The 55,174-nt window shown below is 72.7% G+C and carries 52 protein-coding genes and 1 tRNA gene (2 of these 53 only partly in view); 20 read left to right on the top strand and 33 right to left on the bottom strand.

What is annotated here, in order from left to right:
* The 3 genes in view from moaC to AC2YHB_RS01645 are tightly spaced (at most 15 nt apart) and all read right to left on the bottom strand, a layout consistent with a single transcriptional unit that may run on beyond the window.
* Positions 1-73 carry the start of a cyclic pyranopterin monophosphate synthase MoaC gene (gene moaC, locus AC2YHB_RS01655; protein WP_036550439.1) on the bottom strand. 398 nt of this gene lie to the left of the window's left edge, so 73 of the gene's 471 nt are visible here — the first part of the coding sequence; its start codon is at positions 71-73; its stop codon lies off the left edge, out of view.
* A 15-nt stretch (positions 74-88) separates the two neighbouring features.
* The gene (locus AC2YHB_RS01650) at positions 89-1,252 is read right to left on the bottom strand and encodes a molybdopterin molybdotransferase MoeA (protein WP_179649392.1); all 1,164 of its coding nucleotides are present in this window, start codon (positions 1,250-1,252) and stop codon (positions 89-91) included.
* Positions 1,245-2,648, bottom strand: a complete 1,404-nt coding sequence (locus AC2YHB_RS01645; protein ID WP_036550436.1) for a UTP--glucose-1-phosphate uridylyltransferase — start codon at positions 2,646-2,648, stop codon at positions 1,245-1,247. Before AC2YHB_RS01645 ends, AC2YHB_RS01650 begins: the two co-directional genes overlap by 8 nt.
* A 32-nt stretch (positions 2,649-2,680) precedes the next feature.
* On the opposite strand from AC2YHB_RS01645, the gene AC2YHB_RS01640 reads away from it, so the two are divergent.
* A complete protein-coding gene (locus tag AC2YHB_RS01640; protein ID WP_179652294.1) occupies positions 2,681-3,271 on the top strand; it encodes a 5-formyltetrahydrofolate cyclo-ligase in 591 nt (196 codons plus the stop codon).
* A gap of 3 nt (positions 3,272-3,274) precedes the next feature.
* Here AC2YHB_RS01640 and AC2YHB_RS01635 read toward each other — a convergent pair whose 3' ends face one another.
* A complete protein-coding gene (locus AC2YHB_RS01635; RefSeq protein WP_257026886.1) occupies positions 3,275-5,974 on the bottom strand; it encodes a penicillin acylase family protein in 2,700 nt (899 codons plus the stop codon).
* 123 nt (positions 5,975-6,097) lie between these two features.
* Here AC2YHB_RS01635 and AC2YHB_RS01630 point away from each other — a divergent pair, with 123 nt between their 5' ends.
* The 3 genes from AC2YHB_RS01630 (at position 6,098) to AC2YHB_RS01620 (ending at position 7,599) form a co-directional block, all read left to right on the top strand.
* On the top strand, positions 6,098-6,436 hold the full coding sequence (locus AC2YHB_RS01630; RefSeq protein WP_179649390.1) for an FmdB family zinc ribbon protein: 339 nt from the start codon (positions 6,098-6,100) through the stop codon (positions 6,434-6,436).
* Positions 6,437-6,502: 66 nt separating this feature from the next.
* A complete protein-coding gene (locus AC2YHB_RS01625; protein ID WP_179649388.1) occupies positions 6,503-7,165 on the top strand; it encodes an SAF domain-containing protein in 663 nt (220 codons plus the stop codon).
* A gap of 59 nt (positions 7,166-7,224) precedes the next feature.
* Positions 7,225-7,599 (top strand): MscL family protein, encoded by a 375-nt coding sequence (locus tag AC2YHB_RS01620; RefSeq protein WP_036550430.1) that lies wholly within the window; start codon positions 7,225-7,227, stop codon positions 7,597-7,599.
* A gap of 292 nt (positions 7,600-7,891) precedes the next feature.
* On the opposite strand, the gene AC2YHB_RS01615 is transcribed toward AC2YHB_RS01620, so the two are convergent.
* Together AC2YHB_RS01615 and AC2YHB_RS01610 are read right to left on the bottom strand one after the other, a co-directional pair.
* Positions 7,892-8,077 (bottom strand): hypothetical protein, encoded by a 186-nt coding sequence (locus tag AC2YHB_RS01615; protein WP_179649386.1) that lies wholly within the window; start codon positions 8,075-8,077, stop codon positions 7,892-7,894.
* 14 nt (positions 8,078-8,091) lie between these two features.
* The gene (locus AC2YHB_RS01610) at positions 8,092-9,369 is read right to left on the bottom strand and encodes an LCP family protein (RefSeq protein ID WP_179649384.1); all 1,278 of its coding nucleotides are present in this window, start codon (positions 9,367-9,369) and stop codon (positions 8,092-8,094) included.
* Between the two features lie 300 nt (positions 9,370-9,669).
* Here AC2YHB_RS01610 and AC2YHB_RS01605 point away from each other — a divergent pair.
* Positions 9,670-9,742: transfer RNA gene (locus tag AC2YHB_RS01605), tRNA-Arg, on the top strand.
* An 18-nt stretch (positions 9,743-9,760) separates the two neighbouring features.
* Here the strand turns inward: AC2YHB_RS01605 and AC2YHB_RS01600 are convergent.
* The 10 genes from AC2YHB_RS01600 to AC2YHB_RS01555 all read right to left on the bottom strand — a co-directional run bounded on the left by AC2YHB_RS01600 (position 9,761) and on the right by AC2YHB_RS01555 (position 19,705).
* Positions 9,761-10,039: a hypothetical protein gene (locus tag AC2YHB_RS01600; RefSeq protein ID WP_179649382.1), complete on the bottom strand. Its 279-nt coding sequence runs from the start codon at positions 10,037-10,039 to the stop codon at positions 9,761-9,763.
* Between the two features lie 192 nt (positions 10,040-10,231).
* On the bottom strand, positions 10,232-10,981 hold the full coding sequence (locus tag AC2YHB_RS01595; RefSeq protein WP_179649380.1) for a 4'-phosphopantetheinyl transferase family protein: 750 nt from the start codon (positions 10,979-10,981) through the stop codon (positions 10,232-10,234).
* A 32-nt stretch (positions 10,982-11,013) separates the two neighbouring features.
* Complete coding sequence (locus tag AC2YHB_RS01590; RefSeq protein WP_179649378.1) at positions 11,014-11,862, bottom strand: ABC transporter ATP-binding protein; 849 nt, start codon at positions 11,860-11,862, stop codon at positions 11,014-11,016.
* Positions 11,849-12,850 carry an ABC transporter ATP-binding protein gene (locus AC2YHB_RS01585; protein WP_179649376.1) on the bottom strand — a complete coding sequence of 334 codons (1,002 nt, stop codon included), beginning with the start codon at positions 12,848-12,850 and terminating at the stop codon, positions 11,849-11,851. Before AC2YHB_RS01585 ends, AC2YHB_RS01590 begins: the two co-directional genes overlap by 14 nt.
* Entirely contained in the window at positions 12,847-13,728 is an 882-nt protein-coding gene (locus tag AC2YHB_RS01580; RefSeq protein WP_179649374.1) for an ABC transporter permease, read from the bottom strand. The genes AC2YHB_RS01585 and AC2YHB_RS01580 overlap by 4 nt, the downstream gene beginning before the upstream one ends.
* On the bottom strand, positions 13,725-14,675 hold the full coding sequence (locus AC2YHB_RS01575) for an ABC transporter permease (protein WP_179649372.1): 951 nt from the start codon (positions 14,673-14,675) through the stop codon (positions 13,725-13,727). The genes AC2YHB_RS01580 and AC2YHB_RS01575 overlap by 4 nt, the downstream gene beginning before the upstream one ends.
* Before the next feature lie 2 nt (positions 14,676-14,677).
* Positions 14,678-16,303, bottom strand: a complete 1,626-nt coding sequence (locus tag AC2YHB_RS01570; RefSeq protein WP_179649370.1) for an ABC transporter substrate-binding protein — start codon at positions 16,301-16,303, stop codon at positions 14,678-14,680.
* The gene (locus tag AC2YHB_RS01565) at positions 16,300-16,671 is read right to left on the bottom strand and encodes a cupin domain-containing protein (RefSeq protein WP_179649368.1); all 372 of its coding nucleotides are present in this window, start codon (positions 16,669-16,671) and stop codon (positions 16,300-16,302) included. Before AC2YHB_RS01565 ends, AC2YHB_RS01570 begins: the two co-directional genes overlap by 4 nt.
* Positions 16,668-18,068, bottom strand: a complete 1,401-nt coding sequence (locus tag AC2YHB_RS01560) for an NAD(P)/FAD-dependent oxidoreductase (RefSeq protein ID WP_179649366.1) — start codon at positions 18,066-18,068, stop codon at positions 16,668-16,670. Before AC2YHB_RS01560 ends, AC2YHB_RS01565 begins: the two co-directional genes overlap by 4 nt.
* A complete protein-coding gene (locus AC2YHB_RS01555; RefSeq protein ID WP_257026885.1) occupies positions 18,065-19,705 on the bottom strand; it encodes an amidohydrolase in 1,641 nt (546 codons plus the stop codon). The genes AC2YHB_RS01560 and AC2YHB_RS01555 overlap by 4 nt, the downstream gene beginning before the upstream one ends.
* Positions 19,706-19,833: 128 nt before the next feature.
* Here AC2YHB_RS01555 and AC2YHB_RS01550 point away from each other — a divergent pair, with 128 nt between their 5' ends.
* On the top strand, positions 19,834-20,511 hold the full coding sequence (locus AC2YHB_RS01550; protein ID WP_179649363.1) for a TetR/AcrR family transcriptional regulator: 678 nt from the start codon (positions 19,834-19,836) through the stop codon (positions 20,509-20,511).
* A gap of 96 nt (positions 20,512-20,607) precedes the next feature.
* Here the strand turns inward: AC2YHB_RS01550 and AC2YHB_RS01545 are convergent, their stop codons facing one another.
* The 10 genes from AC2YHB_RS01545 to AC2YHB_RS01500 all read right to left on the bottom strand — a co-directional run bounded on the left by AC2YHB_RS01545 (position 20,608) and on the right by AC2YHB_RS01500 (position 28,996).
* Positions 20,608-21,018, bottom strand: coding sequence for a carboxymuconolactone decarboxylase family protein (locus AC2YHB_RS01545; protein ID WP_218864700.1), 411 nt, complete (start codon positions 21,016-21,018; stop codon positions 20,608-20,610).
* Complete coding sequence (locus AC2YHB_RS01540) at positions 21,018-21,842, bottom strand: NAD(P)-dependent oxidoreductase (RefSeq protein ID WP_179649361.1); 825 nt, start codon at positions 21,840-21,842, stop codon at positions 21,018-21,020. The genes AC2YHB_RS01545 and AC2YHB_RS01540 overlap by 1 nt, the downstream gene beginning before the upstream one ends.
* On the bottom strand, positions 21,842-22,591 hold the full coding sequence (locus tag AC2YHB_RS01535; protein ID WP_179649359.1) for an SDR family oxidoreductase: 750 nt from the start codon (positions 22,589-22,591) through the stop codon (positions 21,842-21,844). Before AC2YHB_RS01535 ends, AC2YHB_RS01540 begins: the two co-directional genes overlap by 1 nt.
* Positions 22,592-22,718: 127 nt before the next feature.
* Complete coding sequence (locus AC2YHB_RS01530) at positions 22,719-24,179, bottom strand: aldehyde dehydrogenase (RefSeq protein WP_179649357.1); 1,461 nt, start codon at positions 24,177-24,179, stop codon at positions 22,719-22,721.
* Positions 24,176-24,817, bottom strand: a complete 642-nt coding sequence (locus AC2YHB_RS01525) for a nuclear transport factor 2-like protein (protein WP_179649354.1) — start codon at positions 24,815-24,817, stop codon at positions 24,176-24,178. The genes AC2YHB_RS01530 and AC2YHB_RS01525 overlap by 4 nt, the downstream gene beginning before the upstream one ends.
* Position 24,818: 1 nt before the next feature.
* The gene (locus tag AC2YHB_RS01520; protein ID WP_179649353.1) at positions 24,819-25,016 is read right to left on the bottom strand and encodes a ferredoxin; all 198 of its coding nucleotides are present in this window, start codon (positions 25,014-25,016) and stop codon (positions 24,819-24,821) included.
* Positions 25,013-26,407 carry a cytochrome P450 gene (locus AC2YHB_RS01515; protein WP_308645571.1) on the bottom strand — a complete coding sequence of 465 codons (1,395 nt, stop codon included), beginning with the start codon at positions 26,405-26,407 and terminating at the stop codon, positions 25,013-25,015. The genes AC2YHB_RS01520 and AC2YHB_RS01515 overlap by 4 nt, the downstream gene beginning before the upstream one ends.
* Entirely contained in the window at positions 26,404-27,180 is a 777-nt protein-coding gene (locus tag AC2YHB_RS01510; protein WP_179649351.1) for an SDR family oxidoreductase, read from the bottom strand. The genes AC2YHB_RS01515 and AC2YHB_RS01510 overlap by 4 nt, the downstream gene beginning before the upstream one ends.
* The gene (locus AC2YHB_RS01505; protein ID WP_179649349.1) at positions 27,180-28,421 is read right to left on the bottom strand and encodes a cytochrome P450; all 1,242 of its coding nucleotides are present in this window, start codon (positions 28,419-28,421) and stop codon (positions 27,180-27,182) included. The genes AC2YHB_RS01510 and AC2YHB_RS01505 overlap by 1 nt, the downstream gene beginning before the upstream one ends.
* Entirely contained in the window at positions 28,421-28,996 is a 576-nt protein-coding gene (locus AC2YHB_RS01500; RefSeq protein ID WP_179649347.1) for a TetR/AcrR family transcriptional regulator, read from the bottom strand. The genes AC2YHB_RS01505 and AC2YHB_RS01500 overlap by 1 nt, the downstream gene beginning before the upstream one ends.
* A 69-nt stretch (positions 28,997-29,065) precedes the next feature.
* Between AC2YHB_RS01500 and AC2YHB_RS01495 the strand changes: the two genes are divergently transcribed.
* Together AC2YHB_RS01495 and AC2YHB_RS01490 are read left to right on the top strand one after the other, a co-directional pair.
* Complete coding sequence (locus AC2YHB_RS01495) at positions 29,066-29,914, top strand: LLM class F420-dependent oxidoreductase (RefSeq protein WP_179649345.1); 849 nt, start codon at positions 29,066-29,068, stop codon at positions 29,912-29,914.
* A 1-nt stretch (position 29,915) separates the two neighbouring features.
* A complete protein-coding gene (locus AC2YHB_RS01490; RefSeq protein WP_179649343.1) occupies positions 29,916-31,181 on the top strand; it encodes a hypothetical protein in 1,266 nt (421 codons plus the stop codon).
* Positions 31,182-31,376: 195 nt separating this feature from the next.
* On the opposite strand, the gene AC2YHB_RS01485 is transcribed toward AC2YHB_RS01490, so the two are convergent.
* Both AC2YHB_RS01485 and AC2YHB_RS01480 read right to left on the bottom strand, forming a co-directional pair.
* On the bottom strand, positions 31,377-36,875 hold the full coding sequence (locus tag AC2YHB_RS01485; RefSeq protein ID WP_308645570.1) for an ATP-binding protein: 5,499 nt from the start codon (positions 36,873-36,875) through the stop codon (positions 31,377-31,379).
* 117 nt (positions 36,876-36,992) lie between these two features.
* Positions 36,993-37,448 carry a nuclear transport factor 2 family protein gene (locus AC2YHB_RS01480; protein WP_487353307.1) on the bottom strand — a complete coding sequence of 152 codons (456 nt, stop codon included), beginning with the start codon at positions 37,446-37,448 and terminating at the stop codon, positions 36,993-36,995.
* A gap of 89 nt (positions 37,449-37,537) precedes the next feature.
* On the opposite strand from AC2YHB_RS01480, the gene AC2YHB_RS01475 reads away from it, so the two are divergent.
* The 4 genes from AC2YHB_RS01475 (at position 37,538) to AC2YHB_RS01460 (ending at position 41,669) form a co-directional block, all read left to right on the top strand.
* Positions 37,538-39,241 carry a sigma-70 family RNA polymerase sigma factor gene (locus AC2YHB_RS01475; protein ID WP_487353306.1) on the top strand — a complete coding sequence of 568 codons (1,704 nt, stop codon included), beginning with the start codon at positions 37,538-37,540 and terminating at the stop codon, positions 39,239-39,241.
* Positions 39,242-39,284: 43 nt separating this feature from the next.
* Complete coding sequence (locus tag AC2YHB_RS01470) at positions 39,285-39,902, top strand: sortase domain-containing protein (RefSeq protein WP_487353305.1); 618 nt, start codon at positions 39,285-39,287, stop codon at positions 39,900-39,902.
* A gap of 27 nt (positions 39,903-39,929) precedes the next feature.
* On the top strand, positions 39,930-40,832 hold the full coding sequence (locus AC2YHB_RS01465) for a class I SAM-dependent methyltransferase (protein WP_487353304.1): 903 nt from the start codon (positions 39,930-39,932) through the stop codon (positions 40,830-40,832).
* 174 nt (positions 40,833-41,006) lie between these two features.
* Positions 41,007-41,669, top strand: coding sequence for a hypothetical protein (locus tag AC2YHB_RS01460; protein WP_487353303.1), 663 nt, complete (start codon positions 41,007-41,009; stop codon positions 41,667-41,669).
* Between the two features lie 106 nt (positions 41,670-41,775).
* Here AC2YHB_RS01460 and AC2YHB_RS01455 read toward each other — a convergent pair whose 3' ends face one another.
* Positions 41,776-42,963 carry a saccharopine dehydrogenase family protein gene (locus AC2YHB_RS01455; RefSeq protein ID WP_487353302.1) on the bottom strand — a complete coding sequence of 396 codons (1,188 nt, stop codon included), beginning with the start codon at positions 42,961-42,963 and terminating at the stop codon, positions 41,776-41,778.
* 133 nt (positions 42,964-43,096) lie between these two features.
* On the opposite strand from AC2YHB_RS01455, the gene AC2YHB_RS01450 reads away from it, so the two are divergent.
* The 5 genes from AC2YHB_RS01450 to AC2YHB_RS01430 are packed head-to-tail and all read left to right on the top strand — an operon-like array spanning position 43,097 to position 47,430.
* The gene (locus AC2YHB_RS01450; protein WP_218864699.1) at positions 43,097-43,627 is read left to right on the top strand and encodes an RNA polymerase sigma factor; all 531 of its coding nucleotides are present in this window, start codon (positions 43,097-43,099) and stop codon (positions 43,625-43,627) included.
* Positions 43,624-45,642: a beta-propeller domain-containing protein gene (locus tag AC2YHB_RS01445; RefSeq protein WP_179649327.1), complete on the top strand. Its 2,019-nt coding sequence runs from the start codon at positions 43,624-43,626 to the stop codon at positions 45,640-45,642. The genes AC2YHB_RS01450 and AC2YHB_RS01445 overlap by 4 nt, the downstream gene beginning before the upstream one ends.
* 46 nt (positions 45,643-45,688) lie before the next feature.
* Entirely contained in the window at positions 45,689-45,955 is a 267-nt protein-coding gene (locus AC2YHB_RS01440) for a DUF2277 domain-containing protein (protein ID WP_036550403.1), read from the top strand.
* Complete coding sequence (locus tag AC2YHB_RS01435; protein WP_179649325.1) at positions 45,933-46,574, top strand: protein-L-isoaspartate O-methyltransferase family protein; 642 nt, start codon at positions 45,933-45,935, stop codon at positions 46,572-46,574. The genes AC2YHB_RS01440 and AC2YHB_RS01435 overlap by 23 nt, the downstream gene beginning before the upstream one ends.
* 4 nt (positions 46,575-46,578) lie before the next feature.
* The gene (locus AC2YHB_RS01430) at positions 46,579-47,430 is read left to right on the top strand and encodes a Sir2 family NAD-dependent protein deacetylase (RefSeq protein ID WP_179649323.1); all 852 of its coding nucleotides are present in this window, start codon (positions 46,579-46,581) and stop codon (positions 47,428-47,430) included.
* Here the strand turns inward: AC2YHB_RS01430 and AC2YHB_RS01425 are convergent.
* Positions 47,417-48,103 carry an iron-dependent transcriptional repressor DtxR gene (locus AC2YHB_RS01425; protein WP_036550400.1) on the bottom strand — a complete coding sequence of 229 codons (687 nt, stop codon included), beginning with the start codon at positions 48,101-48,103 and terminating at the stop codon, positions 47,417-47,419. The two genes, AC2YHB_RS01430 and AC2YHB_RS01425, sit on opposite strands and share 14 nt — an antisense overlap.
* Positions 48,104-48,222: 119 nt before the next feature.
* On the opposite strand from AC2YHB_RS01425, the gene AC2YHB_RS01420 reads away from it, so the two are divergent.
* Together AC2YHB_RS01420 and AC2YHB_RS01415 are read left to right on the top strand one after the other, a co-directional pair.
* A complete protein-coding gene (locus tag AC2YHB_RS01420; protein ID WP_207008706.1) occupies positions 48,223-48,918 on the top strand; it encodes a hypothetical protein in 696 nt (231 codons plus the stop codon).
* Entirely contained in the window at positions 48,915-50,516 is a 1,602-nt protein-coding gene (locus tag AC2YHB_RS01415) for a glycoside hydrolase family 13 protein (RefSeq protein WP_487353301.1), read from the top strand. The genes AC2YHB_RS01420 and AC2YHB_RS01415 overlap by 4 nt, the downstream gene beginning before the upstream one ends.
* A 78-nt stretch (positions 50,517-50,594) precedes the next feature.
* On the opposite strand, the gene AC2YHB_RS01410 is transcribed toward AC2YHB_RS01415, so the two are convergent.
* The 3 genes from AC2YHB_RS01410 to AC2YHB_RS01400 form a co-directional block, all read right to left on the bottom strand.
* Positions 50,595-51,056: a MarR family winged helix-turn-helix transcriptional regulator gene (locus AC2YHB_RS01410; RefSeq protein ID WP_036550396.1), complete on the bottom strand. Its 462-nt coding sequence runs from the start codon at positions 51,054-51,056 to the stop codon at positions 50,595-50,597.
* Positions 51,053-52,723 carry an MDR family MFS transporter gene (locus AC2YHB_RS01405; protein ID WP_487353300.1) on the bottom strand — a complete coding sequence of 557 codons (1,671 nt, stop codon included), beginning with the start codon at positions 52,721-52,723 and terminating at the stop codon, positions 51,053-51,055. Before AC2YHB_RS01405 ends, AC2YHB_RS01410 begins: the two co-directional genes overlap by 4 nt.
* A gap of 320 nt (positions 52,724-53,043) precedes the next feature.
* Positions 53,044-54,030 (bottom strand): LacI family DNA-binding transcriptional regulator, encoded by a 987-nt coding sequence (locus AC2YHB_RS01400; RefSeq protein ID WP_036550394.1) that lies wholly within the window; start codon positions 54,028-54,030, stop codon positions 53,044-53,046.
* Positions 54,031-54,141: 111 nt separating this feature from the next.
* Between AC2YHB_RS01400 and AC2YHB_RS01395 the strand changes: the two genes are divergently transcribed.
* Positions 54,142-55,174, top strand: the 5' portion of a protein-coding gene (locus AC2YHB_RS01395) for an MFS transporter (RefSeq protein ID WP_179649319.1). 344 nt of this gene lie beyond the right edge of the window; only the first 1,033 of its 1,377 coding nucleotides appear in the window; it begins with the start codon at positions 54,142-54,144; the stop codon falls past the right edge of the window.

Genomic DNA, 55,174 nt, shown 5'->3' with positions numbered 1-55,174 from the left:
TCACGTCCTTCGCCGACACGTCGACCATCCGGGCAGCGCCGGTCTCGTCGACGTGGGTCAGCCGGTCAGCCATCACCGCTCCTTGGGTTCACAGGGAAAGGACCTCGATCGCCTCGCCCGCCGGGATCTCCTGCTCGCGCGGGGGCACGACCAGCAGCACCTCGGCCGTCGCGAGCAGCCGCTGCGAGTGGCCGGCGTGGCCCGGCAGGGGCACGACGTGGCCATTCTCGTCGTAGACCCCCGGCAGGAGAACCGTGCGGTCCCCCGCCTGGACCGGGACGGCCAGCCGGGCGAGGCGGACCTCGATGCGACCGGGGTCGGCGAGGGCAGCCACGGCGCGGCTGCCGTAGAGGAGGAAGGACGCGTACGCCGCGACGGGCGTGCCCGGCAGGCAGAGCACCGGAACCTGCCGGCCGTCGACGTCGAGGACGCCGAAGCCCTGGGGCCGGCCGGGCTTCATCGCCACCGGGCCGAACCAGAAGCCGGGGACGTCGCGCAGCGCGGCCTTGACCACGTCGTGGTCGCCGGCCGAGACGCCGCCGGTCGTGACGACGAGGTCGGAGACCGCCGCCGCCTCGCGCAGCTGGACGAGGAAGCCGTCGGGGTCGTCGGGGGCGGGTCCGAAGCAGGCGACGTCGGCATCGAGGCCGGCGGCCGCGGCGGCGAGGGTGGCCGAGTTGCTGTCGGGGACGCTGCCGTTGACCAGCTCCGCGCCGGTCGACACGATGCCGACGCGCGGGCGTGCGTGGACCAGCACGCTGGCGTGCCCCGTCGAGACCAGCAGGCCGAGCTGCGCCGCGCCGACCACGCTCCCGGCCCTCAGCGCCACCTCGCCGGCGGCGACGTCCTCGCCCTCACGACGAATGTGCCGGCCGGCAGCGGCCGTCTGCAGGACCCGCACGGGGTCGGTGCCGGTCGTCCACTCGAACGGGACCACGAGGTCCGCCCCGGGGGGCACCTCGGCCCCTGTCATGATCCGGATCGCCGTACCCGCCTCCAGCGGGGTCACCGGGTCGCCCGCGGCGACGACACCGGCGACCGGCAGCTCGACCGGTACGGCAGCGACGTCGGCCGCCCGGACGGCGAAGCCGTCCATGGCGGAGTGGTCGAACGGCGGGACGGACAGCACGGCGGTCACGTCGGCCGCCAGCACGCGTCCGCGAGCCTGCGCCAACGGCACCTCGACCGGCGCCAGCCGGGTGATCGCCTGCTCGACGCGGCGCCGGTGGTCGGCGACCGAGGGGTCAGGCATCCGACCCGCTGGCGTCCCCCGAGAGGACTTCACCGGCGGGAACGCGCTGCGCCCCGCGGCCGTCGAGCTCCACGTCGCCGACGACCTGGACGCCGTGGCCGAAGGTCCAGTCACCCTCGACCTTCAGCGAGGAGGCCTTCGCCAGCGACGGCGCACCCTCGGGGAAGCGCTTGTCGAACTCTCCGACGACCTGGTAGTGGTCGGCGTCGAGCTCGACGTACGGGACGTCGGCCGCGATCTGGGTCAGCGCGAAGTCGGCGCCGATCTCGTACACGTCGGAGCGCAGCACCAGCAGGTCGTTGGTCGTCTTGACCGGGATGAACCGGTCGCGGCCGACCTCGATCAGCCGCGCCCCCTCGAAGACCTCGATCGCGGCGCCCATGGCCGTCTCGACCTGGATCACCCTCGGGCTGTCCGGGTCGGCCGGGTCGACATTCTTCTCGTTGCGGATGAGCGGGAGTCCGAGGACGCCGTCGCGGGCGTCGAGCGTCGCCTTCATCGCCCGCAGGTCGAACCAGATGTTGTTGGTCGAGCAGAAGCGGTGGCGGCTGAGGTCGGCCAGCGCCTCGCGGTCCTCGGGCAGCGTCTGCGCGGTCTCGCGCAGCACCAGCCGGCCGTCGGCCTTGCGGCGCGCGAAGTGGCCGCCCTTCTTGTCCGAGGGAGTACGACGGACCGCCTCGATCGCGAACGGAGCACCCGACGCGGCGAACCAGCCCGCCACCCGCGGCGCGGGGACGGCGCCGAGGTTGTCGGAGTTCGACACGAAGGCGTAGCGGTAGCCCTCCGCGATCAGCCGGTCGAGCAGGCCGGTGCCGCGCAGCGCCGTGTAGATGTCGCCGTGCCCCGGCGGACACCACTCCAGCTCGGGCTCCTTGGGCCACTCCACCGGCTTGAGCGAGTCGGCGAGGAGCTTGGGCTCCTTGTTCTGCAGGAACTCGACCGGCAGGTCCCCCACCGCGAGCTCGTCGTAGCGGCCCAGCGCGTGCAGCGTGTCGGCCGAGGTGCGGAAGGAGTTCATGAAGATCAGCGGCAGCCGGGCGTCGTACTCCGCGCGGAGGTGGAGCGCCTGCCGGGCGATGATGTCGAGGAAGGACAGCCCGCGGCGCACGCAGAGCAGCGACTTCGCGCGCTCCATCCCCATCGACGTGCCGAGGCCGCCGTTGAGCTTGATGGCCACCGTCTTGCCGATGGCGTCCGCGGCGACGTCGTCGGCCACCTCGGCGTCGGCCAGGCTCTCGATGTCGACCGGCTCGATGCTCGACTCGGGGATCATCCCGGTCTCGCCGTGCTCGAGGAGCCGGTAGTAGTGCGCGAACGTCTCGATCGCGACGGGGTCGACCCCGGCATCGGCCATCTTCGCCCGTGCCATCTCCAGGCCGCTGCTGCGGCCACTCATACCCATGTTTCCGATCGTAGGCTTGCTTCGTGATGGATGGGCAAACCGGCCACGGTGCGATCAGCAAGCTGGCAGTCCGTGACCAGCTCCTCACGGCCCGCCGCCGGCGGCCGCTCGCCGAGGTCGGGGCCGCCGCCAGGGCGATCGCCGACGCCCTGCTCGACGCCCCGGAGGTACGACGAGCGGCCAGTGTCGCCTGCTACGTCTCCGTCGGCGGCGAGCCCGGCACGACCGAGCTGCTCGACCGGCTGGTCGCCGCCGGCAAGCGGGTCGTCCTGCCGGTGCTGCTGCCCGACAACGACCTCGACTGGGCGCCGTACACGGGGCCGGGCTCGCTGGCCCCGGCCCGGCGCGGCCTGCTGGAACCGGTGACCACCCCGCTCGGGGTCGAGGCGGTCGCGACGTGCGACGCGGTCCTCGTGCCCGGCCTCGCCGTCGGTGCCGACGGCCTGCGGCTCGGTCGCGGCGGCGGCTCCTACGACCGCGCGCTGGGTCGCGTGCCGGTGGGCACCTTCACCTGCGTGCTCCTGTACGACGACGAGCGGCTCCCCGTCGTACCCGCGGAGCCGCACGACCGGCCGGTCAGCGCGGCCGCCACGCCGTCGGGGATCACCCGCTTCTGACGCTCAGCCGCCGGGGGTGAGGGTGAGGACGTCCTCGCCGGCGTCCTGGACCGCATCCTCCGAGAACGCCCAGGGCAGGGTCTCGCCGCGGGCCCACTTGTCGGTCTGGTCGGTGTAGTGCGGGTGGAAGGCGTGCCCGGAGACGCCGGTGAGGTTGATCCACGTCGCGGCGTCGAGGTCGTCCATCGGCACGACCATCCGCATCGACGGGGCGGTCACGACGTCGTACCCCTCCCGCGCGTCCCAGCCGGTCGCGTCGACGAGCGATCCCCCACCGCCGACCTCCCAGCCGCCGCGGTTGAACAGCCGCTCGACGATGCCGATGCCGGACTCGCCGAGGGTGGCCGAGCGGAGCTCGAGCTCGTGCAGCGCGCCCCACGTCCACTCGTCGGCGTTGGGCGACTGCCGGGCCGTGAGCTCGTCGCGCGCGGCGATCATCGCCTCGCGCAGGATGTCGTCGCGGTCCTCCACGACGTCGTCGGTCTCGACGTCGTCCCACCAGTGGCTCGACGCGCGCCGCAGGATCCGCGCCACGACCGTGAACCAGCGGTCGCCGCCGTCCGGCTCGAGCGCCGCGGGCAGCTCGTCGGCGAAGGTCCGCTCGAGCACCTGGCGCCACACCACGTTGAAGTAGGCGGCAGCCGCGCTGTCGGGGCCCTGGCGGTAGTTCCACGAGCGCAGCAGCCTCTGGCCGTCGGAGTAGTAGCCGCGGGGCAGGTCGACCTCGAGGAGGTACGGCGTCAGCGCCTCGCCGATCGCGCTCCAGTCGTCGAGCTGGATGGCCCCCATCTTGGCGACGCTCAGCTCGTCGTCGGCGTCGAGCAGCTCGTTGATCCGGGTGGAGCGGTAGCCCTGGTCCCAGTCGTCGGTGAGGTGCGGCGGGTAGCGGCGCGGGTCGATGACGGCCTGGTTGGCGGTGGCGATGATCCCGGACTCGGGGTCGAGCACGTTGGGCAGGGCGTCGTACGGGACGAAGCGGCCGGTCCACGCGGTGTCCGGCTCCCAGCCGGCGGCGGGCGTGCGCCCGTCGTTGCCGGCCCTGCGGATCGGCACCAGGCCGGTCGCCTGGTAGCCGATGTGGCCCTCGCGGTCGGCGTACACGACGTTCTGGCCGGGCACGGCGAAGTCGCTGAGCGCGGCACGGAAGGACTCCCAGTCGCTCGCCATGTCGAGCGCCAGCAGCGCATCGGCGGTGGGGTGCGGCTGGAGCGCGGTCCACGCGAGCGAGACCCCGACGTCCCAGCCGTCGCCGGGCGCGGCGGTGTCGGCCCGCGCGACGTCGTCGGCCTGCTCGACGAGCCCGTCGTCGTCGGCGAGGTCGACGGCGTCGAGCTCCTCGTCGAGGTCGACCAGGTCGGTCAGCAGGGGCCCGTGGTCGGTGGACCGCACGGTGATGTCCACCGGGTCGCCGTCACGGACCTCGATCGTCTCGTCGCGGGTGGTCAGCGGGAGCTCCTTGCGACCGGACTGCCACGTGTCGCCGGAGACGCGCTCGACGTACAGGTCCGTGACGTCGGGGCCGAGGTTCGTGAAGCCCCACGCGATGTCGGCGTTGTGGCCGATCACGACGCCGGGGACGCCGGAGAAGCTGAAGCCGGCGACGTCCATCGGGCACTCGGTGGACACCGTGCGGCAGTGCAGCCCGACCTGGGTCCACACACCGGGCAGCGAGATGCCGAGGTGGGGGTCGTTGGCGAGGATCGGCGCACCGGTCGCGGTGTGCTCGCCGTCGACGACCCAGCTGTTGCTGCCGATCCCGTCGCCGCTGCCGAGCAGCGCCGGCACCCCGGAGAGGACGGAGCGCACGCCGGCGAGCGCGGCGACGGTACGCCGCCCGCCCGGCGCGGGACGCCGCAGCAGGTCGGACCCGGAGGGCTCGACGTCCTGGTCGAACACGTCGCCGAGCAGGCCGCCCTGCTCGACGATCGGCGCGTGCTTCTCGAAGGGGTACGACGGGTAGAGCTCCGCGCTCGCCTCCGTCCCGACCGCGGCGGCGGTCAGCGCGCGACCGATCTCCTCCTCGAGGTTGCCGCGCAGGTCCCACGCCATCGCCTTGAGCCAGGCGATCGAGTCGACGGCGCTCCACTTCTCGGGGGTGTAGTCGAGGCCGGTGATGCCGAGCAGGGTGTACTCGAGCGCCATCTCGGACGTCGAACGGCCCGCCAGCCACGCGTTCACGCCCTCCGCGTACGCGTCGAGCGCGCTGCGGGTGGCCGGGCGGAGCATGGTCAGCTCCTGCTCCGCGACCTGCCGCCAGCCGAGCGTGCGCACCACCAGGTCGCTCTCCAGGCCGTCCTCGCCGAACAGCTCCGACAGCCGCCCGGCGGTCGCGTGGCGTCGTACGTCCATCTCGAAGAAGCGGTCCTGCGCGTGGACGAAGCCCTGGGCCATCATCAGGTCGTGCATCGAGTCCGCGTAGACCTGCGGGATGCCGGCGTCGTCGCGCACCACCTCGACCTCGCCCTCGAGGCCGGACAGCTCGATCTCGCCGCTGGTCTGCGGCCACGGGCGGCGGACCACGACGACCGCGGTGACGAGCCCGGCGACCAGCGCCAGCGCCAGGAGGACGGCGATGCCGGCCATCCAGCGCAGGGGGCCCGACCAGGCGCGAAAGCCCCGGCGGGTCAGGTCCGTCGTGGCCTCGCGGGACTGGAGCGGGGACGCGGCGGGCGCGTCGTCGGTGCTGCTGGTTCCGTCCACCATGGTGGGCGCCATTGTGCCGGGTGGTCCCTGCGTCGCGGCGAATGCCCACCCTCCTGTGGGCGTGACGTATCATTGGCACTCGACAGTCGAGAGTGCCAACACGCATCACCACGGAGTCCACCGATGCCCACCTACCAGTACCGCTGCTCCGAGTGCGGCCACGCGTTCGAGCAGGTCCAGAGCTTCAGCGACGACGCCCTGACCGTCTGCCCCGAGTGCAACGGCGTGCTGCGCAAGGTGTTCAACTCCGTCGGCGTGGTCTTCAAGGGCTCCGGCTTCTACAAGACCGACAGCCGCTCCTCGAGCACGTCGACGACGCCGGCCGCGTCGACCTCGTCCGACAGCTCGTCCAGCTCGTCGTCCTCCGACTCCTCGAGCAGCTCGTCCAGCAGCTCCTCGTCGAGCAGCTCGTCGAGCAGCTCCTCGTCGAGCTCGACCGGCGCGGCGGCCTCCCCCGCCTGAGGCCTGCGGCTCGGGGCCTGTGGATGACCGCTGCACGCGGTCGCGCCACGACCTAGCGTCGCGGGCATGGCTCCGTCCACCCCGCCCCGCCCGCCCCGCCCGCTGCGGCACCGCGTCGCCGACACCCTGACCCGGGTACGACGCCGCGTGCTCCGCCGGCGCCGGCCGCTCGCGGTCCTGCTGGCCGCCGGGGCGGTCGCCGCCGCGCTGCACACCCTCGCGCCGCCACCACCGGCGAGCACCGGCCTGCGGGTCGCCGCCCGCGACCTGCCCGCCGGCCACGTCCTCACCGACGACGACCTCGTGGACGCGGAGGTGCCGCCCGGCGTCGTACCGGAGGGGGCGGAGGGGCACCCCGAGGGACGGGTGCTGGCGGCCCCGCTCCGGGCAGGGGAGCCGGTCACCGACGTCCGCCTGGTCGGTGAGGGGCTCGCCTCGGCGCAGCCCCCGGGCACGGTCGCGCTGCCCGTGCGACTGTCCGACGCGGGGCAGGCCGCGCTGCTCACGGTGGGCGACCGGATCACGCTGGTGGCGACCGATCCGCAGGCCGGGACCGCCGAGCCCCTGGCCGACGACGCGCTGGTGCTGGCGATTCCCGACGCGCGCCACGCCGGGGACGGTGCCCTGCCGGGGCGCCTGGTGGTGGTGGGCTTGGCCCAGGAGGACGTGTATCAGGTCACGTCCGCGTCCGTTGCTGCCTACGTGACTTATACATGGCGTCGCAGTTAGGTTGCTTCGCAGTCGTAGCACGCTCACTACGCGGAAGTCTCGGAAAGAGGAGAGATCACATGGACGGGTTCAAGAAGTTCCTGCTCAGGGGCAACCTGGTCGACGTGGCCGTTGCCTTCATCATGGCCACATCGTTCGCGGTCGTCGTCAAGACCTTCACCGACGTTCTCCTCGGCTTCGTGTCGCGGATCTTCGGCGGCAGCCCCAACTTCGACAGCGTCGTCATCTGGAAGGACAGCGACGGAGTCGGCATCCCGATCGGCACCTTCATCACCGCGGTGATCTCCTTCGTGATCCTCGCCGCGATCGTGTACTTCCTCGTCGTGACGCCGTACACGAAGGCGAAGGAGCGCTTCTTCCCGGACCAGCCCGAGGCCGAGGCCCCGGACATCGTCCTGCTCACCCAGATCCGCGACTCGCTCCAGAACCGCTGATCCCCGGCCGGCAACGCCGGCCCGCAGCACTCCCGGTGCCGCTCCATCACTGACCGTGGTGGGGCGGCACCGCTCGTTTTCGACCGAGATCCTCCGCCTCGCGGTGCGCACGCCGGCAACGTCGGCGGGACGTCATACGAACCGAGCGCCCAGACGACCGCTTCGCATGACGCAACCCTCGCCGCCACGGACCAGGCCCGGGACGTCATACGAACCGAGCGCTCGGACGACCGCTTCGCATGACGCAACCCTCGCCGCCCGACGTCCGACCGGGCCGACACCGGACACCCGCTCACTGGCCGTGGTGGGGCGGCACCTGCTCCTTCAGCCACTTCTCCGAGGCGGACTCACGGGCCGCCTCAGGTCGGGCGTCGTCCTTCTCGTCGGAGGTCACCGAGGGCTCGACGTCGCCGAAGATCGCGGCGAGGCGGCGCTTGCGCTTCCACTCCGGCTCGTCCGGATCGCGGGTGTCGGCCATGGCAGTCGGGTCCCTCAGCAGAGGCCGGCGGCGGCGCGGCCCTCGTCGGAGAGGCCGTCCGAGCCGTTCGTCGTACCGTCGGTCGCGGTGTCGGTGGCGCCACCCGTCGCACCGCCGGAGGCGCTTCCGCTGGCGGAATCGCTGGCCTTGTCGCTCGCCTTGTCGCTCGCCGAGCCCGAACCGCCGGCCGACGGCGTGCCGTCGGGCTTGTCGCCGGCGCTGAGCGCGTCCTTGAGGAACTCCGAGGTCAGCGGCTTGTCCTTGCGGACCAGGCGCCAGAGCTTGTCGACCTCGGGGGTCCACTCGATGCCGGCGCTGACCTTGTCGGAGTACACCCACGGCGTCGTGACGAACTTGATGTTGTCGGCGCCGATGCCCTTCGCGGTGAGTGCGATGTCGGCCATCTCGGCGATGCCGTCGAAGTCGGTCTGCAGCGAGGAGGTCGCGGCGTTCATGAACCGGATCAGGCGGTCCGGGCGGGCCAGCATGCCGGCGGTGAGCGCCTTGTTGATCATCGAGCCGATGAAGGCCTGCTGGCGGCGGGTGCGGTTGGGGTCGGTGCCGTCGCCGATGCGGTAGCGGGCGCGGACGTAGGTCAGCGCCTCCTTGCCCTTGATCTCGCGGGTGCCGGCCTCGAGGTGCACGTCGTGGTTGGGGTCGTCGATGTCCTCGGGGATGCAGACCTCGACGCCGTCGAGGGCATTGACCATGTCCTTGAACTGGTTGAAGTCGACGACGACGTAGTTGTCGATGCGCACGCGCGAGAGCTGCTCGAACTGCTGGATCGTGCAGGCCGGGCCACCCGAGGCGTAGGCCTCGTTCCACTTCACGTAGCCGCCGCTGCCGGCGATCTCCTTGCCGTCGTGGTCGTAGCAGGTCGGCCGGATCACGGCGCTGTCGCGCGGGATCGAGATGCCGTAGGCGAACGTCCGGTCGGCCGAGAGGTGGAACAGGATGGTGGTGTCGGAGAGACCGCCGCCGGCCTCGCCGTCGATGCCGTTGCCCTCGCCGGAGCGCGTGTCCGAGCCCATGACCAGGACGTTGAGCGGCTCCTGCGGACCCGCCACCGCCTCCTTGTCGGGCCGGTTCTTCAGCTGCGCGTCGACCTCTTCGTGCTGGATGTTGCCGTTGAGGTTGTTGTAGAGCGCCACGACGCCGACGCCGGTGAGCAGGCCCAGCCCCAGCAGGCTCGAGATGATGACCTTGAAGACCACCTTGCCGGGCTGCGGCCGCTTGCGCCGGCCCGCGACACGCGTGCCGCGGGTGCGTCGTACCGGACGGGAGGTCGACACGCGGCGAGCCCGGCTACCGGGCTCACGGGGACCTCCCGGCGTGGGCCGGGGAGGAGCTACCTGCGTCATCAATCACCTGGTCGTGCGGCCGCCTCGGGGCGGAACGTGGTCAGTGGAACTCAACGCGCTGCCGAGTCAGCTGCCGTACGACGCTCACGCGCCGCACCCACCGTACGGTCCCGGCCAAGCCGGGTCCGTGGTATGGACACCATTCTCGCCGCTCACCCCGCCGCGCGGCGAATCGTCCGGCCCGCCCCGACTCGGCCCGACGCGCCCGGTCCTGACAAGATGGTTCGCCGAGCCCCCGTAGCTCAGTGGATAGAGCAGCCGCCTCCTAAGCGAAAGGTCGTAGGTTCGACTCCTACCGGGGGCACCCTTCGCGTCCGACGACTCAGTGGGCGCTGACCCGCTCCCCGGCCGGCGCCGCGTCCCGGTTGCGGAGCGCACGCCAGGTGCGCCGCGCGAGCCCCAGCCAGCACACGACCGCGAGGCTCGAGAGCCCCGCCGGGATCCAGTGGCCGAGCATCACCGACGCCGCGACGGCGGAGACGAACGCGACCAGGTTGGCCACGACGTCGTACACGGGCGCGATGAAGCGGGCGTTGATGACGTGCGCGACCGCGATGACCACACCGCACGCGAACGTGACCGACAGGAGGAAGCTCACCACGTCGGCAAGTATCCGACGGGGGTGGGCAGAGTCCCCCATCGCCGACGCCAGGGCATGCAACCGAATCCGGCTCCCGCGCGTCTCTACGGGTGTGACGATCATGTGGACAGCCGCGCTGGTGATGTGGGCCCTCGTGCTGACGATGGCCGTGGTGGCCATCGCGCGGCGCTGAGCGCGAGGATTTCGGCAGGCTCAGCCGAGCACGGCCACCGCGGCGCCGTACCCCTCGGGCACGGCCACGTCCCGCACGACCCACGGTCCGATGGTGCGGCCGGGGGCGTCGTCGGTGCCGAGGTAGTCGAGGTGTGGGTCACGGCCCAGCCCGATGCCGATGCCCTTGAGGTAGGCCTCCGTGCGCGACCAGGCGCGGGTGAACCGGACCGTCGCACGACCCCCGTCGAGGGTCCCGTGCGCGGCGGCGCTGATCTCGTCGGTCTCCCGCGGGTGGAGCAGGCCGGCCAGCGCGACCGGGTCGTCGGGATGACGCTCGACGTCGACGCCCACGGGCACGTCGGCGACGGCGATCAGCACCTGACCCGGCGTGTGCGACAGCGAGAACTCCACCGGCGCGCCCTCCGCCCGGGGCCGGCCGTGCGGCTCACCGCAGCCGGGGCAGGCATGGCGGCCCCAGACGACCTTCTCCGGCGGGGTGTCGGTCGTGGCGCCCACGACCAGGCGCGCGGCCGCGTGGGCGAGCACGTAGGCCCGCTGCAGCTCCGCGCGGACGTACGACGACGCCCGCTCCCGCTCCGCCTCGTCGAGCCACCCGGCGCCGAGCTCGAGCTCGTGGTCGCCGAAGCGCGCGGTCTCCATCCGCCACACGCCGAGGCCGACCCCGGCCTCCGCGCGCGGCTCCGGCGCGTCGAGGAGGGAGCCGAGCACTGCGGGCTCCACCGGGATCGCCGATCGATCCGGTTCCGCCTCCGCCACGTCGCGACTCATCGTCTCCGAGGCTAACAAGGAGGTGGTCGGCGTCACTCCGGGGCCCGGTGGAGCGCCCGTCGTACCTCGGCGAGGTCCCAGCCCGGCGTCGGCACGCTGGCCCGCAGCCGCCGGGTGTACTCGTGCTGGGGATCGTCCAGCACGTCCTCGGTGCTGCCGCGCTCGACCACGATGCCACGGTGCATCACCACGACCGTGTCGGTGAGCTGGCGGACCACCGCGAGGTCGTGGCTGATCAGGACATAACTGATGCCGAGCCGGCGGCGGAGGTCGATGAGCAGGTTCAGGACCTGCGCCTGGATCGAGACGTCCAGCGCGGCGACCGACTCGTCGAGGATCAGCACCTCCGGCTCGGCCGCGAGCGCACGGGCGATCGCGACCCGCTGCCGCTGGCCGCCCGAGAGGGCCCGCGGGAGGGCACTGCCCTGGCGCTCGTCGAGGCCGACCATGCCCACGAGCTCGGCGACCCGCGCCGTGCGCTGCGCCGGGGTCCAGTCCGGCCGGTGCAGACGCAGCACCTCGTCGATCGCGCGGTCCACGGGCTGGCGCGGGTCGAGGCTCGAGTACGGGTCCTGGAAGACGATCTGCACCTCGCTCCCCCGGCGACGGCGCTCGGCGCCTCGGCGCGACGGCGTCGACCGGTCGCGCCCGCACGCCGTGACGGAGCCGGCCGTCGGTCGCTCCTGGCCGGTGACCATCTTCGCGATCGTGGTCTTGCCGGACCCCGACTCCCCCACGATCCCGAGCGAGCCGCCGCGGCGCAGGGTGAAGGACACGTCCTCCACCGCCACGACGCCACCGAACTCCTTGCGCAGGCCACGGACCTCGAGCACGGGTACGTCGACGGCCCGCTCCTCCTCCTCGACCTCAGTGACGGACATGCGGGGCTCCTCCCAGGACGCCACGGAGCGCGTCCGCCCGGAGGCACCGGGCCGCTCCGCTGTCGATCTCGACCAGGCCGGGGGCGGACGCCGTGCAGGCGTCCTCGCGGTGCGGGCAACGCGCGGCGAAGGCACAGGCACCGGCGGGTGCCTCGAGCGCGGACAGCGGCCGGCCGGGAATGGCGGCCAGCTCCTCCATCCGGCGGTCCAGCAACGGCCGCGCCGCCGCGAGCGCCGCCGTGTAGGGGTGCAGGGGGTCGTCGTGCAGCAGGCGCGACGCGCGCAGCTCGACGATCTCGCCGGCGTACATGACGGCCGTCCGGTCGCAGCAGGCGGCGGCCAGGTCGAGGTCGTGGGTGATGAACAGGATCGACAGGCCCAGGTCGCGGCGCAGCTCGTCGAGCAGTCCCATGATCTCGGCCTGCGTGGTGACGTCGAGCGCCGTTGTCGGCTCGTCGGCGAGCAGCAGCCGCGGCTCGGTGAGCAGTGCGCTGGCGATCATGACGCGTTGCAGCAGGCCGCCGGACAGCTCGTGCGGGAACTGCCCGAGCCGGCGCTCGCCGTCGGGGATGCCCACCCTCGCGAGCATCGCCACGGCGCGCTCGGCGGCCTCACGGCGCCCGACACCGCGATTGGTCCGCAGCACCTCGGTCATGAAGTCGCCGACCCGGCGCACCGGGTTGATGTGCACCCGCGGGTCCTGGAAGACGACCGCCACCTCGGCGCGATAGGTCCGCAAGGCCGTGCCGGACAGGGCGCCGACGTCCTGGCCGTCGAAGCAGACGGTGCCCCGCTGGACAGCACCCTTCGGCAGGATCCGGTCGATCGCCCGGACGGTCATGGACTTACCGGACCCCGACTCGCCGACCAGGCCCACCGCCTCGCCCGCCCCGACCGTGAACGACACGTCGCGCAGGACCGTGCGGTGCTCGCCCCGGACCGGCAGGTCGAGGCCGAGGTGGTCGACCTGCAGCAGTGGCGCGCTCATCGGCCGCCCTTCCTCTCCGCGCGCTCGAGGAGGCGCTCCCCGAGGACGTTCATGGCGACGACCACCGCGACGATGCACGCTCCGGCACACAACGCGGGCAACGGGTAGCCCAGCAGGATGCCCGACTGGTTCTCGGAGATCATCACGCCCCAGTCCGGGTCCGGCGGCTGCACCCCGATGCCGAGGTAGGAGATGACGGCGAGGTCGAGGACGGCGTAGCCGAAGAGGATCGACGCCTGGGCGACCATGAACGGGAACACGTTGGGCAGCAGGTGCCGCACGCAGATCGCGGTCGCGCCGAGGCCCTGCACCTCCAGCGCGGTGATGTAGGGCTGGCTGCGCTCCTTGAGCATCGCGCTGCGCAGGATCCGCGCGACGAAGGGCGTGTACGCCACCGCCATCGCGAGCACCGCCGCCCACAGGCCGGCCCCGAAGACGGCGGCGGTCAGCGCGGCCAGGAGCACGCCGGGGAAGGCGAAGAGGATGTCGAGGCCGGCCCCGACCGTGGTGTCGACCATGCCGCCGCGCCAGGCGGAGACCAGGCCGAGCAGGGAGCCGATCACCATGCAGAGCACGACGATCAGCAGCGGCCCGAGCATCGAGGAGCGCGCGCCGGCGAGGAGCCGCGACAGGACGTCCCGGCCCTGCACGTCCAGGCCCAGCAGGTGGCCGCCTCCCGGCGCGATCCAGGCCTGGGCGAGGTCGGCCGCGTTGGGGTCGTCCGGCGTGACCCAGGGACCGACGACGGCCACCACCGTGGCGAGCACGACGACGCCCGCCGCGATGCGTCCGGTCGGCCCGAGGCCGCGCCGGCCCCGGCGCCGGGGCGCGGTGACCGCGCCCGCGTTGGCGGCCGGTGCCGCTGCTGCCACGCTCATGCGGCACGCGCCCCGAGCTGGACCCGCGGGTCGAGGACGGCGTACAGCGCGTCGACGACGACGTTGACGAGCACGAACGCCACGACGAGGACGAGCGAGATGCCCTGCACCACGGCGATGTCCTTCGACTGCGCCGACTTCACGAGGTACTGCCCCAGGCCGTTGAGCCCGAAGGACGTCTCCACGACCGACGACAGCGCGATCAGGCTCGCGACCGTGACGCCGGTGACCGTCGTGATCGGAATGGCCGCGTTGCGCAGCACGTGGCGGGTCACGACGAGGTGCTGCGGGATCCCGCGGCTGATCGCGGTCTGCACGTGCTCGCGGGCGACCTCCTCGCGGATGGCCGTCCGGGTCACCCGGGCCACGACGGCGACCGACGAGAGGGCCAGCGCGACGGCCGGCAGGGTGAGGTGCTCGAGCCGGCCGACGAAGCCCTCCCCGGCGCCGATGGTCGGGAACCAGCCGAGCGACACGGCGAACACCGCGGTGAGCACGATGGCCGCCACGAAGGCGGGCACCGCCGCCGCCATCGACGAGACCACCAGCACCGACGAGTCGATCCAGCCCGGGCGGAGGCCGGCGAGCAGGCCGAGGCCGATGCCGATCACCACGATGAGGAGGGCTGCGTACAGGACGAGGGTGAGGGTGATCAGCGCGCGGTCAGCGATCAGCGAGGACACGTCCTCGTGCAGCGGGATGGACACCCCGAGGTCGCCGCGCAGCGCACCGGCGAGCCAGTGGCCGTACTGCGCCAGGAAGGGCTCGTCGAGGTGATAGCGCTGCTCGAGCGCCGCCTGGGCCTCGGGCGACAGCGACTTGCCGCCCGACAGCGCCGCGAGCGGGTTGCCCGGCGCGAGGTAGGTCGCCGTGAAGATCGCGAAGCTGGCGACGAGGAGCGTGACCGCCAGCATCGCCACCCGGCGCAACAGGTATCCGATCCGCATGGTCAGCGCGCTCCGAGGTGCTCGGCCCACGGGGCGGACATGTAGGCGAAGGAGGACACGGCCCCGGTCAGGTCCTTGCCGGTGACCACGACCGCGTTCGGCTGGGCCGTCGGGATCCACGGCAGCAGCTCCATCGTGCGCTGCTGCGCCTCGATGACGAGCTCGGCGCGGGCCTCGGCGTCCTCGGTGCCGCGTGCCTCCTCCATCAGCCGGGTGACCTCCGGGTCGTCGAAGCCGGAGTAGTTCTGCGCCCCGTCGGGCAGCACGACCGTCGCCGACAGTGCCGCCGGGTCGGCGTAGTCGCCGTAGGTGACAGTCGGAAAGGCGTCGACCCCCTCCCGCGCCTTGGGGTCGATGAAGAAGTTGATGAACGCGTCGGCGGACACCGACTCGAACTCCACCTCGAGGCCGATCTTCTCGGCGGCCGTCCTGAAGGCGCCGGCGGTGTAGGCGATGTCCGGGATCGCCGAGGACATGCCGATCGTGATCGTCCGGCCCTTCGCGCCGGCCTCCTCGACGAGCGCCTTCGCCCTGTCGAGGTCCTGTTCCAGCGCCGGGCTGTCGTCGTACGCCGCCTGGTAGGTCTCGCGCGCCGAGGCGAAGGTGCCGGGGTTGGCCAGCCAGCGGGCGTCGGTCGCCGCACCGTGGTAGACGTTCTCGACGATGCCGTCGCGGTCCAGGGCGAGGGACAGGGCCTGGCGCACCTTGACGTCGCCCAGCGTGCCCTTCAGGTTGCTGATGACGAGCGCGGCCGTGGCGTAGCCCGGGCCCTGGGTGACGGTGACCGCGTCGTTGTCCTCGAGCACCGGCAGGGTGGAGATCGCCGGCGGGTAGGTGCCGCCGATCTCGCCCGCGATCAGGGCCGAGGTGAGCGCCGCCTCGTCGACGACGCCCTTGACGGTGATCTTCGCGACCCGCGCGTCGGCCTCTCCCCAGTAGTCGTCGTTGGGGACGGCGACCACGCCGGAGGCGGGCGACCAGGAGTCGAAGCGGTAGGCACCCGAGCACATGACGCCGCCGGACGGGGTGCCGTAGTCGGCGCCCTTCGCCTCGACGTACTTCTTCTGCACGACGATGCCGGGCACCGATGCCAGCTCGCCGTCGAGCCAGTAGTCGGCCTGCTTCAGGGTGAGGGTCACCTGGCGGTCCCCGGTGGCCTCGATGGTGTCGACCCGGCTGAAGGCCTGGCCGTAGAAGCCGCCGAGCTCGGGGTCACGTTGCCGCTCGAGGCTGTAGACGACGTCGTCGGCGGTGACCGGGCTGCCGTCCCAGAAGGTCGCGTCGGCGTTGACGTCCAGCACGACGGTGGTCGGGTCCGTGCGCGACAGCGAGGCGATCCCGTCGGCGATCGTGCCGTCCGGCTGGGTGCGCAGCAGCGACTCGCAGAAGAGCGTGAGGGCCGTGTTGTCGGGGTAGTCGAAGACGTAGAGCGGGTCGATCGTCTGCACGTCGCGGTAGACCGCCCAGGTGATCGCGTCCGCGTCCTTGGTCGCCGCCGCGGTCGTCGGCCTGAGGTCGCCCGCCGTGCGGGAGGTGGACGGGTCGTCCGCCGAGCGCCCGCACCCGACGGCGGCGACCGAGCAGGCCAGGAGCAGTGCGCCGGCGCGCACGAGGTTGTTGCGGGTCACGGGATCTCTCCTTGTACGACGGAATGCTGCGGGTCCCGAGGGGTGACGTAGACCTTGCGGAGGGTGTCGTGGACGACCCACGTCGTGCGGTCGCCGGCGGCGAGGCGGACGACGGAGCCGGCACGGAGCTCGACGACCTCGTCGTCGTCGAAGGTGACGGTGGCGTGGCCGGAGACCACGACGAAGAGCTCGTCGGCCTCGACGTCGCGGGCGGTCCCGGGTGTCATCTCCCAGATCCCGACCTCGGCACCGCCGACCGTCCCCAGCTCGGCGACGGCGGCCGTGGGTGAACCGTCGAGGACCTCCTCGCCCGGCGGGACGTCGTCGTCGCACGCGAGCTCGTGCACCGACCCGAGCAGCCGGCTCACGAGTCGAACCCGAGGCCGAGGCGGTCGAGCAGGCGCAGCCACAGGTTGCGCCGGCCACCGCGGGCATCGGCCCGCGCGAGCGACCAGCGGGTGACCTGGATGCCGATCCACGCGACCGGCTCCGGCGGGAACGGCAGCGGTCGCCGGCGCACCAGCGCGAGTCGCGTCCGCTCGGTGTCCTCGCCCGCCAGCAGGTCGAGCATCACGTCGGCGCCGAAGCGCGTCGCGCCGACCCCGAGGCCGGTGTAGCCCAGCGCGTAGGCCACGCGGCCGCCGTACGCGGTGCCGAAGAAGGCGCAGAAGCGCGTGCAGGTGTCGATCGCCCCGCCCCAGCGGTGCGTGAACCGGATGCCGGCGAGCTGCGGGAAGGTCGTGAAGAAGTGCTGGGCGAGGACCTCGAAGGTCGCCGGCCGCTGGTCGTACGTCGCCCGGACCTTGCGTCCGAAGTGGTAGATCGCGTCGTACCCGCCCCACAGGATGCGGTTGTCCGCGGTCAGCCGGTAGTAGTGGAACTGGTTGCCGCAGTCGGCGAGGCCCTGCCGGTGGGCCCAGCCGACCGACGCGAGCTGTGCGTCGGACAGTGGCTCGGTCATCAGCACGTAGTCGTAGACCGGCACCGTCGCCAGTCGGAGCCGGCGTAGCAGCGGCCGGTGGGCATTGGTGCCGAGCGCGACCTGGTGCGCACGCACCGTCCCGTGCGCGGTCTCGACCGCGACCTGGCCGCCGCTGCGGCGGATCCGCCGGACCGCGGTGCCCTCGACGATACGGACGCCGAGCCTCTCGGCGGTCTCGGCGAGGCCCCACGCCAGCCGGGCGGGGTCGACGGTGGCACAGGTGTCCTTGCTCCACAGCCCGGCGAGATAGGTCGGCGAGGCGACCTCGGCCCGGACGGCCGCCTCGTCGAGGAACACCGTCGTGGTGCCGTCGGCCTCGGCCCGCAGCTCCTCGACCTGGTGCGCCTCCGTGGCCACCGCGAGCTGGCCGGTGCGCCGGAAGTCGCAGTCGATGCCGTAGCGCTGGAGGGTCGCCTCGATCTCGTCGAGGTTGGTCAGGCCGAGCTCCTCGAGCCGGTCGGCCTCGTCCGGCCAGCGACGGCGCCCGTTGGCCTCGCCATGGGTCAGGCTGGCCTCGCAGAAGCCGCCGTTGCGTCCGCTGGCGGCGCCTCCGATTCGGTCCGCCTCGAGCAACACGACGTCGCGGCCCGGGTCGCGCTCCTTGGCCCGCAGGGCCGTCCAGAGCCCGGAGTAGCCGCCACCGACGATCGCGAGGTCGCAGGCGAGGTCGCCGTCCAGCCGGCCACGGGCGGCCGGCCGGTCCACGTCGTCCAGCCAGAAGGGCACCGGCGCGGCGCCGGCCAGGGCCCGTGCCGGGGCGTCGTCGAGCAGGGTGCCCGTCATCGCGCGAACACCCGCTGGCCGCCGACGAAGGTCTGCTCCACGTGCGTGTCCCAGATGTCCGCCGCAGGCCCGTCGAACGGGTCGCGGTCGAGAACGGCCAGGTCGGCCAGGTTGCCCACCGCGATCGTCCCGGTGTCGTCGAGGTGGTTCACGTACGCCGTCCCCGACGTGTACGCCGCCAGCGCGCTCCCGAGGTCGATCCGCTCCTCGGCGTAGAAGACCGGGTTGTCGGTGCCGGGCTCGACCCGGTTGACGGCGACGTGGATCGCGAGCATCGGGTCGGGACTGCTGACCGGCCAGTCGCTGCCGGCGGCGAGGGTCGCGCCGGACCGGAGCAGCGAGCCGAACGGGTACTGCCACGCCGAGCGCTCCGGGCCGAGGAACGGGATCGTGAGCTCGTCCATCTGCGGCTCGTGTGCCGCCCACAGGGCCTGGATGTTGGCGCTCGCACCGAGCCGGCGGAAGCGGGCGACGTCCTCGGGGTGGACGACCTGCAGGTGGGCGAGGTGGTGCCGGCCGTCGCTGGGGCCGTTCTTCTCGCGCGCTGCCTCGATCGCGTCCAGCGCCTCGCGGACGGCGCGGTCGCCGAGGGCGTGGAAGTGGACCTGGAAGTCGTGCGCGTCCAGCGCGACGACGTACTCCTTGAGGGCCTGCGGGTCGACGAACGAGAGCCCCCGGTGGTCCCCGGCGTCGCGACAACCGCACCCCGGGCCGTAGGGACTGATCATCGCCGCCGTGTGGTTCTCGGCGATGCCGTCCTGCATGATCTTGATGCTCGTCGCGCGGAAGCGACCCCGCGTGAGCTGCTCGCGCGCGGCCAGCAGGTCGTCGATCTGCTCGCCCCCGCGGTCGCGGCTCCACCAGAGGGCGCCGACGACGCGGGCGGTCAGCGCGTCCTGCGCCACGGCGTCGGCGTACGCGGTGGCCGCGTCACCCATGACCGGATTGGCACCCACGAGCGCGTCCTGCCAGGCGGTGATGCCGACGGAGTGGAGCACCTCCTGCGCGCGGAGCAGGCCGGCCAGCTTCTCCTCGCGGGTCGTCTCGGGGACGACCGCCGCGACGAGGTGCATCGCTCCCTCCTGCAGCATGCCCGTCGGTACGCCGCCGGCGTCACGCTCGATCCGGCCGTCGACGGGATCGGGGGTGCCGGCGTCGATGCCCGCGAGCTCGAGCGCGCGGCTGTTCGCCCACGCGCCGTGGTGGTCGCGGTTGGCGAGGTAGACCGGCCGGTCCGGCACGATCGCGTCGAGGAACGTTCGGTCGGGGGCACCCCCGGGGAAGCTCTCCATCGACCAGCCACCACCGGTGATCCACGGGCGGTCGGGGTGGGCGGCGGCATACGCGGCGATCCGGCGGCGGTACTCCTCCGGGTCGACGGTCCCGGTCAGGTCGCACTGCCCGAGCTCGATGCCGGCGCCGACGGGGTGGACGTGCGCGTCCTGGAAGCCCGGCACGAGCAGGCGCCCGGCGAGGTCGACCACCTCGGTGCGCGGACCGACCAGCTCGCGGAGCTCGTCGTGCCCGACGGCGACGATCCGCTCGCCCTGCACCGCGACGGAGCTCGCGCGGCTGCGCGCGGCGTTGCCGAGGTGGACCGCGCCACCGGCGAACAGGAGATCGGCGTGCTTGCTCAAGGGTGTCCTCCGCGTCCGGACCCGCGTCGATGTGGGCTGGGTCACTGGCGGGAACGCTAGAACTTTGCCAACAGCGTTGTCAACGGTGTTGGCAACGCTATTGTTCTGTAGCGACAGAGAGGTCACGCATGCCCCCATCCCCCACCGGCCCCCGGCCCCGCAAGCGCGCCGCGCTCGATCGCGAGGCCATCCTCACGGCGGCGACCGAGCTCGCCGCGAGCGGTTCCGCGCTCACGTTCCGTGCGCTGGGCAGCGCCCTGGGCGCCGACCCGACCGCGATCTACCGACGCTTCCGCGACAAGGAGGAGCTGATGGCCGCGCTCCTCGACGGCCTCATCGCCGCGTCGCTCGCCGCGGTCGACCGCGACGCACCCTGGCGCGACCAGCTCCGCGGGGGCGCCCTCCACACCATCGACATCTTCGCCTCCCATCCGCAGATCGGGGTCCAGGCGGCGGCCATATCCACCGGCGGCCCGGGCGAGCTCGCGGTGATCGACTGGATCCTCGAGCAGCTCGGCCGGGCCGGGCTCGACAAGCCCCAGGTCGTGCGCTGCTACGCGGCCTACTCGAGCTACGTGCTGGCAGCGGCCGCGACCCTCTCCCAGCAGCAGCTCGACGAGGCAGCCGGCGTACCGCCGACGAGCTGGGTGGGCGACCTGCGTGCCGTCGACGCCGCGCGCCACCCGGCGCTGGCCGCGGTGCTGCCCGAGCTGCTGGTGCTCACCGGTCGCGAGGTCTTCCTGGCCGGCATCGACGTCCTCCTCGACTCCTTCGAGGCGTTGGCCGGCCAGCCCGCCCGTCACTGACCCGACGGGCTCGACCGGGCGGAGGTCGGTGTCATCCCGGGCCTGCTGGACCGGATGCGCCACAACCCGGAGGACCGACCCCGGCTCGCCGGTGCGTCAGTCGGACTCGGCGGCCTTCGCCCGCGCCCGGGCCGCCTTGGCGATGGCGTCCTCGACGACCGAGTTCATCCGCGAGCCGTTCGGCCAGCCGTCGTAGTGGCAGGCGAGGATGACCAGCTCGCGCAGCGCCTCCTCGTCGAGCTCGCCGTTGGCGAGGGCCGCGGGGACCTGGATGCCGAGCACGTCGTTGGCGCGCTGGCCGACCAGCATGCCGATCAGGAACAGCCGCCGGTCGCGGGTGGAGAGGCCCGGGCGCTGCCAGATGTCACCGAACAGGTGCTCCGCGGTGTAGCGGAAGAAGTCGCCCGTGCCGTCGGTCATGTCGAAGCCGTAGACCTCCTCCATCTTGCGCAGGCCCCGTGCCCGCGCCTCCGGCAGGTCGTCGAACTTGTCGCTCTCCTCGCCCATCAGAGTCCCAGTCCCTTCCCCAGTCGTGGCAGCGCCTCGCGTGCCAGTGGTACGTCGACGCCGAGCTCGTCGGCGAGCGCGATCGCGAAGCCCAGGTCCTTCTCCCCCAGTGCGGCGACGTGGGAGAAGACGCCGTGCCAGAAGTCGTCCTCGGCGATCGGCGCCGTGGTGCCGCGATACATGATCGCGCCCGGTCCGCCGGTGATCGCGTCGGTGTGCCGCACGACCTCGCCGAGCGCGACGAGGTCGAGTCCGCCGGCCTCGGCGAGGCGCTGGGCCTCGGTGACGGCGGTGAACGCGACGAAGTGGATCAGGTTGCGCGCCAGCTTCATCCGGGTGCCGGCACCGATGGGGCCGGCGTGGACGACCTTCGTGCCCATCGCCTCGAGCGCCGGCCGGGCGGCGTCGAACGCGTCGGCCTCACCGCCGACCATGATCGCCAGGCTGCCCTCGGCCGCGCCCATCGGACCGCCGCTGACGGGGGCGTCGAGGACCCGGTGCCCCGCCGCCACCAGCTCGGCCGGGGTCGCCGGCGCCACGGTCGAGTGGACGACCAGCACCGTGCCGTGGGGAACCTCGGCCGCGACGGCCCGCACCTGGTCGTCGTCGCGCACCATCACGCACACGACGTCGGCGTCCATCGCGGCCACCGACGCGACGGCGGTGGCGCCGGCCGCGACCAGCTCGGCGACGGGGTCCGGCGCGACGTCGTACACCTGCAGGGCGAGGCCCTCGGTGGCGGCGAGGCGCAGCGCCATCGGCTTGCCGATGTTGCCGAGGCCGACGAAGCCGACGCGCATCCCCCCACCCATCACGTCGGCCATCAGAGCCGGAAGGTCTGGCCGCCGTCGACGGCGAGCACCTGGCCGGTCACCCACGACGCGTCGTCGGAGAGCAGGAAGAGCAGCGCACCGACCATGTCGTCGACCGAGCCCATCCGCTTGATGGCGAGGCTGTTGCGGACGATGTCCTTGGCGGCGTCGCCGGCCTGGGTGCGGGTCGCCTCGGTGTCCGTCGGGCCCGGGGCGATCGCGTTGACCCGGATCCGCTGTCCGCCGAGCTCGTGCGCGAGCTGCTGGGTGAGGCTGTTGATGCCGGCCTTGGCGAGGCCGTAGAAGCCGGAGTAGAGGTACGCCGCCGTGCTGGACTGGTTGACGATGGCGCCACCGCCCCGCTTGGCGATCTCGGGGTACACCGCGCGGGTCATCACGAGGGCGCCGTCGAGGTTGACGCTCATGAACTTGCGGTAGTAGTCCCAGTCGACCGAGATCAACAGGTTGAACTCCATCGAGCCGTAGATGGCCGCGTTGTTGACCAGGTGGTCGATCCCGCCGAGCTCCGCGACGGTCTGCCGGACCAGGGCCTCGGCGGACTCGGCCGAGGACACGTCGCAGCTGACGAAGATCGCCCGGCCGCCCTCCTCGTTGATCGAGGCGGCGACCTTGGCGCCGGACTCCTCGTTGAGGTCGGCCACGACGACCGCCGCGCCCTCCTTCGCGAGCGCCCGGGCGTAGGCCTCGCCGATGCCCTGCGCCGCGCCGGTGACGACGACGACCTTGTTCTCGAAACGCATGTTCACTCCAGTCACTCTGGTGGGCATGAATCCCCGGTTGACCGGGGATTCATGCACTTGTCGGGGGTTGCAACGGCCGTCAAGCGCCGGAATCCCCGGTCGACCGGGGATTCATGCACCTGCAGGCTCACGCGGGAAACGCCACCGTCTTCATCTCCAGGTACTCCTCGAACCCGGCGACCCCCATCTCCCGGCCGATCCCGGACTGCTTGTAGCCACCGAACGGCGCGTCCGGGCTGAACCACACACCCCCGTTGACCGCGAGGGTCCCGGTCCTGATCCGGGCAGCGACGGCCTTGGCCCGGTCCAGCGACCCCGAGTCGACGGAGCCCGAGAGGCCGTACGCCGAGTCGTTGGCGATCCGGACCGCGTCGTCGTCGCCGTCGTGCGGGATGACGACGAGCACGGGGCCGAAGATCTCCTCCTGCGCGAGGCGCGAGGAGTTGTCGAGGCCGGCGACGACCGTCGGCGCGACCCAGAAGCCGGGCTGGTCGATGATCGCCCCACCCGTGGCGAAACGACCGCCCTCCTCCAGCGCCACCGCGAAGTACGACGCCACCCGGTCCCGCTGCGCCGCGGAGATCACCGGGCCGCAGATCGCGCCCGGGTCGGCCGGGTCCTTGGCCCCGATCGACTCCATCGTCTGCGCCGCGACCTGGACCGCCTCGTCGTACCGGTCCCGCGGGACGATCAGGCGGGTCGTGATCGCACAGCCCTGGCCGGCGTGGATGCAGGCGGCGAACGCCGTACCGCCCGCGACGGCCGCGACGTCGGCGTCGTCGAGCGCGATCGCCGCGGACTTGCCGCCCAGCTCGAGGAAGACCTTCTTCAGGGTCGGCGCGGCGGCGGCCATGATCGCGCGCCCCACCGCGGTCGAGCCGGTGAAGGAGACCATGTCGACGCGCGGGTCCGTCGACAGCACGGACGCGACCTCGTTGGAGCGCGGCGTCACCACGTTGAAGACCCCGGCGGGGATGTCGGTGTGCTCGGCGACCAGGCGGCCGAGCTCGGCCGCCACCCACGGGGTGTCCGGCGCCGGCTTCAGGACGACGGTGCAGCCGGCGGCGAGCGCCGGGCCGACCTTCGCGAGGTTGATCTGCGTCGGGACGTTCCACGGCGTGATGGCGGCGACGACGCCGACCGGCTCGCGGCGCACGGTACGACGCGAGGGGATCCCCATCGGCGAGGCGACCCCCAGGTCCGTCTCGAACTCGTAGGACTCCAGCAGGTCGGTCACCCACCTCAACCCGTCGACGGGTACGTCGAAGCCGGCCGCGCCCATCATGAAGCCCGGCATGCCGACCTCGGCGGTGGTCAGCGCGCGGAAGGCGTCGGCGTTCTCTAGCAGCGCGGCGTGCAGCTGCCGCAGGCAGCGCAGCCGGAGCTCGACGTCGGTCGACCACGACGACTCGTCGAAGGCCCGCCGGGCCGCGGCGATCGCGGCATCCACGTCGGCGGCGCTGCCGTCGGGGGCGACGCCGATCTCGGCGCCGGTGGCCGGGTTGAGGATCGGGTAGGTCTCGCCGGACGACGCGGCGACGAGCTTGCCGTCGATCAGCTGCTGGGCGGGAGGAGGCAGGGCACTCACGCCGTCACCTCCGGCGCCGCGGCCTGCTCGACGTACAGCCCGGCCTCGACCGGCGGCGGCCACACCGTCGAGGGCAGGTCCTCGTGGTGGTAGTGCCCGGGGACGCCGTGGCCGGCGACCGACATGCGCTTGAGCAGCGTGTCGGGCGCCTTGTCGGCCTTGATGATCTCCATGAAGGTGTGCGCCGTCGACGGCATGTCGAACCAGTCGCGCTGCCAGTCGATCTTCACCAGACCGGCGTCGGCGCCCTCGGTGACCCGCTTCAGCCCGAACCACGAGCCGCCGAGCCCGAGGATCTCGAACTCCTTGCCGTCGTCGTCGAGGATGCCGGAGCGCTGCTTCCAGAAGCCGACGACCATCGCCTTCTGCTCGTCGATGACGGTGCAGACGTAGTCGTAGTGCCAGCCGTCGAGGCCGTCCATCTCGATGCCGATCGCCCAGTCGCGGATCTGGTCGCGGCCGACCGCCATGAAGTGCTCGTCGGGCGCGTACATCCAGCCGTAGGTCGCGTCCTCGGCGTACCACTCGGCCATCGGACGCCAGTCGCCCGTCGCCTCGACGTCGCGGTTGATCTGCAGCCAGGTGGCCCAGAACTCCTCGATCTCGGCCCTGCTCAGCTGCGGGGTCGGGTCACTCATCTCAGTCCTCCTCGATGGACAGGGCGAAAGCAGGGCAGTACTTCACGGCGGTGGCGACGTCGGCGCGCAGCGCCTCGTCCGGGTGCTCGTCGAGGAGTACGACGACGTCCGCGTCCTCGTCGAAGCCGAAGACGGTCGGGGCCTCGCCCTGGCAGAGCTGGTGGCCCTGGCAGAGGCCGGTGTCGGCGACGACCCTCATCGGGCCCTCCGGCGGTAGCGGACCCGGGCGGGCTGCGCGAGCTGGATGACCATCTTCGTGAAGTCGTCGCGGTAGGAGTCGAGCGGCTGCACCGGCTCGAAGGAGAAGTCGCGCAGGATCACCGAGAAGATCGCCTTCATCTGCATCATCGCGAAGGCGTTGCCCACGCAGCGGTGCTTGCCGGCGCCGAACGGGATCCAGGTCCAGCGGTTCTGCAGGTCCTCCTGGCGCGGGTCGACGTACCGGGCCGGGTCGAACCGGTCGGCCTTCGGGAAGTCCTCCTCGATCCTGTTCGACACCCGCGGCGAGGCGGCGAGCACGGTGCCGGCGGGGATGGTCCGGCCGAGCAGGTCGAAGTCCTCCTGCACCAGGCGCATCAGGATCACCAGCGGCGGGTGCAGCCGGAGGGTCTCCTTGAGCACCGCCTCCAGCACCGGGATCGAGCGCAGCGCCTGGAAGGAGACCTCGGGGGCGGTGCCGTCGGCGTCGGGGGCGTAGAGCGCGTCGAGCTCGGCGACCACGTCGCCCATCACGTCGGGGTTGCGGAGCAGCTCGATCATCGCCCACGACGCCGTGCCGGACGACGTGTGGTGGCCGGCGAACATCATCGAGATGAAGATGCCGGTGACCATCTCGGCGTCGTACCCGACGGCGATGAGGACGTCGAGCAGGTCCCTGTCCTCCCTGGGGATCTCACCGCCCAGCGACTCGGCCAGCTCGACCCGCGCCGCGATGATCGCCTGCACCTTCGCGACCAGCTCCTCGCGGGCCTCGTCGCGGATCCGGAAGTTCTCGATGTCGGCGTACGGGTCGACGTACGCGATCGCGTCCGTGCCGTGCTCGAGGCGGTGGTAGATCTCCGCGAACGACCCGTCGAGCTGGTCGCGGAAGGGCTTGCCGATCAGGCAGGACGAGGTCGTGTAGATGGTCAGCTCGGCGAAGAAGTCGAGCAGGTCGATCTCGCCCTCGTCGCCCCACCCGGCGACCATCCGGCGGATCTCGGCCTCGATGGTCTGCGCGTGCCCGCGCATCATGTCGCCGCGCAGCGCCTGGTTCTTCAGCATCTGCTGGCGCTCCTCGGGGGAGGCGTCGAAGACCACGCCCTTGCCGAAGATCGGCGTCATGAACGGGTACGCCGCCGCCTGGTCGAGCACGCTCTCCGGCGCCCGGAAGAAGGCCTCGTTGGCCTCGGCCCCGGTGACCAGCACGACCTGCTTGTCGGCGAGGCGGAAGCGACCGATGTCGCCGCACTCCTCGCGGACGCGGTGGAAGAGCGCGATCGGGTCGACGCGCATCTCGGGCAGGTGCCCGGTGCCCTTGATGATCGCCGGGACGCTGGCGTCCTGGTCGTCGAGGACGGTCGAGACCTCGGGGATGTCGTGGAGACTCACTTGCCCTCCAGGGGTGCTTCGGGGTTCACGTCGACGGGACTGATGTGCACGCCGCGCGGCGCGCTGACCACGGTGAGGATCGCGTCGGCGATCGCCGTGGCCTTCAGGAAGTGGGAGTGCCGCGCGTGGCCCCACTTGATCCACTCGGTCAGCACCTTCGCGCCGGCCTCGGCGTCCCAGTCGGAGCCCATCTCCGACCACGTCGGCCCCGGCCGTACGACGGACGCCCGCACCCCGGAGCCCTCGAGCTCCATCTGCAGCGCCTCGACCAGCCCCTCCAGGCCGGACTTCGTGGCGCTGTAGCCGCGCATGAAGGGCCGCGCGCGGAGCGCGGTGTCGGAGGAGACGAACACGAGGTCGCCCCGCTGCCGCTCGACCATCCCGGCACCGAAGGCCCGGACCAGCCGATGGGCGCCGAGGACGTTGACGTCGAACTCGGCGGCGAGGTCGTCGGTGGTCGCGTCGAGCAGGCTGCCCGGGGCGAGCAGGCCGGCGTTGCAGACCACGACCTCGGCCTCGCCCAGCCCGGCCGTCACGGCCGCGGCGAACTTCTCGACCGACTCGGTGGAGGCGACGTCGAGGGCGTGCACGAAGGCCTCGCCGCCGGCCTCGCGGATCTCGGCGGCCAGCTCCTCGAGCCGGTCGACACGGCGGGCGCCGAGCGCGACGGGGAAGCCGGCGGCCGCCAGGGCGCGCGCGGTCTCGGCGCCGATCCCGGAGGAGGCGCCCGCGACGACGGCGGGCCGGCGGTCGGGGTGGACGGGCCTGGGCATCAGCGGCTCCGCTCCGTGAAGGTCACCGGCAGCGACGCGAAGCCGCGCACGCTGGTCGAGTGCACCCGGACCGCGCGGTCGGCGTGCACCTCGAAGTGGGCCACCCGTCGTACCAGCTCCTCGAGGACCACGCGGGCCTCCAGCCGGGCGAGGTTGGCGCCGAGGCAGAAGTGCCGGCCGGTGCCGAAGCTGAGGATCTCGGAGAGCTCGGACCTCTCGCGGTGGATGTCGTAGACCGTCGGGTCGGTGAAGACCCGGTCGTCGCGGTTGGCGCTGCCGAGCAGGACCAGCGCCTTGGAGCCGCCGGGGATCAGCACGCCGCCGACCTCGACGTCCTCGGTGACATAGCGCGCCAGCATCTGGCTCGACGTGTCGTGGCGCAGCGTCTCCTCGATCCACGTCGGCACCAGGGCGACGTCGGCGAGCACCTGCGCCTTCTGCTCCGGGTGCGCGGCGAGGTGGAAGAGCGCGTTGCCGAGCAGCTTGGTGGTGGTCTCGTTGCCGGCGACGACCATGAGGAACAGGAAGGCCATGATCTCGCCGTCGGTGAGCCGGTCGCCGTCCAGCTCGGCCGCGATCAGCGCGGAGGTGAGGTCGTCGCTCGGGGCGGTACGACGCTGCGCGACCATCTGGCCGTAGTACTCGAAGAGCGCGAAGGACGCCTCCATGCCCGCCTGCGGGACGTCGCGGACGCCGTCCTCGCGGTGCACGACGAGGTCGGCCAGGCGTCGTACCTCGTCACGGTCGGCGACCGGGACGCCCATCATCTCAGAGATGACGTCCATCGGCAGCAGGCCCGCGAAGTCGCGGATCCAGTCGGCCTCGCCCCGCTCCGCGTCGGCCGCGAAGGTGCGCTCGAGATAGCGCTCGGTCAGCGCCTGCACCTCCGGCGTCAGCTCGCGCACGCGGCGCGGCGTGAAGGCGGCGGACACGAGCTTGCGGATGCGCGACTGCTCCGCGCCGTCGAGCCCGAGGAAGCTCATCACCCGGTGCGCCTCGGGGTTCCAGGCCGACGCGTCGAGCGAGACGCCCATCCGGTTGGAGAAGACGGTGTCGTTGCGCAGCACGTCGAAGACGTCCTGGTGGCGCGAGATGACCCAGATGTCGTCGGCCTCCGCGTGGAAGACGGGCGCCTCGTCGCGCAGCCGCTGGTACGTCGGGTAGGGGTCGTCCTGGAAGGCGTAGTCGTAGGGGTCGAAGACGAGCGGCGCCCCGGTCGTCGAGCCTGTCGAGACCGTCATCAGTTGCCTCGCATGATCACGTCGACGGCGGCGACGAGCCGCTCGGCGATCTGGTCGTAGGTCATCAGGCCCATCCCCGCCTGGAGCAGCGCGCCCGAGAAGGTCAGCACCAGCACCTCCAGCACGCCGGCGTCGGCCTGGTCCCCCATCGCCGCCTCGAACCTGCTGAGGAACTCCCCGCCGATCCGCAGCCGCAGCCGCTCCACGTCGGGGTCCGTGCCGAGCAGCGCGGGGGTGACCGCGGCCGCGAGCGCGGGCTCCTCGACGATCCGTGCCGTGAGCGCCCGCATGGTGGCCTGGAGCCGCGCGGTCGCCGTACCTCCGGCGGGCGGCTGGGCCGGGGCCCCGCTGAGGTGGCGCCAGAAGAGCTCGGCGAAGAGGTGGTTCTTGGAGGCGAGATAGGTGTACGCCGTCGCCGGGGAGACCCCCGCCCGCTGGGCGACGGTGCGGACGGTGAGCGCCTCGTGGCCCACCGCGCGCAGCTCCTCGAGGCCGGCGGCGAGGAGCTTCTCGACCGTCTCGGCCTGGCGCGGGTTGAGCCCCTGGCGCGGCGCTTCGAACACCTGACTGGACATGTGTCCAACATAGGAGACGATCCGGGCAGGCGCAAGACATTTCCTAGAACTCGTTCTAGTTTGGTGGACATGCGCAACGGGATCGTCCTCTTCACCTCCGACCGCGGCATCACGCCGGCCCGCCTCGCCGTGGCCGCCGAGGAGCGCGGGTTCGACACCATCTACGTGCCCGAGCACACCCACATCCCGGTGCGCCGCGACGCGCTGCACCCGACGGGCGGCGAGGAGCTGCCCGACGACCGCTACCTGCGCACGCTCGACCCGTGGGTCTCGCTGGCGACCTGCGCCGCGGTCACCACGACGATCGGGCTCTCCACGGCGGTGGCCCTGCCGGTCGAGTCCGACCCGATCACCCTCGCCAAGACGCTCGCCACCCTCGACCACCTCTCCGGCGGCCGGGTCACCATCGGCGCCGGCTTCGGCTGGAACACCGACGAGCTGACCGACCACCACGTCCCCGCGGAGAAGCGGCGCACCGTCCTCAAGGAGTACCTCGAGGCGATGCGGGCGCTGTGGACCCAGGAGGAGGCGTCGTACGACGGCCAGTTCGTCTCGTTCGGACCGAGCTGGGCCTACCCCAAGCCCCCGCAGGGCCGGATCCCCGTCATCATCGGCGCCGGCGCCGGCCCGAAGACCTTCGACTGGATCGCGGCGAACGCCGACGGCTGGATGACCACGCCCACCACCACCGACGTCGCCGCCAACGCCGACAAGCTGCGCAAGGTGTGGGCCGACGCAGGCCGAGAGGGCCAGCCCGACGTGCGGATCCTGGTCGCGAAGCGGCCCACCGAGGAGGACTTCGCCGACTGGATGGGCGCCGGTGCGTCCGAGCTGATCTGGGGCGTCCCCGACTCCGACGAGTCCGCGGTGCTGACCTACCTGGACAAGATGGCGGCCCGCCTGGGGCTGTCGGCCTGACATGGCGAGCCGCTTCGCCGACCTGACCCGCGAGGAGCTCGCGGTCGTCGTACCCGAGCTGCTGCTGATGGGCCAGCTCATCGACCGCTCCGGCATGGCGTGGTGCATCGCGGCCTTCGGGCGCGAGGAGATGCTCCAGGTCGCGATCGAGGAGTGGGCGGCCGCCTCGCCGATCTACACGCGGCGGATGCAGGAGGCGCTCGGCTACGCGCCCACCGAGCCGGGGCGCGGCGACGTGGTGACGATCTTCAAGGGGCTGCAGCTCGACATCGGCGCTCCCCCGCAGTTCATGGACTTCCGCTACACCGTCCACGACCCGTGGCGCGGGGAGTTCCGGCTCGACCACTGCGGCGCGCTGATGGACGTGGAGCCGATGGGCGAGGACTACGTGCGCGGCATGTGCCACGACATCGAGGACCCGACCTTCGACGCGACCGCGATCGCCTCCAACCCGCACGCGCAGGTGCGGCCGATCCACCGCCCGCCGCGCAGCGACGCCGAGCGGGCCGCGGAGGGGCACCCGCACTGTGCGTGGACGGTCGTCATCGACGACGCGTTCCCCGAGCCCGAGCCGGTGCCGGCCCTGGCGGTCAACGCCGCGTCCCGGGCCGCGACCCTCGAGCTGGCGCCGATCGACCCGGCTGACGAGGGGCTGGCCGACTACGCCGGCCCGCTGCTCTCCGACATCGACTTCGCCGCCTTCTCGAAGTCCGCGCTGGTGCGCATCGCCGACGAGGTCTGCCTCCAGATGCACCTGCTGGACCGGGGCTTCGCGCTCGCCGTCGCCGAGCGGACCGAGACCGACGCCGAGCTGGAGAAGCTGCGCCGCAAGCAGCTCGTCGGCGTCGCCGGCATCGGCGCCGAGCGGCTCGCCCGGGCACTGGGGCTGCTGGACCTCGCGGACCCCGTGGCGGCCGCGGTCCGGCTGCTCGCCGTGCACCCGCTCCTCAACCCCGCCGTGTACGTCGACGCGACGCTCGCCGAGGACACCCTCGTCGTGCGCCCGTCCCCCGCCCACGAGGACCAGGCCTGGATCTCGCTGTGCGGCCCCGGGTGGACCGGCGCGCTGCAGGCGGTCGTCCGGGCGGTCGACGCCCACCTGGACGTGGAGGTCTCGCCGCTGCCGGAGGGCGGTGGCTGGCTGGGGCGCGTCGTCCGTCGTACCGAACCGGCGCCGGAGGCCGACGAGGTCGCCGTCACCCGCTTCAGCACCGGCGCGACCTTCGCCTTCCAGCCCCGCCGCTCGCTCCCCATCACCCCCGTCTGACCCTCCGCGCGACTTGCCGCCTTTTCGCGCCGACTTGCCACCTTTTCGCGCCGACTCGCCACTTCGAGTCGTCGAGTTGCCGGTTTCGTCCGGCCCCTCGTCAGGAGTCGGCAACTCGACCGGGCAAACCGGCAACTCGACCGGGCAAACCGGCAACTCGACCGGGCAAACCGGCAACTCGGCGGAGGGGGTGGGTCAGGCGGGGAGGGCCTTCTCGATCGCGGCGACGACCTTGGGTCGCAAGTCGCTGGCGGCGATGACCTCGTCGACGGAGCCGACCTCGACCGCGCGGTGGATGTTGTGGACGCCGTCGAACTCGGCGGCGACCTCGGCGATCTTGTCCGCGCGCAGCTGGGCCCGCAGCTCGGCGAGCTCCACCACGAGCGCCCCGCGCTCGGCGTCCTCGGCCCCGGCGATCCGCTGCTCCAGCTCGGCGACCCGCGGGTCGGCGGCCGCGCGCTTGGCGACCTCGGCCGCGAACACGACGGCCGCGGCGGGCGCGCCGCCGAGCACCGAGGCGTAGGAGCCCTCGATCGCCAGCACCGTCATCGACGGGTTGAGCCGCTTGGAGAACACCACGAACGCGCCGCCGTGGTAGCGCGAGATCACGCAGAACACGATCGGGCCGCGGAAGTTGACGATCGCGCGACCGATCTCGGCGCCGTACTCCAGCTGCAGATTGCGCATCGACTCGGGTGAGCCGTCGAAGCCCGACAGGTTCGCGAGTACGACGACCGGGCGGTTGCCCGAGGCCGCGTTGATCGCGCGGGCCACCTTCTTCGACGAGCGCGGGAAGAGCGTGCCGGCCGTGTAGGTGTCGGGGCCGTCGGTGGGCGGGAAGCCGGCGCGCGGCACCGGGCGGGACTCGATGCCGATGAGGCTGACCGGGTGGCCGCCGATGCGGGTGTCGACGGTGACGGCGGTGTCGGCGTCGGCCATGCCGGCCCATCGCTCGAGCATCTCGTGGTCGGCATCGGCGAGCGCCCGCATGACGGTGCGGATGTCGAAGGGCCGCTTGCGGTCGGGGTTGTGCTCGGCGGAGAAGATCTCGCCGACCGTCGCGAAGTCGCCCTCGTGCGGGTGGGTCGTGACGTCGCGGTCGACGGGGTCCGTGGTCGGCGCGCGGCGCGGGCCGGCCTCGCCGGGGACGACGTAGGTGTGCTCGTAGTGCGCCATGAGCACGCCGAAGGCGCCGGCCAGGTCGGGCACCCAGTACTGCGCCTGCCCGTTCGGGCCCATCACCCGGTCGTAACCGCCGATGCCGTGGTTGTCCTCGGCCGAGACGCCGCCGGAGAAGTCGAGCGACTGCTTGCCGGTCAGCACCATCGCGCTGTCGGGCGTCATCACGAGGATGCCCTTGGTGTGCATCAGCATGGTCGCCTCGGCGTTCCAGTACGGCTGGGCGCCCACGTTGATGCCGGCCACGACGATGTTGATCTCGCCACCGGCCTGGGTGAACTCGATGATCCGGCGCAGCGCGGCGGCCACCCAGTCCATGTTCTCCGTGCCGCTCTCCATCGAGATCCGGGCGCCGGCGGAGACGGCGAACCACTCGACCGGGACGCCCATCTGCTCGGCGAGGTCGATGGCCGCGATGATCCGCGCGCACTCGGGCTCCGAGACGGCGCCGAGCGACTTCAGCGGGTCACCGCACAGCACGACGCGGGTGATGCCCTCGGGGTGCAGCGCGGTCGGCGTGGTGACGACGGCGGCGATGATGCCGGCCTTGTTGTGGCCCGGCGCGCGGTCCACCGGCACCAGTGCGCCGGTGTCGTCGAGGTCGTGTTCGACCAGGGTGCCGCCACCGGCGAGCACGGCCTGCAGCTCGTAGGGGTAGACCAGCCCGCGACGGCGCGCCCGCAGCACCTTGGCGGCGTACTCGTCCATCGGCGCGAGCGGCTCGGTCGGCGGCGTGATCACGTCGGCGACGACGCCCGCGCCGGGCTTGGCGTGGAAGCGGATCGCGAGCGGGACGGGCGTGCCGTCCGGGCCGGCGACGCGGCCCTCGGCGAGGACCTCCTCGATGCCGGCGCCCTCGCTGAGCGGGGTGATCTTGCCCTGCAGCGCGGTGAGCTGGTCGAGGTCGGCGTCGACGACCGGCCACACGGTGACCCACACGTGGTTGACGTCGAGCTTGGTGCCCTCGCGGCCGCGGGCGGTGCGGACGCGGCGGATCGCCTCCAGGCAGTTCTCGACCGCGCGCTCGGCGTGCGGCAGGGCGATCACGTCGCCGTCCTCGTTGCGTACGACGGCCAGCTGCCGCACCTGCGCGGCGGCGACCAGGCGCCGGTCGTCCGGGTTCGCCTTGGCCACGCACTCGTAGAGGAGCACGTCGTCGGGGGCGGTGAGTCGGGTGACGTCGAACTCGCGCAGACGCCACAGGTTCAGCCGGCGCCCGACCATCGGGTGCATGCCGCGGACCAGGGTGTCCTCGACCAGCTCGGCGCCGTCCTCGGCGCGGAACGTGAAGTAGCCGACCGGCTGCGGCGCCGGCGGGCAGACCGCCACGGAGACGCGGCGGGCGCGGGCGGCGAACTCCTGGCCGGCGAGCATCTTCGCCACCTCGGCCGAGACCTCGTCGGGGTCGGCCGGTACGTCGGGCCAGCGCAGGTAGACCTCGACGACGTCGTCGTGGTCGGCCGTGAGCACCGAGGTGATCGCGGCACCCAGGGCGCTGCCGGGGTCGGCCAGCTCGGCGATGTCGCCGATCGTGGAGACGACCCGGGTGGCGCCCTTCTCGTCGGTGGCGTACTCGGCGTGCACGACGGGGCGGCCGTCGTACTCCTCGGGGCTGCTGACGGTCAGGTCGTGCAGGTCGAACTCGAGGTAGTGGCGGCGGATCAGCACCTCGAGCAGCGGCTCGCGGGCGGGCAGGCCCTCGGCGATCCGGTCGCGCAGGAAGCCGACGAGCTGCTCGGGGATCGCGGTGAGCGCGTCGATCCGCGCGTCGCGGTCGGGGGCGGCCGGGTCGGTCAGGGCCTCCACCTCGGCGGCGACGCCACCGAGGACGTTCCGGCGCTCGTCGTCGACGAGCGGCTGGTCGAACCAGCCGAACCGGACCGAGCGGGCCAGGTCACCGACGGCGGCGAAGCGGAGCTGGGTCGCGCGGACCATCCGCTCCAGCAGGGCGCGGACGGCGGCGGCGTCCTCGGCGGCCGGCGGCGGGTCGCCGAGCCAGCGCTGGAGGACGGCGACGGCCACGTCGACCTCGAACGGCGGCTGCTGCGCGAGGAAGACCCGGAAGACGGCGCGCTCGAGCTCGGGCGTCCGCTCGAGGTCGGTGACGCCGTAGTGCGCGAGGACCTTGAGCAGCTTGTCGCGGAAGTGGTCCGGCAGGGCGCCGCGGTCGGGGTCGAGGCTGCGCAGGTAGGTGTGGAAGTACTCGCGGGAGCTGTGCACGCGCAGCTCGGCCGGCGGCTCGTCGCCGGCCGGGCGGTTGCGGCTGAGCTCGGCGAAGTCGGTGAAGAGCGACAGCAGCGCCATCTCGGCGTGCAGCGTGCCGGCAGCGCTCGCGTCACGACCGGCGAGGTGCGCGGCCAGCAGCTCCTGGCGCCGGCCGGCCTCGACGTCGTACCCGAGGATCTGGCTGGCGATCTCGTCGAGCGGGCAGCCCTCGGCACCCGCGGCGGCACCGACCGGCGTCGGCAGGTCGAGGTCGGCGATCCGGGCGGTGCTGCCGGCCTCGGCGGCGGCGTCACCGGTCGGCTCGAGGCGTACCAGCGGCGCACCCGTCTCGACCTGGCTGCCGACACGGACGAGGAGCTCCTTGACCCGGCCGGTGAACGGCGCGTGGAGCGCGGTCTCCATCTTCATCGACTCGAGCACAAGCACCGGCTGGCCGGCCGTGACCTCGTCGCCGACGGCGAGCGGCGTCGACACGACCAGGGCGGGCGCGGGCGAGCGGACCATGCCGCCCTCGTCGCGGCTGACCCGGTGCATGACGTCGTCGACCTCGACCAGCTGGACGGGGCCGTGCGTGGCGGTGACCAGGCGGAACCGGTGGCCGTCCACGGTGAGCCGGCCGTGCACCTCGTCGATGCGGTCCAGGCCGGCGGTGACCGTGCGCTCGTCGGCGCCCGCGGCCACGGTGACCTGGTAGCGGGCGGGTCCGGTCTGCCGCACGGTCAGGGCGTACGTCGCCCCGCGCAGCTTGAGCTCGATGGTGCGGTCGGGGTCGTGCTGGACCTGCGGCCGCCCGCCCTGGGCGGTCTGCAGCAGACGGGCGATCTCGGCGCGCTCCTCCTCGGCGTACGCCTCGATCGCGGCGGCGACGAGCGCGACGCCGGAGTGGCGGGCGGCCTGCAGGCGGCCCTCGCCGCGCACGCGGTCGATCCAGCCGGTGTCGGCCCAGGCGGGCGTGCCGGTGGTGACCTCGGACTGGTCGAGCAGGTCGAGGATGAAGCTCTTGTTGGTGGCGCCGCCCTCGATGACGACGGTGGTTTCGCCCATCGCGCGGCGCAGGCGGGCCAGCGCCTGGTCGCGGTCGGCACCCCACGCGATGACCTTGGCGATCATCGAGTCGAAGTCGGCCGGGATGGTGTCACCCTCGGCGACGCCGGTGTCGACACGGATGCCCGGACCGGCCGGGAACTCCAGGCGGGTGATCCGGCCGGGCGCGGGCGCGAAGTCGCGGTCGGGGTCCTCGGCGTTGAGGCGCGCCTCGACGGCGTGGCCGCGCTCCGTGGGCCGGTCGCCGGTGAGCGGGACGCCGCGCGCCACCTGGATCTGCAGCGCGACGAGGTCGGTGCCGGTCACCTCCTCGGTGATCGGGTGCTCGACCTGCAGGCGGGTGTTGACCTCGAGGAAGGCGAAGGTGCGCTCGCCCGGGTGGTAGAGGAACTCGACGGTGCCCGCGCCGGCGTACCCGACCGCGTTGGCGAGCCGCTCCGCCGAGCCCTTGAGGTCGGCGGCCTGCGCGTCCGCCAGCAGCGGCGACGCGGACTCCTCGATGACCTTCTGGTTGCGCCGCTGGACCGAGCAGTCGCGCACGCCGATCGCCCAGGCGGTGCCCTGGCCGTCGGCGATGACCTGCACCTCGACGTGGCGGGCGTCGGTGACGAGCTTCTCCAGGAAGACCACGCCGCTGCCGAAGGCACGCTCGGCCTCGTCGCGGGTGCGCTGGTAGGCGTCGGCGAGCTCCTCGCCGGAGGTGACCTTGCGGATGCCGCGGCCGCCACCACCGGCGGTGGCCTTCAGCATCAGCGGGTAGCCGATCTCCTCGGCGCTGGCCAGCGCCTCCTCGAGGGTGTCGACGCCGCCGCGGCTCCACGGAGCGACGGGTACGCCGACCTCCTCGGCGATCAGCTTCGAGCCGATCTTGTCGCCGAGCTTGCGCATCGCGTCGGCGCTGGGGCCGATGAAGGTGACGCCCAGCCGGGCGCACAGCTCGGCGAACGCGGGGTCCTCGGCCACGAAGCCCCAGCCGACCCAGGCGGCGTCCGCCCCGGTCCGGGTGAGCGCCTGCTCGAGGACGGCGAGGTCGAGATAGGGCCGGTCGGCGGCGGCACCGAGCAGGTACGCCTCGTCGGCCTCGCGCACGAAGGCGGACCCGGCGTCGACGTCGGTGTAGAGCGCGACGGTGCGGATCGGCCCGTCCGGCGACGCGTGCCGGGCGTTCAGGTCGCGGACGGCGTGGATCAGCCGCATCGCGGCCTCACCGCGGTTGACGATGGCGATTCGAGAGACCTCAGGCACGTTCCCGACAGTGCCAGTCAGCGGCCTCCCGCCGACACAACAGATCCCACAGGATTGCGGCCGATTCGTTGTCGGCACCATCCAGCCCCCGGTCGGCCGGGGGCGGCCGACGACGCCTCAGACCTGCCCGGTGGCGTCGTACACCCAGGAGATGTCGGCGGCCTGCAAGCTCTCCAGCCAGTCCGGCGGAGCGCTGTTCGCGACGCCTCCGAAGTCCCAGTAGTCCTTCCACAGGCACACCCGGCCCTCGCGCACCCGGTGCACGGTCACGAACGGCAGCTCGACGACCTCGCCGGTCCCGAAGGTCCACGTCTCGGAGTGCTCGTACATGACGACGTCGCCGTCGGCGACGAGCAGCCCCTCGTGGTTCTCGTACGCCGCCAGGTCGCGCAGGCCGACCTGGAGCCGCTTGACGATGTCGACCGGCCCGCGCGCGGCGAGGGCGGGACCGACGGGCATGTCGACGTAGAGGCAGTCGTCGGTGACCCAGTCGGCGATGCCGGACCAGTCGCGGTCCGAGAGCGTGCGCCAGAGGCCGCGGACCGCCTCGGCCGGGGTACGGGTGCTGTCCATGGCCGAACACTAGAACTCGTTCTACTTCTGGAAAAGTGAAAGGTGCGAAGTCGTGGGCGCTCGTACTCGTGTGTCCCTACGATCTCGCCATGAGCTCCTCGGACGCGTTGCCCGACGACGCGTCCCTGGTTGCCGGCGTGCTCGCCGGGGACCGGCAGGCCTTCGCCTCCGTCTACGAGAAGTACGCCGACCGGCTGCACGACTTCGCGTTCTCGATGCTGCGCAACCCGGTCGAGGCCCAGGACTGTGTCGCGGACTCCTTCGTGGTGATGGCCGAGAAGGTCGGCCAGCTGCGCGACCCGTCCCGGCTGCGGCCGTGGCTGTACGCCGTGGTCCGCAACGAGTGCCTGCGCACGCTGCGCGCGCGGGGGCGCGAGGCGCACGACGACGAATGGCTGGAAGCCATGCCTGACCAGGGGCGGGGGCCCGAGGACCAGGTCGCGGACGACGCGGTCCAGGCCGAGCTGCGCGAGCTGGTGTGGGCCGCGGTCGAGGGCCTCAACGACCGCGACCGCGCGCTGATCGACCTGCACCTGCGGCAGGGGCTCGAGGGCGCCGAGCTGGCGGCGGCGATGGACGTCACCCCGGCCAACGCCTACGTCATGCTGAGCCGCGCGCGTGACCAGGTCGAGCGCGCCCTGGGCGCGCTGCTCATCGCGCGCAGGGGCAGCGACGACTGCGAGGAGCTCGCGGCGCTGTTGAAGGACTGGGACGGCACCTTCTCGCCGCTCATTCGCAAGCGGGTCGCGCGGCACATCGACGGCTGCGAGGTCTGCGAGACCCGCCGCAAGCTGATGGTCAGCCCGCTGGCCCTCTTCGCCGGCGTCCCGGCCTTCGCCGCCCCGCCGTCGCTGCGCGACCGGGTCCTCGGCGACGAGCGGCTGGTGGCGTTCTACGTGGACCAGACGACGCCCGGTGGCGCGCCGCCGGCAGGAGGCGCCGGTACGGACGACGGCGGCGCGCGCCGCCGTCGGGCGCTCGCGGCGATCGCCGCCGTCCTGCTCCTGCTCGCAGGGGTCGGCCTGCTCGCCGTGCTCTGGCCGCAGGGCGAGGACGACCTCGTCGCCGTCGACACCGCGACCTCGGCCTCGTCGACCCCGGCGTCCCCCTCCTCCACCCCCGCGGGTACGACGACCGCGCCCACTTCGTCCGCGACGGCGACCTCGTCCGCGGCCGCTCCCAGCAGCACCGCCACCGCCGCCAGCACCGACGCCACCGTCGCCGCGCCCGGCGACCTGCGCGTCTCCACCCGCTCGATCGACCTCGGCACCGGGCGCTCCAGCGACACCGTGCGCCTGTCCAACGTCGGCGGCAGCCCGGTCGACTTCACCGTGCGGCCGCGGGTCGGCTGGCTGTCGGCGTCCACCGGGGGCGGCTCCGTCGCCGCCGGCGACGCCACCGGGCTGCGGATCACCGCGAGCCGCTCGGGGCTCGCCGAGGGGACGCACCGCGGCCAGGTCGCGGTCACCTGGTCGGGTGGGACGGTGCTGGTCACCGTGAGCCTGACCGTCAACCGGGCGCCGGTGATCGGCACCATCACCGCCGGTGCCACCAGCTGCAGCATCCCCGTCTCCGCCGCCGTCAGCGACGGGACCGGTGTGCAGTCGGTCCGGGCCACGTGGTCCGGCTCCGCCGACGGCCAGGCCACGGCGACGCTGTCCGGAGGCCGCTGGCGGGTGACCATCCCGGTCGCGGTCGGCGGCAACGTGAAGGTCACCTTCACCGCGACCGACAAGGCGGGCCTGCGGTCCAGCAGGTCGCGCACCTTCACCTTCGACCCCTGCCCCGGCTGACCCGGAAAGTGCAAGGTCCCGGCGCCGCCGCGCTCCTACCCCCATGGAGCGCACCCGCCGACTGATCACCGACCTCGCCCTCGCCGCCGGCGTGCTGGCCCTCGTGGCCGGCCTGTTGCTGGGGCTCCGCGGTCCGGAGCCCGAGCCGGCGGTCGTCGTACCTCCTCCGGCGCTGGCGCTGCCACCCGCGCCGCCCGTCCCGGCCGCACCAGTGCCGGCGCAACGGGTCGCGGCACCGACCCGCATCGAGGTGCCCGCGATCGGCGTCGACGAGCGGTTGACCGCCCGCGGGCTGAAGGCCGACGGCTCGCTCGACACCCCGGACTTCGGGAAGGCGGCGTGGTACTCCCCCGGCCCCCGTCCCGGTGAGCCGGGCGGCGCCGTCGTCGTCGCGCACGTGCACGGCCCGGACGGGCCCGACGTCTTCTGGGACCTCGCCCGGCTCACGCCCGGGGACACGATCCGGGTGCATCGCCCGGGCGCGGTGGCGACCTTCGTCGTCGACGCCGTCGAGGACGTCCCGAAGGAACGGCTCCCCTACGACCGGATCTGGCCCGCCGGCGACGACGTGCTGCTGCGGCTGATCACCTGCGGCGGCACGCGGACGGCCAGTGGCTACCCGGACAACACGATCGTCTTCGCGCACCTTCTCGGGACATGACCGTCCTGGCATGGGAGGGTCGGGCGCATGTACGGACCGCCGCCGCTCGCCGACCGGATCCGCCAGATCGAGGAGCGGCTCCATGTCATCTCGGCGTTGGCGACCGCACTGGAGGACCCCATCTCCGTGCTGCAGCTGATCGTGGACACCGGTGACGAGGCCGAGGCCATGTCCGCGCTGCAGGAGCGCTACGGCTTCGACGCGATTCAGGCCTCGGCCGTCACCGACATGCAGTTCCGTCGGGCCATCGGCCGGCAACGCGCGGGAGTCATCGACGAGCGCGACCACCTCAGCTCGCAGCTCACCGACCTCCGGCAGGCCGTGGCCCAGCAGCAGGCGGTCGCCGCCCACTACGACGCCCGCGCCGCGACGTACGACGCCAGCGGGATGCACCGCGACCTCGCCGCCCTCGTCGCCGAGCAGGCCACCGACCTTGGGGACGGGCTCGTGGTCGACGTCGCGACGGGGACCGGGCTCGTCCTCCGCGCGATCGCGACGCGCCATCCCGAGGCACGGCTGGTCGGCGTCGACCTCTCCCCCGGCATGCTCGCGGTCGCGCGGACGGCGCTGCCGCAGGCCCAGCTCGTGCAGGCGGACGCCTCCGCCCTGCCGGTCGCCGGGGAGTCAGTCGACCTCATGACCTGCGTGACCGCCCTGCACCTGCTCGCCGAGCCCGAGCTCGCCTTCGACGAGTGGGCGCGGGTCCTGCGCCCCGGCGGGCGGCTGGTCACCGCCACCTTCAGCGCCGACACCGGCGGACCGGCGCGCCCGGACCTGCCGCAGGGATTCGCACGGCGGCACGAGGACTACCGGACGCCGGAGCAGGTGCGCCGGGCGTTCCGCGACCACTGGTTCGAGCTGGAGAGCCACACCGAGCACGAGCTGCAGGGCGACCGGTTGCTCGTCTGCGTGCTGCGCCGGGTTGGCTGATCGCGGGTGCGCGCAGGGGCGGCTCGGCGTACGGGCTGCTGATGTAACACGACCCGCGCGGAGCCCCGGAGAGATCCCGAAAAGAACTCGCCAGAAAATCTGCAAGGTCCCGAGCACCCGCTGCTCCTACTCCCAACGAAGGCCACCACGGCCCACCGAAACCAGGGAGTAGTCATGAACACCAACCGCACCGCCCGCACCGCCCTCCGCCTGCTGGTCGCCACCCCGATCGCCGTGAGTGCGGTCGCGTTCGGCGCCGGCGTCGCCCACGCCGACGGCTTCGACCCCGACGGCCCGATCGTCATCGCGAACCCGGACGGCCCGAAGGGTCCCGGCGACATCGCCAACCCGGAGCCGGAGCCGCAGCCCGACCCGCCGGCCCCGGAGCCGCAGGGCCCCGGCGACTTCGAGCAGCCCCAGCCGGGCGACGACCCGAACCCGAACGGTCCCGACGACAAGGACGGCCCGAACGGCGGCGAGGACCCCGAGCCGAACCCCCACGGCCCCGGCGACATCGCCAACCCCGAGGACGGCGGCCCCGACGGCCCCGGCGACATCGCCAACCCGGAGCCGGGCGACGAGCCCGAGGACGAGCCCGCCGACAAGGGCGGCAAGGGCGGCGACGACAAGGGCGACAAGGGCGACAAGGACCTCGACGTCTACAACAGCGGCGGCCTGATCGCCGACGAGGTCCCGGTCCCGACCCGGATCGACGCCGGCGCCGCCTCGACGACCGAGGACGGTCAGGGCCTGGAGCTCATGTGGGTGCTGGCCGGCGGCGGTGTCGTCACCGCGGCGGGCGCGGCGTTCGCCCGCCAGCGGCTCGCGCGCCGCTGACCTCCCCCGCACGTGGGTCGTGGAGTGGGGCCACGGCCCATCGCAGGTACGACGGCCGCCCGGTCACCCGGGCGGCCGTCGTCGTCTCCGCGGGGAAAAGAGGAGCTCAGCGGCGCTCGAACGAGATGCCCGCCCGCTGCAGCCGCGCCAGCAGCGCGTCGCCCATCGCGGTCGCGGTGGTCACCTGGCCGGAGACGTTCGGGTTCTCGTCGAGGGCGAGGCAGACGGCCGACTCGGCCAGCATCTTGGCGGTCTCGGTGTAGCCCGGGTCGCCGCCGGAGACCCGGGTGTGGACCTTCCTGCCGGCCGACTCGGCGACGAAGTCGACGGTGAACCACGACTTCTCGCGGCGGCCCTCCGAGGGCCCCTCGCCCTGCGGGACCCGCTTCAGCAGCGCGTTGCGCAGCGGCGGCACCTGCGAGGCGACGGTCAGGCCGCTCACGCCGACGGCGCCGCCGACGGCGTAGCGCAGGGTCTTCGTGCCGGCGTAGTGGGAGTAGGTGAACGCCGGCCCGTACGACGCCAGGGCGGCCCCGCTGCGCGCGACGACGAACGGGTCGATGGTCGGCAGCGGCAGCAGCCAGTACCCGAGGTCGTGGTCGCGGGTCGGCCTGCCCACCGACGCCCGGGAGCGGCGGCCCTCGGGACGCGGCTCCATCCGGCGGCGCGCGCCGGACGCCTCCTTCATCTGGCGGGCCCTCGAGAAGGCCGTCAGCGCCGAGTGGAAGGTGCCGCCGGAGAAGCCGGCCCTCGAGCGGACGACGCCACGCATCGTGACCGGGGCGGTGAGCTCGCCGCCGACCTCCTTGGCCAGCTCCTTGATCGTGAAGTAGGCGCCGAGGTCGTGCGGGATCGAGTCGAAGCCGCAGCAGTGGACCAGCCGCGCGCCGGAGCCCTCCGCCGCGGCGTTGTGCTCGACGTAGGTCCGGTCGACGAACTCGGGCTCCCCGGTCAGGTCGACGTAGTCGGTGCCGGCGACGGCGCACGCGGCGACCAGCGGGCCGCCGTACTCGATGTAGGGCCCGACCGTCGTCGCGACGACCTTCGTGGTCGCCACGACCTCGGCGAGCGCGTCGGTGTCCTCGGCGTCGGCGACCAGGATCGGCAGGTCCTTCAGCGCCGGGTTGGTCGCGGCGAGCCGGTCGCGCACGCCCTCCAGCTTCTGCTCGTTGCGTCCGGCGATCGCCCACCGCAGGTCACCTCCCTGGGAGGCGAGGTAGTCGGCGGTGAGGCCGCCGGTGAAGCCGGTGGCGCCGAAGAGGACGACGTCGTACGGGCGGGAGCTGTCAGCCATGGCGTCACTCTTCCATCCGCCCCCGCCGGTGGTCGAGGAGGTCGCCCAGCGACCGTCTCGGGACCCGATGGAACCCCGGACCGGGCTGCCCCCGTCGTACCTTCAGCAAGCAGCCAGGAGAACCGGAGCGCCCGTGGAACCACACAACGAGTCGGCCTACGCCGACTACGTCGAGCAGAGCTGGCCGTCGCTGGTGCGCGCGGCCGTCTTCCTCGGCGCCCGGCCCGACGAGGCCGAGGACCTGGCGCAGACGACGCTGGTGCGCTGCTACACCGGCTGGGACCGGGTCAGCAGCGCCGACAACCGCGACGCGTACGTCTACCGGATGCTCCTCAACTGCCTGCGCGACACCCGCCGCACGCGGTGGTGGAAGGACCGCCAGTACGACGACCAGGCGGCCCTCGACCGGCCCGCGACCGACCCCGGCGGCTCCGACGCGGCCGAGCGGGTCGCGATCGCGGACGCCGTGCACCGGGCGCTCGGCGGGCTGACCAAGCCGAACCGGGACGTCGTGGTGCTCCGCTACTTCGTCCAGCTCAGCGAGAAGCAGACCGCCGAGGCGCTCGGCGTACCGCCCGGGACGGTCAAGAGCCGGCTCTCCCGGGCGCTGGCCCACCTCGCTGCCAACGACCACCTCCTCGACATCGCTGGAGACGCGAAATGACCGATCTCGAGAACCTCTGGGACGACTACCCGACCGGCAAGGCGCCGGTCACCTCGATCCTCGCCGCCGCGGCCGGCGAGCAGCGCCGCCGCCGGCGGGTGCTGCTCCGCCCGCTGCTGACCGCCGGCGTGGTCACCGGCCTGGCCGGCGCGTTCGTCGCCGGGACGCTCGTCGACGGCGGGTCCGGTCCGGGCAGCCCCGGCGGGATCCAGGCGCTGCCCCAGCGCGTCGCCTTCCAGGCCGACCTCGAGCCGGCGAAGTCCTGCGACGACCTGCTGGCGACGTACCGGAAGCGCGGGAAGGAGCTGGTGTCCGCGTGGGGGTGGGGCGGCGGGCCCTACTACTACGCCGACGGCTACGACGGGCTGCTGGAGGGCGCGAGGCGCACGATGCCCCTCAGCGAGCAGGCCAGCGTTGAGGACTTCACCAAGAGCGCGAACGACCGTGCGCCCCGCACCGACCGCGTCACCAACAGCGACACCGGCACCAACGTGCAGGAGGCCGGCGTCGACGAGCCCGACTCCGTCAAGACCGACGGCAGGCTCCTCGTCACCGTCCGCGACGACGACCTGGTGACCTACGACGTCTCCGGCTCCTCCACCGAGAAGCTCTCCTCGATCCCGCTGACCGGCGTCGAGGACGCCGAGGTGCTGCTGTCCGGTGACACCGTCGTGGCGGTCGGTCGCGACGACGAGTCCGACGACGAGGACCCGGGCACCCGCGTCCTCACCGTCTCCCTCGCCGACCCGTCGGCGCCCGAGGTCACCGACGACGTCACCTACGACGCGGGGCTGATGTCCGCGCGCCAGCACGGCGAGGCGATCCGGGTCGTGCTCGAGTCCGGCCTGCCGCAGCTCGACTTCGTGGAGCCGCGCGGCAAGGTGACCGAGCGGGAGGCGCTGAAGAGGAACCGCGAGCTCGTCGCGAAGACCACCATCGAGGACTGGCTGCCCACCGTCACCGCCGACGGCGACAGCAAGCAGCTCCTCGACTGCACCAACGTCGCGGTCCCCTCCGACGACCTGCTGCTGGACACCACCAGCATCGTCGGCTTCGACGCCGGCAGCCCGGCCAAGCTGGACGCGATCGGCCTCGCCGGGCACACCGGCATCGCCTACGAGTCGGTCGACCACCTCTACCTCGCCACCCAGGCCGGCGGTGGCGGGTGGGGCGACTGCATCCGCTGCCTCGACGGCGTCGGCTCACCAGTCGTGCGCGGCCCGGCCAGCGGGACGTCGTACCTCTTCGAATTCGAGCTCGAGGGCACCGCCGCCACCCACGTCGCCTCCGGCGAGGTCGAGGGTTCGATCGCCGACCGCTGGTCGGTCGACGAGGCCGACGGGGTGCTGCGGGTCGCGGTCGGGCCGACGAGCGAGACCGGCAGCTTCAACTCCGTCATCACCCTGCAGCGCCAGGGCAAGGAGCTGGTCGAGCACGGCCGGCTCGACCGGCTCGGCGTCAACGAGGACATCAAGTCGGTGCGGTGGTTCGACGACCTCGCGGTACTGGTGACCTTCCGCAGGGTCGACCCGATGTACGCGATCGACCTGAGCGACACGGCGAAGCCGCGGCTGCTCGGCAAGCTGAAGGTGCCCGGCTTCTCGACCTACCTCCACCCGCTCGGCTCCTGGCGGATGATCGGCCTCGGCGAGGGTCCCGACGGCAAGGGGGGCTGGGGCGCGCAGATCGGGCTCTTCGACGTCCGCGACGTGAGCAGGGTGAAGCGGCTCGACGTGCACGACTACGGCCGGTCCTTCCGGGCGCTCGCCGGCGCCGACCCGCGCGCGTTCACCTGGCTGCCCGACGAGCGCACGGTGATCACGGTGCTGGATAGGTCCGCCCGCACCCGGGTCGGCTTCGTCTCGGTCGTCCACCTCGTCGACGGGAAGCTGCAGCAGCGCCTCGTCCAGGTGGAGTACGGCGCCGACGTGGACGACGTGCGCGCGGTCCCCCTCCCCGACGGGCGGGTCGTGCTGGTGACCGGCGACAAGGCGCAGTTCTTCGAGCTGTCCTGAGCCGCGACCGGGGCCGGCGGTCGGCGCTGCGGCGTACCGTGGAGGCATGTGCCGCAACATCCGTCCGCTCAACAACTTCGAGCCGCCGGCCACCACCGACGAGGTGACCGCTGCCGCCCTGCAGTTCGTGCGCAAGGTGAGCGGGACGACGAAGCCGAGCCAGGCCAACCAGGCCGCGTTCGACCGTGCGGTCCACGAGATCGCCCACATCACCCAGCACCTCCTCGACGACCTGGTCACCACGGCGCCGCCGAAGAACCGGGAGGTCGAGGCCGAGAAGGCGCGCGAGCGTGCGCGGCTCCGCTACGGGTGATCCCCGGGATCCCCGCGTCGCCGCCGCGTTCGCGGCGGTCCCCCGCGCGCGCTTCCTGCCGCCGGACCAGCAACGGTTCGCCGACGTCGACCGCGCCCTCCCGATCGGGTACGACGTCACCAACTCCCAACCGTCGACGGTCCGCGCCATGCTCGAGCTCCTCGCCGTCCGGCCCGGCGACCGGGTGCTCGACGTGGGCTGCGGCTCCGGCTGGACGACCGCCCTCCTGGCCCACCTGACCGGCCCGGACGGCCACGTCACCGGCGTGGAGATCATCCCGGAGGTGCTGGCCTCCTGCGGTCGCGCCCTCGGGATAGTCCCTGACGAAAAGCACCGGAATCCGTCCGCGTCCGGTGCTTTTCGTCAGGGACTACCGCAGATCGAGCTCCACCAAGCGCTCCCCGGCGAGCTCGGCTGGCCCGACGGCGCGCCGTACGACCGCATCCTCGTGTCCGCCGACGCCGCCCACGTCCCGGTGCCGCTGGTCGAGCAGCTCACCCCCGACGGCACCCTCGTCGGCCCGGTCCGCGGACGGATGCTGCGGATCCACCGGCGGCCCGGCTCGACCCCGCAGGTCGAGGAGCACGGCCGCTACGTCTTCGTGCCGCTCGTATCCTGATCGGGTGACACTCGTCGGCCAGCAGCCCGGGCACCAGGGGGTCGGTCAGCAGGACCCCGCGCTCGAGCGCTGCACCGCCGGACCGCTCGTGGTCCTGACCGGGGCGGGCCTCTCGACCGACTCGGGCATCCCCGACTACCGCGGCCCGGGGGCGCCGGCGCGGATGCCGATGACCTACCAGGAGTTCGTGTCGGGGCCGGCCGCGCAGCAGCGGTACTGGGCGCGCAGCCACCTCGGCTGGTCCCGCATGGGACGGGCCGAGCCCAACGCCGGGCACCGCGCCGTCGCCGCCCTCGGCGCCGCGCTGGTCATCACCCAGAACGTCGACGGCCTCCACGAGGCGGCCGGGACGCCCCGCACGGTCGCCCTGCACGGACGGATCGCCGACGTCATCTGCCTCGCCTGCCGTCGTACGACGCCGCGCGCCGCCCTCCAGCAACGGCTCGAGGACGCCAACCCCGGCTGGGCCGCGGCGCACGCCGACGTGGCAGTCCGCCCCGACGGCGACGTCGACCTCGAGGACACCGCCGGGTTCGTGGTGCCGCCCTGCCTCGACTGCGGCGGAGCGCTCAAGCCGGACGTCGTCTTCTTCGGCGAGAACGTCCCCAAGCCGCGCGTCGAGCGCTGCTACGCCGCCGTCGAGGCCCTCGCCGGCACCGACGGCTGCCTGCTCGTCGCCGGGTCCAGCCTCACCGTGATGAGCGGGCTGCGCTTCGTCCGCCGGGCCGCCCGGCAGGGCACGCCGGTGGTCATCGTCAACCGGGGGACGACCCGCGGGGACGACCTGGCGTCGTACAAGGTCGAGGCGGGGACCAGCGAGTGGTTGACCGCGCTCGCCGCCGTCAGAGCTTCTTGACGAAGATGTGATCGGCCGCCTCGGGGAAGATCTCCGCGGTCTCACCACCGGAGCCCACGAGCACGCCGTCGGCCGTCGACTGGATGGTGATCGTCTTGTCGGGCAGCGCACCGACGCGGCGCATCGCGCTCATCAACGCCTCGTCCTTCTGCATCTCCTCGGAGATGCGACGCACGAGCGCCCGGGAGGAGTCCTTCGAGGCGGCCTTCGAGAGGGGCTCGACGTCGTCCATGAAGTCCTGGACCGGCTTGGCCTCGCCCAGCTCGTCGAGACCCGGGATCGGGTTGCCGTAGGGCGACTCGGTCGGGTGGTCGAGCAGCTCGAGCAGGCGGCGCTCGACGCTCTCGGACATGACGTGCTCCCAGCGGCAGGCCTCCTCGTGGACCTGCTCCCAGTCGAGGCCGATCACGTCGATCAGCAGGCGCTCGGCGAGGCGGTGCTTGCGCATGACGCGCGTCGCCAGCCGGCGGCCGTCCTCGGTGAGCTCGAGGTGGCGGTCACCCTCCACCGTGAGCAGACCGTCGCGCTCCATCCGGGCCACCGTCTGCGACACCGTCGGCCCGCTCTGGTGCAGGCGCTCGGCGATGCGCGCCCGCAGCGGGACGATGCCCTCCTCGATCAGCTCGTAGATCGTGCGGAGGTACATCTCGGTGGTGTCGATCAGGTCGCTCACCTGCCCATTCTGTCGCATTCGCCGAGCGCGTCTACCGCGGAGGGGGTCAGCACGCTGCCCGGCGCCGCGTCCCGCCGCGCTGCCGGCCGTGTTCCTATGTTGCTGGCAGGCTTGGGATCGTGACCACGCTGCTCGTCCCCCACCGGTTCAACGGCCCGCCACGCTCGGGCAACAGCGGCTGGGTCGCCGGTGCCCTCGCCGCGCGAATGCCCGGGCAGGCGCTGGGGCGCGCGGTCACCGTCACCCTGCGCCAGCCGCCGCCGCTCGAGACGCCGATGCCGCTGACCGCGACGGCCAACGGCGCCGAGATCAGCCACGACGGGAGCCTCGTCGCGGAGGCGTCGTACGCCGAGCACGCGCCGACCCCGGTCGCGCCCGCGCCGGCCCGCGAGGCCGCGGAGGCGGAGGCGTCGTACCCGGGCCACCGCACGCACCCCTTCCCGGGCTGCTTCGTGTGCGGGCCCGCCCGCCGACCCGGCGACGGACTGCGGATCTTCCCGGGAGCCGTGGGTACGGACCGGGTCGCGGCCACCTGGACGCCGTACGAGAGCACCGTCCCGGTCACCTGGGCGGCCCTCGACTGCACCGGCGGCTGGTCGAGCGACCTCGAGGGCCGTCCGTCGGTGCTCGGCCGGATCACCGTCGAGGTGCACCGGCTGCCCCGCACGTCGGAGCGCTACGTCGTGGTCGGCGAGCAGCGGCGCCTCGACGGGCGCAAGACGTTCACGGCTGCCACGCTGTACGGGCCCGGCGACGAGGTGGTCGCCACGGCCGAGCACGTCTGGATCGCGATCGACCCGGAGGACTTCCGATGACCAGCACCCATCCCTGGTGGTACGACGCCGTCGTCTACCAGGTCTACGTCCGCAGCTTCGCCGACGGGATGCCCGTCCCGGGCGACGGCATCGGCGACCTGCCCGGCATCACCGCCCGGCTCCCCCACCTGCGCGACCTCGGCGTCGACGCCCTGTGGATCACGCCCTTCTACCGCTCCCCCCAGAAGGACCACGGGTACGACGTCGCGGACTACGAGGACGTCGATCCCCTCTTCGGCGACCTCGCCGACTTCGACACCCTGCTCGCGACGGCCCACGAGCTGGGGCTGCGCGTGATCGTCGACCTGGTGCCCAACCACACCTCCGACCAGCACGTGTGGTTCCAGGCGGCCCTCGCCGCCGGGCCGGGCTCGCCGGAGCGCGCCCGCTACCTCTTCCGCGAGGGCAAGGGGGCCGACGGCAGCGAGCCGCCGAACAACTGGAGCTCGATCTTCGGCGGGCCGGCGTGGACGCGTGTGCCCGACGGCCAGTGGTACCTGCATCTCTTCGACAGCTCCCAGCCCGACCTCGACTGGCGCAACCCCGAGGTCGGAGACATGTTCGAGGGCGTGCTGCGCTTCTGGCTGGACCGGGGCGTCGACGGCTTCCGCGTCGACGTCGCGCACGGGCTCTACAAGGAGGCCTCGTTGCGCGACCAGGTCCTGCCGAAGGAGACGAAGAAGGCGAAGGGCAAGAAGAAGAGCCAGCCCGAGTCGATGGTCGAGCGGACCCTGCGCGACGAGCCCATGTGGGAGCAGCCCGAGGTCCACGACGTCTACCGCCGCTGGCGCAAGGTGCTCGAGGAGTACCCCGGCGACCGGATGGCCGTCGCCGAGGCGTGGACCCAGACCGCTGAGTCGATGGCCGAGTTCATCCGCCCCGACGAGCTGCACCAGGCGTTCAACTTCGGCTGGCTCGGCACCCCGTGGTCGGCCGCGGACTTCGCCGAGGTGATCACGTCCTCGATCGCGGCGGTGGCGACCGCCGAGGCCGCACCGACCTGGGTGCTGTCCAACCACGACGTCGTCCGCCACCCCACCCGGTACGGCGGCGGGCCGGCCGGCATCGCCCGCGGCCGCGCCGCGACCCTCGCCATGCTGGCGCTCCCCGGGTCGGCGTACCTCTACCAGGGCGAGGAGCTCGGCTTGGAGCAGGTGGACGTGCCGCCCGAGGCCCGGCAGGACCCGTCGTGGTTCCGGACCGGCCAGCCGGGGCGCGACGGCTGCCGGGTGCCGCTGCCGTGGTCGGGCTCGGCGCCGCCGTACGGCTTCGGGGGCGCCGACGGCACCCAGCCGTGGATCCCGCAGCGCGACGACTGGGCCGGGCTGACGGTCGAGGCGCAGCAGGCCGACCCGGACTCGACGCTGGCGTTCTACCGCCGCGCGCTCGCCGTGCGCCGTGCGGTGTTCAAGGGCGTGCCCGACGCGACCACCGCCGTGGCGGAGGACGACGTGCTGGTGATCCGCCGCGGCGACGTCACCGTCGCCGTCAACACCGGCGACCGCCCCGCGGGGCTGCCCGACGGCGAGGTCCTGATCAGCAGCGGCCCGCTGCCCGGCGGTGTCCTCCCACCCGACACCGCGGCCTGGCTCCGCTGAGCGCCGCAGGGGTAGTCCCTGACGAAAAGCACCGGATCCGTGCGGGATCCGGTGCTTTTCGTCAGGGACTACCGCAGGTCAGCGGTCGCCGGGCTCGTTGAGCGCGTCGTTGTAGCGGCGCAGGGAGGCCGTGAACGCCGCCACCTCCTCGGCGGACCAGTCGCCGAGCCGGTCGGCGAGGTACTGACGCCGGTCGTCGGCGACCTGCTCGAGCCGGCGCACGGCGTCCTCGCTCGCGGTCAGCAGGGTGGCCCGGCCGTCGGCGGGATCGGGCGACCGGTCGAGCAGGCCGAGGTCGATCAGGTGCTGGACCTGCCGGCTGATCGCGCCCTTGTCGATGTCGAAGACCTGGCCGATGGCCGAGGCCCGCAGCGGCCCGTTGTCGCGGACGTAGCTCAGCATGAGGTACGACGCCGGCAGCAGCTCCGGGTGCACGGCCCGGGCCCGCTCGCCGATGACCCTGCGGATCCGGCGGATCAGCACGCCGACCTCGCCCTCGAGCTCACGCAGCGTGTCGGTCCGGGAGGCCGCGACCTTCATCGCCGCTCACCCACCCGCGCGCCCTCGCCCTCCACGTCGAAGGCCGGGTAGTCGACGGCCTCGCCGGTGGCGACCACGCCGGCCTCGATCTCCGACTCGGCGACCGAGGGGCTGCCGGTGGTGGTCCGCAGCGGGACCTCCTTGATGAAGAGGATGCAGACGAAGGCGACGATCGCGAACGGCACCGCGACCATGAACAGGTGGCCGACCGCCTCGCCGAAGGACGCCTCGTAGAGCGCCCGGATCGGCGCGGGCAGCGCGGCCAGGTCGGGGATGTCGCCGGTGGAGTGCTGCATCTGCGCGAGCTGCTCCGGGCTGACCTGGCCGGAGGCGAGCAGCGCGCCCAGGCCGTCCTTGACGCTGGAGGTGACCTGGTGCGCGAGCACCGCGCCGAGCGCGGCGACACCGGCCGAGCCGCCGATGGAGCGGAACATCGCGACCACCGAGCTGGCGGCGCCGAGGTCCTCGGGGGCGGTGTTGTTCTGCACGGAGAGCACGAGGTTCTGCATGGTCGCGCCGAGGCCGATGCCGGTGAGCGCCATGTAGGCGCCGACCACGAGGAGCGGGGTCTCCGCGTCGATGGTGCCGAGCAGCGCGATGCCGGCGATGACGAAGACCATGCCGCCGACCAGCCACCGCTTCCACAGGCCGGTGCGGGTGATGACCCGGCCGCTGATGATGCTCGAGACGAGCAGGCCGCCGACCATCGCGATCGACATCAGGCCGGCCTCGGTCGGGCTCATCCCACGGGCGAGCTGGAAGTACTGGCTCAGGTAGACCGTCGCACCGAACATCGCGACACCGATCATCACCGAGGCGGCGGTCGCCAGCGCGGTGGTGCGGTCGCGGAAGAGGCGCAGCGGGATGACCGGCTCGGCGGCGACGCGGGCCTCGACCCACAGGGCCGCGGCGATCAGGAGCAGGCTCGCGGCGACGAGTGCGGCCGACGTACCGGAGATCCAGTCGAAGTTGTTGCCGGCCAGGCTGACCCACACGAGGATCAGGCTGATGCCGCCCATGATCAGGGTCGCGCCGAGGTAGTCGATCCTCACCTGACGCTTGACCGTCGGCAGGTGCAGCGTCTTCTGGAGTACGACGAACGCGATCGCCGCGACCGGGAGACCGATCATGAAGCAGCCGCGCCAGCCGAGGGGGCTGTCGACGACCAGGCCGCCGAGCAGCGGGCCGCTGACGGTCGCGGTGGCGAAGACGGCCCCGATGTAGCCGCTGTAGCGGCCGCGCTCGCGCGGGGAGACCATCGAGGCGATGACGACCTGCACCAGCGCGGTCAGGCCGCCGACGCCGAGGCCCTGGAAGGCGCGCGCGCCGATCAGGACGCCCATGTTGGGCGCGATCGCGGCGACGACGGAGCCGATGGAGAAGATGACCAGCGCAGCCTGGACGAGGAGCTTCTTGCTGAACAGGTCGGCCAGCTTGCCCCAGATCGGGGTGGTCGCGGTCATCGTGAGGAGGGTGGCGACGACGACCCACGTGTAGCCGGTCTGGCTGCCGTGCAGGTCGGTCACGATCGCGGGCAGCGCGTTGCTGACCACGGTGCTCGAGAGCATGGCGACGAACATCGCCAGGAGGAGCCCGGTCAGAGCCTCCATGATCTCGCGGTGGGTCATCTGACCCGGCTCGGCGGTCGCCGATGAAGTAGTTGACATGGATCAACCATATCTCAGATTGGTTGACGACGGCAACTTTCTGTGACCGGTCAGACATGGGCCGGTCGACCGGCCCCCAGCGAGCACCCGGAAATGCAGCGACCCGCAGGTGCGGCTCGGACGAGCCCCGTCCGGTGGATGATCCGGACTCACCTGCGGGTCGGGTGGCTGCTGTTGGATTCGCGTCGCAGCCGAAGTAGTACGTACTGCGGGCTGCTAGCGAGCAGCCACCTCACGCATCCGATGAGAAATCATTCTTCGGACCACCTCCTTTCCCGTGTGCGACAACCGTAGGTCGGGCTCCGGCGCCGCACAATGGATTAACGGCAGGGACCGGTGGAGTCGCGCACCTTGAGCTGTGTCGGTACGACGACCGTCGCCGCCGACCCCGGTCGCAGCAGCAGGTCGATGGCACAGGCGCCGGCGTCCTCCGTGCGCTCGGCGAGGGTGGTCAGCGCGGGCTGGCAGAAGTCGGCGCCGAACATGTCGTCGAAGCCGACGACGCTGACGTCGTCGGGCACCCGGACGCCCCGGCCGGCCAGCCGGCGGAGCACGCCGATGGCCAGCATGTCGTTGTGGCAGACGATCGCGGTCGCCCTGGCCGCGAGCGCCGCGTCGGCGGCAGCGGGGCCGCCCTGGAGCGTCGGCTGGTAGGGGCCGAGCCGGCGCGCCGCCACGCCCGACGACTCCGCCGCGGCGAGCAGCCCCGCCCAGCGCCGCGCCCCCGACCACGACTCGTGCGGCCCGGCGAGGAAGACCAGCGACTCGTGGCCGAGCGAGACCAGGTGGTCGACGATCTGGCGGGTGCCGGCGTCGTAGTCGGCGACCACGCTCGGCACGCCGGCGACACCGGGCAGGGTGCGGTTGACCAGCGCCAGCCGGTGTCGTCCAGCGGCTGCGGCGAGGTCCTCGTCGGTGCCACGGGCGGCCGCGATCACCAGCCCGTCGACGGCGGGGCCGAGTCGCTGGACCAGCTCCCGCTCGACCGACGGGCTCTCCTGCGTGTCGCCGAGGACGAGCGTCTTGCCGGCCGCCGCGGCCGCCCGCTCGGCGCCCTTGATCGCGCCCGCGAAGTAGGGGTTGGTGATGTCGGGGACGAGCAGCGCGAAGGTGTGCGTGCGCCCCGAGCTCATCGCCCGGGCGCTCGGGTTCGGCACGTAGCCGAGTCGTTCGGCGACCTCGAGGATGTGCTCCCGCGTGGTCGCGTTGACCCGCCCCGGGGTGCTCAGCGCGCGGGACACGGTGGAGGCCGCGACCCCGGCCGCCTCGGCCACGTCGGTGATGGTGACCCGCTTCGGAAGCGTCATGCGAGCAGTGTATGGCAACAAATGGCAAACGATTGCCATGTGACGGGCGCCACTCGTAGCGTCCTGCGCAGATCGCGTCCACAGTGGAGGCGACGGAGAAAGGCAGTTCCGATGTCCCAGGACCACACCGCGGACCTCACCCCGGTCCGCACCCCGCGGAAGGCCGCCCTCGCCGCGTGGTGCGGCAGCGCGCTGGAGTACTACGACTTCGCCATCTACGGCACCGCCGCGGCGCTGGTGTTCCCCAAGATCTTCTTCCCGGAGGGCAACGCCACGGCGGCGAGCATCGCCTCCTTCGCGACCTTCGGCGTCGCGTACGTCGCCCGCCCGATCGGCTCCTTCTTCATGGGCCACATCGGCGACCGCCTCGGCCGCAAGCGCATCCTCATCGGCACCCTCCTGCTGATGGGCATCTCGACCTTCCTCGTGGGCTGCCTGCCGACGTACCACCAGGTCGGGCTGCTCGCGCCGGCGCTGCTCGTCACGCTGCGCCTGCTGCAGGGCCTGTCGGCCGCCGGCGAGCAGGCCGGCGCGAACTCGATGTCCTTCGAGCACGCCCCCGACGACCGCCGCGGCTTCTTCACCAGCTTCACCCTCAGCGGCACCCAGGGCGGCCAGATCCTCGCCCCGGCAGTCTTCCTGCCGCTCGCGGCGGTCCTGCCCGAGGACGCGCTGCTCAGCTGGGGCTGGCGGGTGCCCTTCTGGCTCAGCGCCGCCGTCGTGCTCATCGGCTTCCTCATCCGCCGCACGCTGGACGAGACCCCCGAGTTCCACCGCGAGGCCGAGCAGCAGGACCGGCAGGAGAAGGCCGCCGCCCCGCTCGGCGTGCTCTTCCGGCACCACTGGGCCGGCGTGCTCCGCGTCTTCTTCGCCGCGTTCGTGGCGGTCGTGAACACGATGTTCGCTGTCTTCGCGCTCAACCTCGCGACGTCGGAGGACTACGGCATCGAGATCAGCAAGACCACCATGCTGTGGCTCGCGATCATCGCCAACATCGTCGCCGTCGGCACCATCCCGCTGTGGGCCAGCCTGTCCGACCGCATCGGCCGCAAGCCGGTCTTCCTCACCGGCCTCGTCGGCAGCGCCGCGCTGGTGACCCTCTTCCTGTGGTCCATCACCGAGCACAACGTGCCGCTGGTGCTGG

The organism is Nocardioides sp. SRI_004 (assembly GCF_057586415.1).
This window is presented reverse-complemented; position numbering and strand designations above follow the sequence as displayed.

Excerpts from the sequence above, each read along its gene's own strand:
- AC2YHB_RS01590 (WP_179649378.1), bottom strand. The coding sequence starts at position 11,862 with ATGTCCGTCACTGAGGTCGAGGAGGAGGAGCGGGCCGTCGACGTACCC.
- AC2YHB_RS01635 (WP_257026886.1), bottom strand. The coding sequence starts at position 5,974 with ATGGTGGACGGAACCAGCAGCACCGACGACGCGCCCGCCGCGTCCCCG.
- AC2YHB_RS01495 (WP_179649345.1), top strand. The coding sequence starts at position 29,066 with ATGCGCAACGGGATCGTCCTCTTCACCTCCGACCGCGGCATCACGCCG.
- AC2YHB_RS01625 (WP_179649388.1), top strand. The coding sequence starts at position 6,503 with ATGGCTCCGTCCACCCCGCCCCGCCCGCCCCGCCCGCTGCGGCACCGC.
- AC2YHB_RS01455 (WP_487353302.1), bottom strand. The coding sequence starts at position 42,963 with ATGGCTGACAGCTCCCGCCCGTACGACGTCGTCCTCTTCGGCGCCACC.
- AC2YHB_RS01505 (WP_179649349.1), bottom strand. The coding sequence starts at position 28,421 with ATGACGGTCTCGACAGGCTCGACGACCGGGGCGCCGCTCGTCTTCGAC.
- AC2YHB_RS01400 (WP_036550394.1), bottom strand. The coding sequence starts at position 54,030 with ATGACGCTTCCGAAGCGGGTCACCATCACCGACGTGGCCGAGGCGGCC.
- AC2YHB_RS01460 (WP_487353303.1), top strand. The coding sequence starts at position 41,007 with ATGAACACCAACCGCACCGCCCGCACCGCCCTCCGCCTGCTGGTCGCC.
- AC2YHB_RS01525 (WP_179649354.1), bottom strand. The coding sequence starts at position 24,817 with ATGAGTGACCCGACCCCGCAGCTGAGCAGGGCCGAGATCGAGGAGTTC.
- AC2YHB_RS01470 (WP_487353305.1), top strand. The coding sequence starts at position 39,285 with ATGGAGCGCACCCGCCGACTGATCACCGACCTCGCCCTCGCCGCCGGC.
- AC2YHB_RS01415 (WP_487353301.1), top strand. The coding sequence starts at position 48,915 with ATGACCAGCACCCATCCCTGGTGGTACGACGCCGTCGTCTACCAGGTC.
- AC2YHB_RS01465 (WP_487353304.1), top strand. The coding sequence starts at position 39,930 with ATGTACGGACCGCCGCCGCTCGCCGACCGGATCCGCCAGATCGAGGAG.
- AC2YHB_RS01445 (WP_179649327.1), top strand. The coding sequence starts at position 43,624 with ATGACCGATCTCGAGAACCTCTGGGACGACTACCCGACCGGCAAGGCG.
- AC2YHB_RS01405 (WP_487353300.1), bottom strand. The coding sequence starts at position 52,723 with ATGTCAACTACTTCATCGGCGACCGCCGAGCCGGGTCAGATGACCCAC.
- AC2YHB_RS01540 (WP_179649361.1), bottom strand. The coding sequence starts at position 21,842 with ATGGCCGACGTGATGGGTGGGGGGATGCGCGTCGGCTTCGTCGGCCTC.
- AC2YHB_RS01630 (WP_179649390.1), top strand. The coding sequence starts at position 6,098 with ATGCCCACCTACCAGTACCGCTGCTCCGAGTGCGGCCACGCGTTCGAG.
- AC2YHB_RS01510 (WP_179649351.1), bottom strand. The coding sequence starts at position 27,180 with ATGCCCAGGCCCGTCCACCCCGACCGCCGGCCCGCCGTCGTCGCGGGC.
- AC2YHB_RS01645 (WP_036550436.1), bottom strand. The coding sequence starts at position 2,648 with ATGAGTGGCCGCAGCAGCGGCCTGGAGATGGCACGGGCGAAGATGGCC.
- AC2YHB_RS01475 (WP_487353306.1), top strand. The coding sequence starts at position 37,538 with ATGAGCTCCTCGGACGCGTTGCCCGACGACGCGTCCCTGGTTGCCGGC.
- AC2YHB_RS01560 (WP_179649366.1), bottom strand. The coding sequence starts at position 18,068 with ATGACGGGCACCCTGCTCGACGACGCCCCGGCACGGGCCCTGGCCGGC.
- AC2YHB_RS01410 (WP_036550396.1), bottom strand. The coding sequence starts at position 51,056 with ATGAAGGTCGCGGCCTCCCGGACCGACACGCTGCGTGAGCTCGAGGGC.
- AC2YHB_RS01550 (WP_179649363.1), top strand. The coding sequence starts at position 19,834 with ATGCCCCCATCCCCCACCGGCCCCCGGCCCCGCAAGCGCGCCGCGCTC.
- AC2YHB_RS01545 (WP_218864700.1), bottom strand. The coding sequence starts at position 21,018 with ATGGGCGAGGAGAGCGACAAGTTCGACGACCTGCCGGAGGCGCGGGCA.
- AC2YHB_RS01575 (WP_179649372.1), bottom strand. The coding sequence starts at position 14,675 with ATGCGGATCGGATACCTGTTGCGCCGGGTGGCGATGCTGGCGGTCACG.
- AC2YHB_RS01650 (WP_179649392.1), bottom strand. The coding sequence starts at position 1,252 with ATGCCTGACCCCTCGGTCGCCGACCACCGGCGCCGCGTCGAGCAGGCG.
- AC2YHB_RS01520 (WP_179649353.1), bottom strand. The coding sequence starts at position 25,016 with ATGAGGGTCGTCGCCGACACCGGCCTCTGCCAGGGCCACCAGCTCTGC.
- AC2YHB_RS01595 (WP_179649380.1), bottom strand. The coding sequence starts at position 10,981 with ATGAGTCGCGACGTGGCGGAGGCGGAACCGGATCGATCGGCGATCCCG.
- AC2YHB_RS01640 (WP_179652294.1), top strand. The coding sequence starts at position 2,681 with ATGGATGGGCAAACCGGCCACGGTGCGATCAGCAAGCTGGCAGTCCGT.
- AC2YHB_RS01490 (WP_179649343.1), top strand. The coding sequence starts at position 29,916 with ATGGCGAGCCGCTTCGCCGACCTGACCCGCGAGGAGCTCGCGGTCGTC.
- AC2YHB_RS01580 (WP_179649374.1), bottom strand. The coding sequence starts at position 13,728 with ATGAGCGTGGCAGCAGCGGCACCGGCCGCCAACGCGGGCGCGGTCACC.
- AC2YHB_RS01500 (WP_179649347.1), bottom strand. The coding sequence starts at position 28,996 with ATGTCCAGTCAGGTGTTCGAAGCGCCGCGCCAGGGGCTCAACCCGCGC.
- AC2YHB_RS01535 (WP_179649359.1), bottom strand. The coding sequence starts at position 22,591 with ATGCGTTTCGAGAACAAGGTCGTCGTCGTCACCGGCGCGGCGCAGGGC.
- AC2YHB_RS01615 (WP_179649386.1), bottom strand. The coding sequence starts at position 8,077 with ATGGCCGACACCCGCGATCCGGACGAGCCGGAGTGGAAGCGCAAGCGC.
- AC2YHB_RS01480 (WP_487353307.1), bottom strand. The coding sequence starts at position 37,448 with ATGGACAGCACCCGTACCCCGGCCGAGGCGGTCCGCGGCCTCTGGCGC.
- AC2YHB_RS01585 (WP_179649376.1), bottom strand. The coding sequence starts at position 12,850 with ATGAGCGCGCCACTGCTGCAGGTCGACCACCTCGGCCTCGACCTGCCG.
- AC2YHB_RS01440 (WP_036550403.1), top strand. The coding sequence starts at position 45,689 with ATGTGCCGCAACATCCGTCCGCTCAACAACTTCGAGCCGCCGGCCACC.
- AC2YHB_RS01620 (WP_036550430.1), top strand. The coding sequence starts at position 7,225 with ATGGACGGGTTCAAGAAGTTCCTGCTCAGGGGCAACCTGGTCGACGTG.